Raw genomic sequence first — 57,671 nt, 5'->3', positions numbered from 1 at the left:
ATTGGCATAGACAACAATTATTGACGCAGCCTTGGCACCAGAAATGTTTACTCACAGCACGATTCCATGAAAACCAATGCCAAGATTTATTTTCTGTAATTAGAAACCCTTTAAGTAGAGGTTAACCATGTACTCGCTTCGCTTAGGTAGCATAATTATTTTTTTTATTTCCTTGCCAGCGCTTTATGCTTTTGATATCAATATCAAATAAATCGAGAACACGTCCTACGCTATGGGTTACAATATCATCGATTGTTTGTGGGTTATTGTAGAATGCAGGGGTAGGCGGTGCAATAATGGCGCCTATTTCTGTTATTCGTTTCATATTTTCAATATGACCAAGATGTAATGGTGTTTCTCGCACCATTAATACAAGTCGTCGGCGTTCTTTCAAAACAACATCTGCCGCACGAGTCAATAAATTTGAAGTTGTACCACAAGCAATATCTGCCAATGTTCGCATGGAACAAGGTGCGATAATCATTCCTGCAGTGAGGTAGGAGCCACTCGAAATACACGCAGAAATATCATAAATTGGGTAATGTTTATCGGCAAGTTGAGCAAGATCGGCGGCAGAAAGTTCAGATTCACACGCACGAGTTTGTTGCGCGGCTTTTGAAACAATGAGGTGCGTTTCATATTCAGTGTTGGCCAACAATTCAAGTAGCCGTATCCCATAAATAATTCCTGAAGCACCAGTGATGCCAATGATAATACGCTTTTTTTTCATACTTAGCTCGATGTAAAGTGCAATGGATCGTATCATGTATTAGACACATGAAAGTTTTAAATCTTCAGATAAAGCAGCAATATTTTTCTTTTTTTCGTTAGAGAACAAGCCTGCCCCAGTTGCTAATAATCCCAAACCTCCCATTGTTGTAGCTCCCGATGCTAAAAGACCTACACCCGTTAATGCAAATGAAACTCCTGCAATCATCACTGCCAGGCCCAAAATCATCATTGCAAAACCTAAGGATTGCAAAAACGGATTATTATTTTTCGAAAGCACATGGGCATTTTTTTGATATTCGAGTGCAAGCGCATGACGCTTGGGTCCTGGGGGCATTGTTAATAGTTGCGTGGTTTGCAAGATATGTTTGTGCAGTGTTTCTGATTTTTCTCCTTTTGCATAAAGGTCAAGAAGTTTTTCTTTAACGGCAATCGCTTTTGCACGAAGTTCTGGTTGTGTCATTCTGATGATGGTTTCATTAAGTTGACCTAATTCAGAAGTAAAAACGTCATTCGCCTCTTCAAGAACATTATAGAGTTTTTGGTTGTATTCAGCGAGGTAGCAGCGGATTCCCAGTTTTTCTAACTCCGGATAATAATATTTGATGGCACTAATAAATTGAGCTGCGCTTTGCTTTTCTGGATTATTAAAAGCACCACATCCTGGCATGACAAAAACGGCAGCTACCGCTTGGTTGATTCCTTGTTCCTTAAAATATTTTGCTCGATTAATCGCTGCGTGACATTGAACAGCGATACCCTTGGTCAATGAGATACCTAGGGTTCCCTCTGCTTCAGGATGTTGCAATATTTTATTGGATGTGGCGCGAGTATCTAAAGGAGAGGTTTCCACTTTCCGTAAATCAGGGGCAGCGTAGCTCACTATAGTTATTGGTGTTCTTTCATTTTTTTGTAACTGTGCTAATGTTTTCTCTACAGTGGTTAATTCAGTTGTATCGGTGAACCAATGTGAAATGCACTCACCGGCAATCGGTACTTCATAGACATTATTTTGCATATCAAAATAGATAGGCAGTCCATTTTGTGGGTTGGGGTATGATTTAAATAAATCATTGAAGAACTCTTCTGATTCCAAATAGGTTTCTTTTTTTTCAATCCATTTGGCGCAAATAGTGAGCACCATTTTTAAATACCGCTTTTGGTAGTCGACAACATCAATGGGAAGGGGAGCATCCGAAAAAGCATATTGCTTGTTTTCGAGATTACGCTGATGGACATCGCAAAAGTGCAACACCATTTTTAAAGCAGAGTCGGTATATCGAGAAAGTAATTCCTCTACCGAACCACTAGAGTATTTTGCTGCACCATCTCGATGTGAGTTTGGTGCATTATCCGTGATCACGATGATGCCTTGCTCATGCAATTGTTTGATTAACTGAATGACATCTCCATGAAACAATTGCACTCCTGATGGAGAGGAGGATTCGGATTTATCTGATTGAAGTGGGGCGGTTTCGATGAGTTCAAGGTCGTATTCCAAAAGATTCAAAAATTTGGTCACATTACTGGTATCATCTAAAGCAGAGATTAATTGATTGATTGTTTCAAGTAAGGCTGATTCAGATGCAACCGCGGCAGTTCCCTGGGTTATTTCTTGGATCTTTGAGGAGTTGTTTTTTATTAACTGCCCCAAAAAGTAAAGTTGGCTGCCCCAATACTGTTTTCTGGCTAAATTTTGATGGGGTTTATACTGGAGATTTGAGGCAAAATCAGCGAAGGCATAATAACGCCTTTTTTGAGCAGCATACATCTCATCTCGTGTTTTGGACGGACCCAAGATAAGTGCTTCTGCTGTATTAAAACCAGCTTTAATGACTCCAGAAAAAAATTGAAACATAGAAAGGATCCCTGCTCTCTGTAAAAGGGATTAAATATATCAAAAAATAAACTAAAAGGTCAAATTTTAATATTTTGAATCACTACTAAGAACAAAACAAATCTGGGCGTGAAAGTCACCTACTCTGGAAAAAATACTTTAGGAACGCTATTACCTAGGTCGATGAAAAAATTTGTCTCTGAGGTGTTTGGTCGTCATTTTCTTTTCTCATTTGCTGCATTTTGTCCTTAAACACAGTCACGGATTCTTTTCTTTCAATGATGCCTAATTCTATAGCTGTTTTTTTGACCTCAGTGTAAGACCTTGCTGTGCGAATATGGAATCCCGTATTTACATGTAAAATAGGTTCTAAAGCGTGAAAAAGTTTTGCACATTTTTCCTTTTCATTTAATGGTGGATTTGCGGAATTAATTTCTTTTATTACTTGGCTGTAAGCATGAGCTAAATCGGCTGTTTTTTGCACTGATTTAGCGTCCTTTTTTACCTCTAGCTTCAAAAGTTCTGATTTAATTTTATCTTTTAAAATCTCATATGCATCCTTTTCTTGAGGTTCAGTGACCGTCTTTTGTATTTTAAGGCGATCTTCAGCCCTATTTTGCGCTAAAAGAGTTAGACCTTGGACGAGTTGCCCGATAGTCATATTTCGATCAATTACAACTTTATTTGAATTATCCTTTGAAAGAGGCAATGTTCTTTCAGGCATGATACCCCAAAGATCTCGCAATAGTTCAGTGGGTATCCGCTTCTCCTTATTTTTTAATAAGTGGTCTCTATCCTCTGCGGAAAATACATAGAATGTCTTATTTTCTATATCTTCATTTTCGGGGAATAAGTTATTTGCTGTAAAATTAAGTATGGCTTCATCTAAGGTAGAACTTTTTTTAGACACTACTTGAGCATCAACAGCTTTGGACGCGTAAAAATCATCCAGATTTAAGAGCGCTTGTATTACAGATACTGGGCAAATTTTATCTCTTAATGAACATGCTTGATTATATACCGTTTTAGGATTAGCTGTGGTAAATCCTTTTGCAGGAGTGACTTCCGAAACTATCCCATCTCTGCCTGCCCTGAGTATCGTTAAAACAGTACTCGAACAATTATGAGTATATAAGTCATAATGATACCCAGAATCCACTATTTTTCTCATTTGTGCGAGCATAGCAGCAGCATTAAGTTCGTTTGATCCAGTTCCCAACGGAAGCTGTATTTCTGCGTCAGCTGGCCGCCCGCGACATAAGTAATCGTCTTGGGTACTAAAAAAATAAAGACTATCCGTGGTAATTTGATTATTTTCATTTTGGTACTGTTGGCATAAATTCTTTAATTTGGCTTTAAATTCTTCTAATTCGTTTGAGTCGATTAAGATGAGAAGCTCATTTTTTGTATTTTGAGGAACTTTTAGCGTCTCTATCTCTGTGGGTAAAATGCCAAGATTAGAATCATTAACTTTTTCTGAAATAGATTTCAGTGCTTGTATCAACCGTGTATTTTCGTCTGTCTTATCTTTTTGTAGCACTTTCTCTTTCAGAGCTGCTTGTTCTAATTTTAATTGGGATACCTGCTCTTGTACCTTTTTTTTAATTTCAGATATATTAAGGATGTTATCTAACTGTTCTCTGGAAAATTCTCCATTAGGTAGAACGATGTCTATTCGTTTAGCAGCAATCAAAATCGTTTTATTATCTGGGTGATAAAAATCAATGTGTTCCTTACCTCCTTTTAAAGCTTCACATTTTTTCTCTAATAATTTCGCTGTTTGTAGTAAGTCTTCTCGATTTTCAATTTCTTTAACTTTAAGAATATACTGCCCCTTAGCGGTAGAAAAATCTAGGGCGCGTCCCTTTTCTGTTAATGAGCAAGCTGGAAATACACGAATAACTCTTTTACTTGCTCTTCTTTCCTCAAGCTCAGAAACTTCTAGATAATGACTGTCGGTAGTATGATGTCCAGATCTCTCATAATTAGTATCGTCTTTATAAGAATAATTTAGAGAGAACGGAGCATTGTTACTTGGTATGAAGCTAAATCTAATTACATACTCCATTTCCTCAGCGCCATCACTTTTTTTCTGTTTTTTTATTTCAACGGGAATTTGCGGATCTTTATAACAAAACTCATTTACAAGTGCGATATTTTCTGGACTCCCTGGAAGCCTCATTTCAAGAGAAGCATGCCCAATATTTTCTTTACGATAACGAGCATCTAAAAAACTCATTAATCCAGAATTAGCGTCAGGCGATGTTCCCCATGTTTGCACTTTTACATGAGGGTGGGAATGATCAAATTTAGGCATCGTTTACTCCTGATATTACTGCGATTATTTAGATCATATCGCATTAATATTAAGACCAGCCGTCATTCCAGGTGCAAATTCAGTATAGGTTATACCAGAATTGAATAAGGTAAGAGCCAGCTATCTCGCTTCATTGATAATCATTTTAGGCAACAACTATAAGTTCATCTGATATCAATATATTCATAATCAATACTTTTTGATTTTATCCTGCCACAAAAGTATTGCATCTGCCAGTTTGATCGTATAAATTACATTTTAGGTCAAATAATTACTAAAGGAATAATATTATGCCAACCTATTTCGATCCGATTATGCAAGAAGATACGATACTGGAAGAAAATACCTGCGTCTATTTGGTGAGGCTCAGTGATAATACATTTAGTATTAAAGCACTTTCGTCAGGATTAGAAAAACTACCTAGTGATCCAACGACTCACGCAACAGAGTATTGGCCTGTTCCCATAAAAACGCTAATGGCACTTTTTGAAGACCCCGTTCTCTTTGAAGGTGGTAAACTAACTCAAAAACCCTTGTCACGAGACCACGTTATAAAGTGTTTTGATTTTGATCCTACCCAGGTTAAGCCTAATTCATTTGATAATGCCATTAAAGAAGAATTAAAAAACGAATGGGCTGAGCAGACAATGCGAGATTTACTAAGACAAGAAGGTGCCATGCCCCATACTTTTTTCTATCGTCCTATATTGATTCGAGAGGTTCGTGCAAATCAAGCTCCTCAAGAAGAGCAAGGTCTTGGTCAACTTATTCCAGCCCTTGCAGTATTCCATATGATACCGCAGGTAGTGGATGATGAAGGTCAACCAACTCAAATATTCTTACAAATGTTTATCATGCATATGAACCAAGAAGAAGATGCAGTAGATGAACTTGAAGAAGAGAGTACGCATCAGCCTCATTAAATTGGAAAATAACAGCAGGCTTCGTTATATAAGATAAATTCTTGTACGTAGCTGCGATATTGCAAAACCTAAGAATACGGTTATAGGGAAAACCTGATTTTCATCAGGTTTTTTCTAAAAATGCTTCTAGAATAGATAATTGTCTGCTAAATGTACTGGAATCAATCAAGGAAGAATGTGTGTTATGGTATTACCCTATTTAGATGTGTTTGTTTTTAAGCAAAGACTCCAGTTCTTTAGCACCTATAGGATGACTAAAATAATATCCTTGGAGTTTATCGCAATGTTGTGTTTTTAAAAAAGTTACTTGGAGAAGGTTCTCAACTCCTTCCGCCACTACATCAAATGATAAGCTATTTGCAAGAGAAATGATCGCTTTAACTATAATAGCATCGCTGTTATTTTCCTCAATATCTTGTATAAATGATTGGTCAATTTTTAATTGGTCAATTGGAAGCGCACGTAAATAACTTAAACAGGAGTTTCCAGTGCCAAAATCATCTAATACAATTTTAATGCCTAAATTTTTTAGTTCTTTAATCGATTCGACTACCGTAATATTTCTGATAAGGATATTTTCAGTCACTTCAATTTCTAGATATTCCGGTGAAAGTCCGGATTCATTTAAGATTCTTTTTACCATTTCAACAAAATCTGGTTGCATAAATTGTTTTGTTGCGACATTGACTGCGATAGAAAATGGTGGAAATCCTTTGTCTTGCCATGTCTTATTTTGAATGCAGGCCGTTCTTAACACCCATTCTCCAATCGGTACGATTAAGCCTGTCTCTTCAGCTAAGGGAATGAAATCCATAGGAAGTAATATGCCATATTTGGGGTTTTTCCAGCGAATTAACGCTTCGACAGCAATTAACTGTTCTGTTTTAACATCATATTGGGGTTGATATTCTAAGTAAAGTTCATTGGAAAGTAATGCTTTTCGTAACGCAGATTCCTTATCTAACCTCTCGAGAGATTGCTGATTTAGTTTTGCAGAATAAAATTGGTATTGATTACCTCCTAAGGCTTTTGCGTTATACATTGCTAAATCGGCATTGCGAATTAATTCCTCTACATTCGATCCATCTTGTGGAAAAATACTAATACCCATGCTTGCAGTGATCAAAATCTCTCTATTAGTTATCTTAATTGCTTTTGTGATGGCCCCTAATATCTTGTCGCATATTGTCATGATATCTTCAGGCTTTTTTAATGACTCAGATAATAAGATAAAAATAAACTCATCACCACTCAAGCGTGCAATCGTATCTTCTTCGCGCATGATTTCTTTTAATCGAGAAGAAATTTCCTTGAGTAATGAATCTCCCGCTGCATGACTAAAACTATCATTTACTAGCTTAAATCGATCTAAATCAATAAATATGACTGCGAACAAACTATTGATTCGTTGTGCATGGTTAATAGCATGACGAATTCTGTCAAAAAGGAGTATGCGATTAGGTAATTCAGTTAATGCATCATGAGTGGCTTGGAATTCCAATTTCGCGGTTAAACTGATTCGTTCACTGATGTCTTGAAAAGACCAAACTCTGCCAACTATTTTTTTATTCATTTTTTGTAGTTGCGAATAGCATTCAAAAAATCGTCCATCTTTTAATTGAAAGGTGGTGGTTTCAGTAGCTTCTGGATTTCGTTTGATGTTATGGATTTGTTCTTGAAATTTATCAGCGTTAAGTAATTTATCCTGAATATGTATTTGGATCTTATCATAGTTTTTACCATGAATGAGTGCGGGAGATAATGACCACATATCGATGAAATTTTGATTCCAATCAACAACTTTATTTTCATTGTTGACTACTACAATTCCATTGATGGAAGATTCCAAAGTAGCGCGGGTTAACGAAAGTGATTTCTGTAGCATAATGGTGCGGTCTTTAACTGTTTTTTCGAGTACATTCATATTGGCTTTAATGTCTTGCATTAATTCCCATTTTTTGGTGAGCGCATAGGTCAATTGTCTCACGGCTACTGAATCAAAAGGTTTTTTTAGAATTAACAAACTGTCGGTCATCCCTAATTTTTCGATTGTTTCTTCCCAAGAATAGTCTGAATAGGCGGTACAGATTACAATCTGAATGTCTTTATCTAATGCCCAGATGTGTTTAATGGTTTCAATGCCATCCCAACCTGGTGGCATGCGGATGTCTACAAATGCAAGTGCGTATGGGGTACCTTGAGCTAGCGCTTCTTCAATTCTTTCGACACCCTCCTTTCCTTGTGAGGCAATATCGATTCGGAACGTGGGAAATTTAGTTTGCGGTTTTTTAAAGTCATCGCCAAACAAAATTTCATTTAATTTATCTAACCTGGAATTAGGTTTCTCAAAGGTAAGTATTTTTTTGAAGTCTCGATGAATTGCGGAGTTATCATCAATAATTATTATTTTTAATTCACTATTGGTTTCCCCTCTCATTTTATTATCCTTTAACAGCATAAAATATATTCACCATATAATTATGGTTCACTTTTTTGAAATTTACATATGTAATCTTGGAGTATCCTGGAATTTACAATAATGCCATTTTTGAGGATCATTTGGGATAAATGGCCGCATTTGATGTGGAATAGAGTTAAAAACAGTAGTTCATTGATATTCAATTTTTGATAATATATTGTTTAGTAACCCACTAAGTTTTAGACCTCGTTACAAGTTCAATCGGCTTTGTCATGTACCTTAAATACATTTTCTCGCCTCATTTTACTCGTGTCTTGTCTATAACTTAGTGGAAGACAGTTATAATACTGTTACCACGATTTTTCCAATTTGTTCATTAGACTCCATATATTGATGAGCCTCAATGATTTGATCCAAAGAAAAAATGCGTGCGATACGTGGTTTAAAATCTCCTTGGGTAATATGTTCGAAAATATATTTTTCTGCTTCCTTCCTTAAATTGGGGTTGGCGCTGAGTTCAAATAAAGTATAGCCGCGTAGGGTAAGGCCTTTGCTTAAAGCGGTAAAAAGTGGGAAAGGCATGGGTTCGTTAGCTAAATTACCATAAACAAAAATGATTCCCTTGTCTGCTGCTGCGTCTGCAAGTTTTTCGATATCCTTCCCTGCAACAGGATCGAAAATGATTCGTGCTCCTTGACCTTTAGTGATTTCTTTTACACGAGTGGGCAAATCTTCATCATGAGTAACAATCACGTAATCTGCTCCAAGCTTGAGTAATTCTTCTTTTTTCGCTTGGGTCCTGGTAGTTGCAATACTTATTGCTCCTTGAGCACGTGTAATCTCAATTGCAGCTATGCCAACACTACTACTGGCTGCTGTAATTAACACATAATCTCCTTTCGAAACCTTGCCATAGTGAACAAGAGCGCCATAAGCGGTCATGTATTGCATCCAAATAGAAGTTGCCTCCACGAAAGATAGTTTTTCAGGATAAGCTGCAAGAGCATAAGCAGGTAAAATAGCTACCTCACCATATACACCATATTTCCCTAAATCAAAGCAGGGTACAGAACTTAATTTCATGCCGAGCATTTTCTGATCCACGCCAGGTCCTATAGCTTCAACAATACCAGAAGCTTCATAGCCAATTTTAGAGGGGAATTTAGGTGCGATCAGGTATTGTCCACGACGAAACATAGCTTCTGCTCGATTTAAACCAATCGCATGTATGCGCAATCGTACTTCTCCATTATCAGGTTCTGGTAAGGCTATTTCCTCTAATTTTAATACTTCTGGATTACCAGCTTCATGAAAACGTACTACTTTTGCAGTTGTATGTGACATAGTATTTCCTTATATTTAATCAATAGAAATTGGATAGCGCATGGAATTATTGACAATTCGATTATATCTCAAATCAAATAACTATGTTCTTTCTTTTTCTCGTAATAAAAGATGAACTCTTAAAAACAAATAATTCATACAGATAAGATTTAATTTGCTCATATTGAAAATTATTTGCTCTTTCTCTGGGCGAGTTATAAAGCATAAATTAAGCGCATATCTGTATAAATTTATTGCTAATGGGGTGCTTTTTTTAAAAAAAGACTAAATAATAAGTTGATTTTGCGAAAAAAGGATGAAAATTTGTTGATTTAGATCTCATCTTATGTAAACCTTGTGCCCCTATGAGTAGGAAATTAATTTACACAATATGCGGTATTAGTTGTCTTACGATAAGTTTCGTTGGGCTGTCGCTTTATAAGCAGAATGGGCTTCAAGTTCAAGAGAAACCGCAGAATACGAAACAAGTGATTATTAAAACTGAGCCTGTTAAAACAGCCTCGGTGGAAGATAATGCGCTTAAGAGTGCTAAAAAAATTGTTGAAAGCACCCCGCTTGAGCTCGCCTTAAAAAAGGTGGGTGCAGAAGAGACTAATTCAAAAAAGGCTAGTGCGGAAAATACCAACTCAAAGAAAGTTGCTTCAAAGAAGGTGGTTATAAAAAGAAAGAATATAGCCTTAACAAAAGTATCCTTTGAAGAATTACCTGGTTGGGATCAAGCAGATGTCAAAAAATCTTTATTAGCATTTCAAACTTCATGCAAAGTTTTTTTAAAGCAGGAGCCTTCTCATCCAATCGGGACCCGGCATATCAATTTAAAAGCTCGAGATTGGTATCCAGTGTGTAAGGCAGCTTTAGCACTTGATTCTACATCGGAAGATGCAGCAAAAATATTTTTCGAAAAATGGTTTCATCCTATTGAGTTAAAACAACGAAATCCATCTCAAAGCTTATTTACAGGCTATTATATGCCACGAATAAAGGGCAATCTCAAGAAAAGTCCTAAATACAATACACCCATTTACGGCATGCCTAAAAATGGATATACGACTTCATATACTCGCGCACAGATAGATAATGGCGCCCTTAAGAAGAAAGCACCAGTAATTGCTTGGATTCATAGTCCAGCCGAGCGACTTTTTTTAGAAATCGAAGGTGCGGGTGTTATTCAATTGCCGAATGGTGAGAATATATACTTGGGGTATGCAGGTGAGAATGGCGCGCCTTATACTTCAATTGCCAAGGTGATGATAAACCAAGGAATTATGAGTCGAGATACCGCTTCTAAAGCAGCGATTATACGTTATTTGGAGGAGCACCCTAAAAAAGCCAAAGATATTCTCCATAAAAATAAGTCCTTTGTTTTTTTTGAGGATGTAAAAAAACCCATGGCGCTTGGTGCTCAAGGGATGGCTCTCACCCCGGGTTATTCTTTGGCTGTGGATAAGAAATGGATTCCGCTTGGTGCCCCGCTTTGGTTAGATACAACTCGGCCCGATAAAAATCAAGAAGATGAAAAGCAATTACAGCGCCTCATGATTGCTCAAGATACAGGTGGCGCAATTCGTGGTTTCATGCGAGGTGACATTTATTGGGGTTCAGGAAATCTTGCTACATTTCTAGGGGAGCATATGAAGAACGAAGGTCAATATTGGTTATTATTGCCCAAATACATTTTCAATCGACTCGCCAAAAAATCCGTTTAAACCTATTTTAAGTTAAAATCTGTTTGCAAACTAAAATCGAAGCATGAATAACTTTCTATGTGTATTTTTTATAAACATAAATTTCAAATTTATCTTTTAAATTCAAATAGATACATTAATTTTTTTAAATTCGTAATTTTTTTGTAAAGATTTTATTTGTTAATTAATCCTTAAGCTTTATTGCCTTAAACTGAAAAAAAGCCAAGAGGAGACTACTATGTCAAACAAAAAACTAACTGAACGTTTGAACAATGAGCTAGATGAGCTTGGTGTCCCTGTCTTAATGACAGAGCGAGTTCAAGTGTGTGCTACACTATTCCAAGTTCCAAAATTTAAAATCGAAGCTCTGTTAAATGGAGTTGTCGTTTTAGATACTGAGTCGATGCAAAAAATCGCTAATGAACTTGAAGTAAGTATGGATTGGCTAATGGGTGAGGATCAAGAAAAAACAACGCACTAACCAATATCAATGAATCTGTTCGCTGAAAATATTAATAAAAGTAGTTCGATATAAGAAAGATTATATCGAACTATTCAGATTAAAAACCATTCTCAAATACATCAATTACTGCCTAAAATTCTATGCTTTTTGAGCCGGCTCTTTAACCCAAAGCAATAAAAGGGAACCTACTATTAAATAAAGGGGCAATAACGATAGAGCCATCTGATAGCTAGAGAGAGAAAACTGATGGACACCATTTACGATATGACCCTCCCATCCCATATCCAATAACTTTCCAATAAGGGGCTCTGTTAAGGCATCAAAAAGAGCATCGCTGGTATTGATCATGGCTATAACCGTTGCTGTCAATGCTACAGAGTTAATTTCTTTTCCCATAGCAAAAACCAACATAAATGCTCCAAGCCCGAAACCAAATATAAATAACAATACACTTAAAGTTACAGTGGATAATGCTTGGCAATATAGAACTAAGATGAGCGCTGCAGTTGATGCTGTGGTGCTAAAAAACATGACATAACGTCGATTGCCTAAACGATCGGATAACATCCCCAAGATAGGACTTCCTAGACCTAAACCTATAAAAACGAGTGACAATAGAGAGGCCGATTGAGTTTTACTTAAGTGATAAGCTTCCTCTAAGAATGGGTTTCCCCAAAGTCCTCCAAATACGGCAACAGGTGAGAAAGCAAGCCCACTGTATAAAGTGAGCAGCCAATTTTGTTTGCTCTTAAGCACCCCAACTACATCTTGAAATGAAATTGTTGTTTTGGTGGTTGTCATGTTTAAAGAGCGTGGACGATCGCGCACTACCATAAAAAACAAACAAGATAGGATAACTCCAGAAACCCCTACACTGAATAGGCAGTGACGCCACCCAAAATGCTCAATAAGCCAAGCTAAAGGAGCTTGACCAAAAACTGCACCAGCCATGGCCGCTGTAGCTAAAAGCCCGCTCACAAAGGCATATTGTTTTGGAGAAAACCAGTCTGCTGCGAGTTTCATATAAGCGACTGTCGCAAAGGCAACCCCAATGCCCATCAATGCACGAGCTGTAATTGCTACAGATAAGGTCTCTGCGGTTGAAAATAAAAGCACACCTAGGGCACAGCAAAAAATTGCGGCTGATGTAAAGCGACGAGCACTGTACTTATCAAGCAAAATACCGACAAATAATTGCGTAATCATATAAGAATAATAAAAAGTAGCAGCCAGGTTTCCAAGACCTGCGCCTGTCAAATGAAATTGTTTCATTAAAGGGGTAGTGATGATACTCGGAAAAATTTGTAAAACATATTTATAAAAAAGAAAGCAAGCCGCTAAACTGATAACAATAATAGGATAGACTAAAACAGGACTGGTATGGTTCTTCTCTAAAGACATTAACATAATTATCTCTCTTTGCATGGATTAAAGTGTTCGCTGAATGGAAGACTCACTGAGCGGGCGTGGCCTTAGAGAGACCCTGTCTTAACGGGCTTATGTTCTTATTCGCTCACCGTTAAGACAGGCGAATAATGTTAATAATTTGAATAATTTTTTTAAAAGAAGAGGGGAAAATAAGAAACATCACAGCACACCAGTTGTTACTGGCACAAAATAACTTTGTAGTGCTGTTTGTATTTGTCATGAAAAACTCTAGTGCAATTCAAAAAGGATATGAACTTTAAAAAATCCTAACACATGAATAAATAATTTACAACAATTGTTTTTTTTCTTCATGGGTCATTTTCTACCTTATCCTGTCGTCTGTGGCAAATCGATACACGTCTCTTGAGCTGATTATTGGATGCACTGGACGAGTTACGGTAGGTCGATACCCTATCAACAAATACTTAAGGGTATTGGAAAATGCTTTGCATAGGATGGCAAAGAGAGTGACTTTGATTGTGATTTTGGTAAAAAGAGTCAAAATTTGCGGCAAACTGCTTGTTGCTGAGGCAAAGGTTGAGTTGCATTCTGCAACTCAACTATCACCTTTCTCAAGGGCAAAATTGAATACGAGATTGATGGTACTTATGCCAAATTGAGAGCTACTGCTGCTGCTATTATTATTGTTATTGTTACTCATCATGGTTGAAACGTATCGAAAATCCAGACCCATGGTTGTAAAGTCATCAAGGTAATAGTTAAAGCCTACTATTCCTTGTAAGGCAAACCCTCCCTGCGAGTTATTGGAGGTGAATTGGATTGCAGGAACAATTCCAGAATACTCCGTGGATTCGATATTGCCTTGATTTCTGATGAGTGCAGCCCCAAGGCCTAATCCTAAATAAGGAACAAAATTAATATCCGGATTAGAGGACGTAAAATCATAAAATGCATTGAACAATCCATAAAAACCCATGGTGTTACCATTAAAGCCTAATCCATTATCTTGAATGTACGCAGGGCATACTCCTTCTGGGCCAACGACAGTAGGGCTAATGAGAGTACACGTACCGACTTGCAGCTCCCCATAATTGTTTATATTATAGAGAAATTCCGCTTCAAGCCTGAAGTTTTGTATTTTATAACCAATAGAGGTACCTACCCCTCCACCAACTGGCCCTAAGGTGACTTGTCCAGTATAAGGCACATTGTTAATAGTAAAAGTAAGGTCCGGATTAGGCGCATGGCTAATTTGGCCTAATAAACCAAAGTAAAACCCTTGTACGGGTTCTGCACTAAAAGCACTGTTACTTAGAAAGCTTAAAATAAATCCAAATTTAATTATCTGTTTCATTCCATATCCTAAATTAATTCCGATGATAAATGGTTGTTTTTCTGTGCTAATGGAGAAACTATCTGAAACCCTCCTTGGATGCAAATTTTTTTTAATTTCAACTCGATATCAGACTAAACGTATCTTCATGAAATGATTGAAAAGACCTGTGCTGGATACATTTTGCTGCTTTAAAGCACATCTCATGTATTTTGTAGTCAAGGTGTTGGTGTCAGTTGTAGAACTATTTTGAGGTTTAAAAATATCTTATATTTGTTATCAACCCCTAAAAGGAAAGTCAACGTTATTGCATTGCAATTATTTATTCCCATCATTCCAAACTTTCATGGGGCATAGCCATTATTCTTGTGGATATCATACGGCTTTAATCTGCATCCTTCAAACTTATAGTTATGAAGACATGAAGGAGTATGAAAATGCCTAAGAGAAGATTAAACAACTATTTCCCCAATCAAGAAAAGCAACGAATACAAGATGCATTGGATCAAAAATTAATACAAATAGAAGCATGGGGGAGGGAACAACTGAAACAGCCAGGAGCAAAAAATCATCTTTCTAGTGGCGTTATTCATGCAACAAAAGAGGCTGTTGTAGTCCCAGAAAGAGTAAATGCGGATATGCAACATTTGAAAAATATGTTAATTACCTTATCAGGAAACAGTCCAATAACTGATAATGAACAAAAAATTATTGATAAGTACATCGAAAAAATCGATAAATTAGTGGGCTTGTACGCAGATTTAAATGAGCACCATCCATTAATTAATGATAAGAACACCAGCCCAGAAGAAGTAATACGAGGATTGAATCAAAAATACAACGATCCTAAATTTTATGAAATGATGGAAACACTGGCAAGCTTAGAATTTGACAAAGAAAGAATTAATTCTATAGCTGCAAAATATGAAGATGCTTTGAAAAGAAAAAATGCTGCATACAATGAAGCAAGAACCATTTTAACGCCCATTTCAAATCCAGAGAATCCTGCACGAGGAACTCAAACAAGAGATATAGCTTTTCTTACAAGCATGCCGATGCAAAATTTACCTAGAGTTTCTATGGTGATTCGAGCAATTGATGAACAAATTAAAAAATTTAGAGATACTGATCCAGCACCTGATTATTACGTTGAACAACAAGCACCCAACAATCCCAATGCAGCCATTGCAGATTTATTGACGCAGACTGCTGGATGTCTTGAACGTTCAGGACCTAAAAACTCTGAACTGCAAAAAAAGATTGGTGAGAAAACAGTCGCAAATCAAGCGGAAGCGTTATATTCCAGTAAGGGGTCAGGATCTAGTGCGGAACAAAAACAGGCTTTTTTCTTGCGAGAAATTTTAAATCTTAATTTAAACACACCAAAAGCAAATACTGACGAGGCTCGAGTTAAAGATTTTCCAGCTTATTTAGGGGCGGTATTAGTTAAATGCTTCCCGGAAACTTTCGGACTTAATGCAAAAGAGGAACTTTTAATAAAAGCAGGTGCGAATGCTGCGGATTATATTAATATTCATAATGCTCTTGGGATTCCTATAATTGGTGAAACGGATAAAATACAATTAAATCCAGCCCAATTTGATGCGGCAGCTTTGGATGAATTATACAATTCAGATCAAAATGCACTTTGGCTGGTTTTAAAAAGTACCAAACCAATTGATGCCAATTTTACTGCTGAAAATAAAGTAAAGGCCTACATTGAATTGGCACAGGCATACAAAGCGCAAAAAATTGGTGGCACTGAAAAATATTCAGGTGCTTACCACATGGCGCAAGCAGCTCTTGAAGTGGCAAAAAACAATCCTGAATGTCAAGAGTTGGTTCATAATGCTTTTGGCCCTAAAAGTGAATTAGGACAATGGATCATTTCAAAACACGCCAAGCAGGAACAAGCAAAAATAAGTGAATACCTATCTCAATATTCACATGCTCAATACCTAAAAAGTGTGGAACCACCTTCCTTAAAAAAACAAGTGATCTCTCCATCACAAGCATTGCTAATATTAATTGATCATTACCAGGCTCAGCGTAACAAATTAGCTGCTGCTAACGTAGATCCTGAAATAGTAAAAGCAGCAGTTGAAAAAGTGGCTGAGTTAAAAAAACTTTATGTACTGGGTGTGAGAGTGGGTGAGGCTGACGCGAAGTATAAAAAATTTAATATAAACGAAGACGATTTACAAAAGATGCAGCACTATTTGGCTGATCCTCTTTTATCATCCTATGAGGTTTCAAAGGATAAAAAAGTAATAAATAATGATCCTACGCGAAGGTATTTTGAAACACACCTTGCTTATGAAACAGTCAAAAATCAAATCGATAGCATGAATAAAGATCTTTTACAAACGCACGTGGACAAGTTAGCTGGAGCATTATCACCGAAAGCTGCGGATGTCAAAGATTGCGAGGATGTATTTTCTAATACCTATCAAGGGACGAGTTTACTCCATAAAGAATTTGCTAATCATATTGCAAAAATTAAAAGCAAGGAAATCTATAGCGAGTTAAATGAAGAGCAACGAGAGAAAGTCATTTTGGTAGTAAAAAGTGCTTTCTTAGGTGTTGCTAATGCACTGGCAAGAGGAGATGAATTACCAATTAATATTTATAATAAATCGCGACTTTATGGAGATTGGAGAGGAAAAGAGATGCTTAAGGATCAAGGGAGTGCTGCTAATGCTCATATGGGGTTAATGAAGGGATTCATGCCTGTGGCTCAGGTTGATATTGCTACTTCAATGAATTCTGCACCATTTCTTAAACCCTCAGATCAAGCTACTTTTAAAGATGATGGTGAATACTATAAATGGGTAGAAATGAATTTTTCAGGACTTGTTCATCCATTTTCTAATTCCATATCTGGAACGATGCTTTGTCAATTGAGGAATTTAGCGGAACAAAAAAATGGAGATATAAATAATGCATCAGGAATAACTGATTCGGCATTCGAAATTGAAAAATATTCACGAGTATTTATTGCAGCAATGCTTTATGGAACAGGCGGTCATACGCTGAATGAGTATTCTTTTCCTTTTCAGTTAGAGGATGTGCAGAATGAGTTTGCTGGAGTTGATGGATTTAAAAATATTAATTTAGAGACTTTGTTTTTGGATAATAATGACGCGGCGCTCAATAATGCAATCAATCAGGCGATAACATACAACGCACATTTTATACAAAGGCAAAAAATAAACCAAGATATCAAATTTGTCAGCTCATATCATGATAAGCTTGAACTAGCGCAAGCGATAGCTCCTGTAGTCCAAAAGATAGAACAATATGAGAGTGATGTCGAAAAAATGCTTTTCTCCTCTCATAGAACTGCCAGTGAGAAAGTTGACATCATGAAGCCTGCGATCGAACAAATTATCGAGGTATTAAAAGAAGGCAAGGTGGAGGATGCCGCGGAGCTGGCTGAGAGACTCATGCAGCGATTAGAGCATGACTATGGGACAAAAGGATTTACAGGGAGTGAAAAAAATCCTACCAAATTGCTAGAGAAATACATGATATAATTTCAAAATTAGACAATAAGTTATCAAAGAGTGAAAATATAGTTAGCGCTAATCTTAGTTTTAAAGAGCGATTACAACAGTTTAAAACACAAGAAAAACCACTAGAAGTAATTTCCGAATCAGACAATTCGTTACCCAGAGAAAATAACTTATCTCAGGTGGTTTTAAACTTTAAAGCGCGGATTGAACAGCTCAAAATAGAGGTGGATGAACCTCACGAAGAGGAAGAAAATAATTGGGATGTTAGTCTATAATCTGTTGTAATAGTTAAAAGCCAAGTCTGACAGCTATCCCCAAAATGGGTAGGGTCAGACTTAGCTTTATCTACTGCAACGAATTCACCCTAAACTACCAGGGCAATTGTCAGATCAAGTTTGAACTACTCTATGTCAACACATACGGTAATTAAACCTTATATTGGCTATCTTTCTGTTTCGGATTTTGATCTTCTTTAAATTTATGCAAATCACCTTTTATTGATTTAAACGAATGTTCCGATTTTAATTTATCAACAAAACTCTGTATTCTTCGCACATATTCGGTATCTTTTTTATGTCCTTTCCACGCCAAGTATTCTTCTCCAGATTTAATTGCCTGTTTTGGATTTGTCTTACTTAACGTCTCAAGTTGCTCCGCTACTCTGAATATAGGCGCTGCAACAGTACCTGGCTTGAAACCGCCAATATCAGCCAATATGGCCCACATTGGTTTTCGTGCAGACTTGGGCGCATGTGCTTTTGTCATTTTTTCTATTCTTTCAATAAAGGATACTGAAGATATATCATCAAAGGCTGTTTGAGGATTTTTATCAAGGTATGCTTTGCCTATTTTGTAAACTTCTTTATAGTCGTTCTTTCTTTCAGCTTTCATCATTTTATAGAGAACGGCATTAGGTGATTCTATGAGTGTTGGGCTGGATTGGTCATGTAACATTACTGCTTTGCCCCCACCAATATGTTTCCCACGTTCCAATGCGAGGAACTTTGAAGCCTCTTTATCCAGTAACGCGGTGTTACTTGATTTATAAAGTGGTTGATCCCAATCGCTTACAGCATCTTGCACGTAACCTTTTTTCAGAACGGGAATACTGCGCGCATATACTCTGTATCGTTGCTCTTGATTTTCTTCATTCTCAAGCTTCATTCCAGGCATTAGCTCTAAATAATCAGTAAACAATTTCCTCACTTTCGCTTCAATTTCTTCATCATCTGGATTGGCTATAATAAAAGTAGCTTGATTCACTAGATCTTGTTTTTGCTCGCTTAATGGAGGCGTAGTAAAGTCCATATCTTGAAACGCTGTTCCTTGAAAGGCTTTTCCTTCTTTAATCTCCTTAACAAGGTCAGTTCCTATTTCTTTCCAAAATGGATTAACAATTTTGGGTTCCTCTTCTGTGCCAAAGTTATAGAACAGTTTTGCGAAGTCTTTATCTTCATTGTTAAAAAGTTCTTCAGCTACTGTCCAGCGCCCGCTTTCGGGAAAGTTTTCAAAGCTTTGTCCATTTTTGGCCCACATGAATGCATCTACATAATTTTGTACTGTCATACTGTGAGTTGCGGCCCATTCATTCAATGTTTGAGTGACTTCATTATCAATTTTTAATGGATCTGCGGCAATTTTAGTAATAAATTCCTTATCAACATAAACCCTGTTGGCAATCGAATGATGAATGATTTCTACAAAGAGTTGATTTTCCATTTCAACAAGTTTCGCGCCATATTTACCTACAGCCTTCTTATCTTCTTCAGTGAAAAAGATATTCCCAGAAGCCGTGATGCTAAAAGGAGTTTCCTTTGCGAAGTGTTGCTCATGGGTTGCTTTGGCTAAGTTAATCGCTTGTTTTAGTTTAGTATCTGCAGCGGTTAGCTCCATATGATGCTGAATCATTTTACCTATAGCAGTACTCAACTCTGGAATTTGATCATTTACCTCATCCAGATCTTCTCTTAAGCTTTGATATGTTTGTAAGTCTTTGCCATGCAGTTGTTGAGACACGTTATCATAAATCATGTTTTGCATTTCAATTAAGCTTTGTATTTCTGCTTCATCTTGCTTGATCATTTCAGTGAGCTCTTCATATACCTCAACATCGTGGCCCAGGTGATTCATGATAAAATTAGAGCGCTCTTGAATTGCTTTATCGAGTTTTTCAATTTCATCTTTTATAAGTGTTAATTGAATTACATCATCTTCAGATAAGTTATTTACTAACAGATGGTTAATTTTATCTGCGATTTGGGAGGCGTTGCGCTCCATCTGGTGTAATGTTTTTGTTAATCGACGGACATGGCCCTGATACTCTTCTTCTTTTTCGCTGAGTTCACTCATCTGCGCAATAAAATGTTGTAATGATTTTAAAAGATTAGACTGCCCATCATTACCAGTAAAAGGCTTTCCATTTTCATCTACATTAATACGGTGCATGGTTGCAACGCCGCTACTTGGGTTACCAAAAGTAATTTCCCCATAATAACGTTTGTCTTTAGGATCCATTCCGGCCATTATATCTTGGGTGGTTTGGCCAGTGTATTCCGCGGCATTTCGAGCTAATTCTGCGATGTCATGAACCATCGCTATGCCTGAATACCCAGGTTCGCTCTTGATATTATGTTCTATTTCTTGCAACTTCTTGTAAAAGGCTTGTCCTTCCTCTGAAGTTTTATTCAGCTCTGCGGAGTCCTCTAAAGTGGCACAAAATTTTTGTAAATACTCCATAATGCATTTGGGATCTACGTGAGTACGAATGTCTATTACTCCATCACTAACGGCCATTATACCTGGATTAACTTCATGACTTGATGATCCACCCGCACCATAGGTTGTTACCAGTAGGGGTCTATCTCTTCCCTCTTGTTTAAAGACATTATTGTCAATGAGGGATTGCATGATGACATCACCTTCATGCATTAATAAGTCTCCGTTTAAACCCATGTTTAACTGTTGATGAACAATACCTTTTATTGATTTTATTGGTTCACCATTTTTAGTAATTAAACCAAAACAGACTTTATGATTGTCAAACGCTTTTACTTTTGCGCCACCTTGAGAAAAAATACTATTGGCAACTCTTAATTCGGAAGCTTCTGTTGACAAGTTGTCAACTAAGTCTTGCAACGGGCCTTCTTTTTCTCCGCCAGAGACAAAATCCCATCCGTGACCTGCAATTTGATCAATGGTAGATTCTAGGAGCGCATCAGGACTATCACCATCTAAAAGACGAAACACTACCAAAGCCGCCTCCCCATCTTCGAGTTGGTCGATATAGGATTTCAGAAGTGGTCTTGTTTCTTCATCCATTACTCCACCTAGGTATTCAATGGGTTTAATTGTGTCTTCTTTAGCCTGCATGATAAGCCCCTTAATATTTAATCTATATGTTTAAGAATAGGCATTAATGGTAAAAAAACCAACTTAAGGTCGAAATCTGTCCCTTATGGTTTGAGTCTATTGATAGTGTCCAGTTGAGCCATTTTTGCGGAGTAGGGCAAGGAGTTTTGGGATGATTATTTTGAGCTATCACCTACATACCACGCATGAAACGGGGTATGTAGGTATTTTTATGCGGTTAAAATTTTACAAGCCTGAGCAATTTTTATCGATTAAGCCTTATGCTTTCATCTTCTAACTCTGGTGTATCACCATTCTCAGGATCAGTTGAGGATTGTCTTGCTTGAGAGAAAAAACTATGTTCCTGAAGCTTTGGATCTTTTAATTTTTTAGGTTCAAGCTCAATAATGATGTCTTTACTCAATTTTAATCGTTTTATATTTATGGGAAGGCTCTCTAAAAATTCAGCTCGTTCAATGTCTGTTTTTGTCTCAAAACCATGACCGCTTAAATCAAGATAAGTAATCGTTTCCGGTATATTTTTTAATACGGCTGACAATGCAAGCATGCCTAACTTATCAAGACCATTATAACTTAAATCTAAACGCGTTAACGATTGGGGTAATGCCTTAAAAATTTCCGATATTTCCTCTACTGTTTTGTTGCCTAATTTATTCCAGGCAAATTGCATTGAGGTAAGGTTTGATTTTAATGCGCTAAGTGCATTAGTAAGCTCTAAGGTTGCACATAGGCCTAGATCATTATGACTTAAATCTAAGATTGCTAAGTGCGCATGCACTGACTGGAGCACTTGCACTAGGCTTCCATTTTTATGAAGTCTAAGCTTATTGAGATGCAGATGAAGTTCCTCTACAGTCTCTGGAATGCTTTGAAGGACTTTAGTCAATTGTTTGTAGTGTTGATGGCCAAAACCATTGTTGCTCAAATCGAGTGATTTTATGCCGGCGGGTGTTTTTGAGATCGCCAAGGAAAGATCTGCTGGCGATGCTAAATTGAGTTCATTTCCACTTAAGTCAAGAAAACGCTCGTTTTCTGGTATAGATGTTATCGCGGAGAGCATTTCACTTAATGACAAATTTGATATATCTAGTCGCATAAAGTTTCCTTAACTAAACTATTAAATTACATCCAAACAGCATATTTGGCGATTATTTTTCGTTTGTTTGTATTCTTCCATTACAAGGATGTTTATTTTATGATCATTTAATGGGTTTGGCAAATAGAGACATTTGGCTACTTAAGTAATGTTGATTTGATGTCGCAGGAGGAGAGGATTCATGGAGGGGGAGATAATTAACATTGGTTTGTCAATTATCCGTTTTCAGGATAACCGACAGACCAAATGTTTACACGGTTACAAATTAAATTTACCATTCAATTGATTTTCTGGTTGTTTTTCAGATTCTTTGTCGCTCTTTCTAAAAAATGTTAGACCACCTTGCGTGTTTTTATAAGAATGTCCCAATGCTTCTTTAGGCTGAGTCAATTCAGCAATCAACTTTTTAATGTCTTGAACATTAAAATTTCTGTGATGATAGTTTTTCCATGCTAAGAATCTTTCTGCAGATTTAAGGGCCTGCTGCGGATTTTCTTTACTCATTTCTCTAAGCGCTTCTGCGACACGAGGGCCAGTAATTTTCTTTGGGCTTATACCGATTTCAGTAGGGAATGGTGGTTTTATCTTTGGTTGATGAGATTTGACCATTTTTTCTATTCTTTCGATATACGCTACTGTAGAGAGGCATTTGCTACCAAACATTGCTTTGGGATTCTTCTCAAGATATTCCTTGCCAATGTTGTAAACCTCTCGATAGTTTTTATTCCTTTCAGCTTTCATCATTTTATAGAGAACGGCATTAGGTGATTCTATGAGTGTTGGGCTGGATTGGTCATGTAACATTACTGCTTTGCCCCCACCAATATGTTTCCCACGTTCCAATGCGAGGAACTTTGAAGCCTCTTTATCCAGTAACGCGGTGTTACTTGATTTATAAAGTGGTTGATCCCAATCGCTTACAGCATCTTGCACGTAACCTTTTTTCAGAACGGGAATACTGCGCGCATATACTCTGTATCGTTGCTCTTGATTTTCTTCATTCTCAAGCTTCATTCCAGGCATTAGCTCTAAATAATCAGTAAACAATTTCCTCACTTTCGCTTCAATTTCTTCATCATCTGGATTGGCTATAATAAAGGTAGCTTGATTCACTAGATCTTGTTTTTGCTCGCTTAATGGAGGCGTAGTAAAGTCCATATCTTGAAACGCTGTTCCTTGAAAGGCTTTTCCTTCTTTAATCTCCTTAACAAGGTCAGTTCCTATTTCTTTCCAAAATGGATTAACAATTTTGGGTTCCTCTTCTGTGCCAAAGTTATAGAACAGTTTTGCGAAGTCTTTATCTTCATTGTTAAAAAGTTCTTCAGCTACTGTCCAGCGCCCGCTTTCGGGAAAGTTTTCAAAGCTTTGTCCATTTTTGGCCCACATGAATGCATCTACATAATTTTGTACTGTCATACTGTGAGTTGCGGCCCATTCATTCAATGTTTGAGTGACTTCATTATCAATTTTTAATGGATCTGCGGCAATTTTAGTAATAAATTCCTTATCAACATAAACCCTGTTGGCAATCGAATGATGAATGATTTCTACAAAGAGTTGATTTTCCATTTCAACAAGTTTCGCGCCATATTTACCTACAGCCTTCTTATCTTCTTCAGTGAAAAAGATATTCCCAGAAGCCGTGATGCTAAAAGGAGTTTCCTTTGCGAAGTGTTGCTCATGGGTTGCTTTGGCTAAGTTAATCGCTTGTTTTAGTTTAGTATCTGCAGCGATTAGTTCCATATGATGCTGAATCATTTTCCCTACTCCAGCACTCAACTCTGGAATGTGTTCGTTTAACTCATCCAGATCTTCTCTTAAGTTGTGGTAGGTTTGTAAGTCTTTGCCATGCAGTTGTTGAGACACGCTATCATAAATCATGTTTTGCATTTCAATTAAGCTTTGTATTTCTGCTTCATCTTGCTTGATCATTTCAGTGAGCTCTTCATATACCTCAACATCGTGACCCAGATGATCCATAATAAAATTAGAGCGTTCTTGAATTGCTTTATCGAGTTTTTCAATTTCATCTTTTATAAGTGTTAATTGAATTGCATCTTCTTCAGATAAGTTATTTACTAACAGATGGTTAATTTTATCGGCGATTTGGGAGGCGTTACGCTCCATCTGGTGTAATGTTTCTGTTAATCGGCGGACACTCTTACGATATTCCTTTTCTTTTTGTTTTTCACCGAGTTCACTCATCTGCGCAATAAAATGTTGTAATGATTTTAAAAGATTAGACTGCCCATCATTACCAGTAAAAGGCTTTCCATTTTCATCTACATTAATACGATGCATGGTTGCAACGCCGCTACTTGGGTTACCAAAAGTAATTTCCCCATAATAACGTTTGTCTTTAGGATCCATTCCGGCCATTATATCTTGGGTGGTTTGGCCAGTGTATTCCGCGGCATTTCGAGCTAATTCTGCGATGTCATGAACCATCGCTATGCCTGAATATCCAGGTTCGCTCTTGATATTATGTTCTATTTCTTGCAACTTCTTGTAAAAGGCTTGTCCTTCCTCTGAAGTTTTATTCAGCTCTGCGGAGTCCTCTAAAGTGGCACAAAATTTTTGTAAATACTCCATAATGCATTTGGGATCTACGTGAGTACGAATGTCTATTACTCCATCACTAACGGCCATTATACCTGGATTAACTTCATGACTTGATGATCCACCCGCACCATAGGTTGTTACCAGTAGGGGTCTATCTCTTCCCTCTTGTTTGAAGACATTATTGTCAATGAGGGATTGCATGATGACATCACCTTCATGCATTAATAAGTCTCCGTTTAAACCCATGTTTAACTGTTGATGAACAATACCTTTTATTGATTTTATTGGTTCACCATTTTTAGTAATTAAACCAAAACAAACTTTATGATTGTCAAACGCTTTTATTTTTGCGCCACCTTGAGAAAAAATACTGTTGGCAACTCTTAATTCGGAAGCCTCTGTTGACAAGTTGTCAACTAAGTCTTGCAACGGGCCTTCTTTTTCTCCACCGGAGACAAAATCCCATCCGTGACCTGCAATTTGATCAATGGTAGATTCTAGGAGCGCATCAGGACTATCACCATCTAAAAGACGAAACACTACCAAAGCCGCCTCCCCATCTTCGAGTTGGTCGATGTAGGATTTCAGAAGTGGTCTTGTTTCTTCATCCATTACTCCGCCTAGGTATTCAATGGGTTTAATTTGTTCATCGTATTTAGTCTGCATAACAATAATCTCAAAAATTGAACTATGTGTAGCCATTATAACCAATAATTGTTAATTAAATATTAAGTGTCATTTATTAGTTCTTATGGTGGATATGAAAATTTTTGAAAAAATGAACGGATTTGACGATTGCGTAAGTTAAATAATATTTTTCTAAAATCTGATTAAAATGACTTAATTTTATGCGATACCATACTCACATACTGCATTTTTTATCTGTAATTAAACCATTTGTGGACTTAATCTAGCGGACTCTAGTTTCCGTGCTTTCAAACTCGGAAACTAGATACAATAAGATTATTCCTAATTGAGAGGGGAGGATTTTTAACGACATGTACCCAGAGATGGTTCTTTAGCGCCAAACCCGGGCATCTGGTCTTTTTTAGAGTCTGTAGGAAACTGAGAGAAGAAATGATGTGCATAGGTTGTTAGTTCTTTTAATCTTTCGACTCCACGCTCAATAGTTATATCTTTACTCAGTTTTAATCGTTTTATATTTATGGGAAGGCTCTCTAAAAGTTCGGCCCTTTGAATGTCTGTTTTTGTCTCAAAACCATGACCGCTTAAATCCAGATAAGTAACGGTTTCCGGTATATTTTTTAATACGGCTGACAATTCAAGCATGCTTAACTTATCAAGACCATTATAACTTAAATCTAAACGCGTTAACGACTGGGGTAATGCCTTAAAAATTTCCGATATTTCCTCTACTGTTTTGTTGCCTAATTTATTCCAGGCAAATTGCATTGAGGTAAGGTTTGATTTTAATGCGCTAAGTGCATTAATAAGCTCCAGGGTTGCGCTTAGGCCTAGATCATTATGACTTAAATCTAAGATTGCTAAGTGCGCATGTACTGAATGAAGCACTTCCACTAGGCTTCCATTTTTATGAAGTTTAAGCTTATTGAGATGTAAATGAAGTTCCTCTACAGTCTCTGGAATGCTTTGAAGGATTTTAGTCAATTGTTTGTAGTGTTGATGGCCAAAACCATTGTTGCTCAAATCGAGTGATTTTATGCCGGCAGGTATTTTTGAGATCGCCAAAGAAAGATCTTCTGGTGATGCTAAATTGAGTTCATTTCCACTTAAGTCAAGGAAACGTTCGTTCCTTGGTATGGATGTTATTGCGGTGAGCATTTGATTTAATGATAAATCTGATATATTTAGTCGCATAAAATTTCCTAAACTATGAAATTACAATTCAAAACGTATTTTTGATTTAATATATAACGCTTTGTGTTGTTAAGGCGCAAGGCTGTATATTTTATGATCATTTTGTGGGTTTTGCAAATATAAATTTCGCTATTTAAGTTTTGTAGTATTTTTGTCTATGGATAAGTGAGTTATTTCTCTTTGTTTATCAGGTCAATCACACTGAAGAGATGTGCCTGGAGATCGATGGATGAAATGGCTTTATGGGAGCTTAGAAAAACGCGAGTAAACAAAAGCTATAGATAATAACAATCGATGTGAATTAATTTGGAAATAGTTGATGAGTGCTATTCAAGTAACTTTAGAACCTTTTCAGGAGGGCGGCCTATTACCGCTTTATTCTTAAACGTGATAATGGGGCGTTGCATTAAAATAGGCTCTTTCAACATTGCTTGCAGCACAGCATCTTCGTTATCTAAGGAGAGTCCCAATTCTTTAAAAATAGGTTCATTGACACGGACAAAGTCTTTGAGGGCAAAGTGAGCGCGTAATACCTTCAATTGTTCCAGGCCTAATGGCGCTTTAAGATACTCAATAATGATAGGTGTAATTCCTTTATTTTGAAGTAATTCCAGTGTTTGTCTTGATTTAGAGCAGCGAGGATTATGATAAATTGTAATTTTTTGCATGTTTTTTTTTAATAGATTGACTTCTGTATTTAACTATAACATTAAAATCAAAAGCTAATAAACCCCGGATTAGTTGGGACTAATACGGGATTTATAGGAAAAACAATTTGAATCAGAAAGGCATGCCAGGAGTTGTCTGATTTATTTTTTGTGCAGAGTCTAAAGAAGCACTTAATGTTTGGATAAATGTTTCAGAAATGCGTGCATGTTCAGGGAATATGCCTGCATAAAAACTCAGATCTTCAATTGCTTGAGTAACAGTATCTTTTTTATACTTTTGGACATAACCGATATCTTCAAACATGTGAGTTTGATTGTCCAATGCTGATAAAATATTTTGTATGCATCGATGATATTTTGCAATCAGGCTAGGAATGTGAGTCTCATTGTGGAATAAACCAAAACCTAATGAAACAGTACGAATGATGTTGTCTAATCTAACAACCTTTTTATTCCAATATTCATTGCAGCGCTCTTCAAATATCGAGCCTTTAAATTTCATTTGAGCATCTCCACGGTTAAGTTTTTGGATAATATAAAGTCGCATTATTAAGAAAACCTTAAATATGGTTAAAGTAATTGCATATATTTGCTACAACTTAAGCGGCGAGGCGATAGATACATTATAATTAGTACCACATAAAACAAGGTCAAGGCTTAGGAAAACCCATTAAAAAATAAAGATTTTGTCATTTACTAAATCATCACCTCATGAATCCTCCCTTGCTCTTTGTGGTGGATGTCACTCACAAAAAATATGTTCGAGCCTATGCTGCAGAGTTAAATACAATGATTAAACCGATCCTATGAGAGGGGTTACTGCCATTAAGTTAAGGAAAAAAGTAGGTTGGACTCAGGTCAACCCTCATGTTGAAGTGAATAAAAGTAAATTATTTAATCAGGATGGGAACCTAAATACTCAATATAATAGGGAAGATAGTGATAAATCTCTAATCCTGTCGAATGTATTCTTTGATTAGAGGTATAGGGTCATCTATCAAAGATAAATTCAAGTGCACAACAGCTGCAACGAGCCTAATCAATTGCTTGAAAATAGAGTTCTAGCCTGTTTTAATAGGAGTCTTTGATAAGATAATGTAAAATATGAGCTTAACTCAACCAAGAAGAATAGCCTGCTGTATATTATGTATCATAATCAAGTATTTATAGCGGTTATTAATTCCTAAGTTTTATAAGCTCAATGATCTTTTAGGAGCGACGAGAAGTATGGAAGGTGCTTTATTCTGCTTAATTCTACTTTTTTTAACAGTATTATCTGGGGTTATTACACGTATTGTTCCTAGATTACCACTCCCATTGCTTCAAATAGTCTTGGGGTGTGTGATTGCATTTTTATTACCTAATATTCATGTAAAATTGAATCCTGAACTTTTTATGCTGTTGTTTATTCCTCCTCTACTATTTAATGACAGCTGGCATTTTCCTAAACGCGAATTTTTACTTTATACCAGACCTATAGTGACTTTATCTATTGGATTGGTTTTTTTTACGGTAGCAGGAGTTGGCTACTTAGTGCATTGGTTAGTTCCTGTTATACCATTACCTGCGGCGTTTGCCTTGGCAGCAGCACTTTCTCCAACAGATGCTGTGGCGCTTAGATCAATGACTAAAGGGGTACGCATTCCTGAACGAATTATGCATATTCTCCAAGGTGAAGCCCTATTAAATGATGCCTCTGGTCTGGTCTCATTTAAACTGGCCGTTGCTGCGATGCTGACAGGTATTTTTTCATTCAAAAGTGCTCTATTAAGCCTTATCTTAGTTGGTTTAGGTGGCATGACTGTTGGCGCGATTCTTACCTACGCCTTTATTTCAATTCTTGGAAAATTAACTCATAACAGCACCCATGAAACAACTACTGAAAATTTATTATTATTACTTCTCCCTTTTACTGTTTATCTTGCTGCTGAAAAGTTAGGTTTTTCAGGAATATTAGCTGCTGTTTCCGCTGGCTTTACTATTGATAGGGCTGGCTTTTTGGACAGAACTTTAGCCACCATGCGTATTGAAGGCCATTTTGTCTGGGGTGTTTTAGACATTACCTTAAATGGGATTATTTTTATCCTTTTAGGATTATATTTACCTAAGTCAATCAAATTAATTGCCGACACCGGCTATAGTTTATCAGAGTGCATTATAATTGCAGTGATTATCACTGTGACATTAATATTGTTGCGTACATTATGGATTTATATAACATTGCCTTTCGAAGCTTTAATTTCCAAGCGTAATCAAACTTCCTGGCATTTTCCGAGCTTAAAAATAATCAGTACAATCTCTTTGGGGGGGGTGCGCGGTGCTATAGCCTTGGCAGCAATTTTATCATTACCTCATTACCTACATGATGGAAGTGCTTTTCCAGCAAGGCACTTACTCATTATTCTTGTTATAGGTGTTGTCCTTTGTTCCTTATTAATAAGTAGCATTATTTTGCCATTGATTACCCCTAGTTTGAAAAAACTCATCCATAAACCAAGCCAAGATGAGGAAAAGGAAGCTGTTATTGCATTGACTCTTGCGGCAATGGAAGCGATTAAAACCAAAATGAAAGTATTATCCGACGAAGTAAGTGAAAAAGAAAAGGAGCTCTGCCATCAAGTAGCGCATAAGCTCATGGATACTTTTAATCAATTTATCATATCAAATCATGGTACAGAAAGTGAAAGGTTGGAAAGCATTTCTGCTTTAACCTTTGAGCGGCAATTACGATTTGCGGCTTTAGAGGGAGCACATCAAGAATTACGTACTTTAAGAAAACAAAGAAAAATTAATAATACTACAATGATGAAAATTATTGCCAGATTAGATTTACGCCATATTGCTTTGCTCAATGAACATCAGACCATGCTTGAAAAGTAAACGTTGAATAAGAATTTGAAAAGCTGGTGGGCCTATCAGAAAGTTGGGCATCTACTTTGAGTTAATTTATTGCTGGGGTTCTTGCAAAATTCCTGCATCTTTGACCATTTGCTCATAAATTAAAACCAAAGCGGCACCTTGATGCGCTTCTAAACTAATTTCAGGTAATCGTGTGCGATTAAAACAAGAGGTCTTACCTGGAAATGAAAGGTGGGTGTCATGAAGCTCCCATTGCAAACCCTGTGAAGAAAGGATAACTGTTGGTATTCCTATTAACGAAATTTTTGTGTGCACAGGTAATAAAAAGTTTTGTTGCGATTTTTCTTTGAGTACAAAACCTCTGACCGGTGGTGCGTATAAAAGACAATCTGTTGTCATAAAGATATTGATGTTATTTAGTATATGATCTAAAAACCCCCCGTTTACTCCAACAACGATTGCGGGCAGTAAGTGATTATCGCTTAAGTATTGCATGGCTTTTTGATAATCACTGCTTGTTTGATCGGGCAAATGCAGGAAAAGGCTGCTTTTTAAAATAGAACTGTTGATAGAGTCTAAATCTCCGATAATTAATTGAGGATGAATACCTAACTCAAATAAACGGTTTGCTGCTCCATCAGCAGCAATGATGGGTAGATTCACCTCACTGAAAAAATCGGGCCTGGGTAAATCACCGTTAAGGCATAAAATTGATCGATACGCTTTTAAATTAAGTACATCGGGCATCATAATGTCGTTTTAGTAGAATAAGCAGTAAACTGATAATTAAGCCAACTACATTAGAACTGATTACAAAAAAAGAATTCGTACTGCTCCCATAAATAATCCATGCCAAAGAACAGACTAGGTAATTAATCAACATCATCATAGAAATGTCTTGAGTTGATCGAGTTTTTAAAGATTTAACAATTTGTGGTAATAAACCAATAAACGATGTAATAAAAGCAACAACACCTGAAAGCATAACAATTGACACATTTTCCTCCGCTCAGACTAATGAGATCAGGTTCAAAGGGTTGGTGGATCCTCTCAGCCAAAATAGTGAAACAGGCACCCCTAATGTATAATTATTATTCTACCATGAAAGACTTTAACAGCAAATGGAGAATGAGTGAATGATGGGATTAAACCGAGAAAATATCACTGTTTTGCACCTTCATCATTCTTTTTTGCTGGGCATAATGCTGCATCAAATACTTCACTGACATTTTTTGCAAAGATAAATTTCATCTCTTTGCAGACTTTATCAGGTAAATCCTCTAAATCTTTATCATTGCGTTTAGGAAGAATTACCGTTTTTAAGCCGGCTCGATGGGCAGCAAGAACTTTTTCTTTAATGCCGCCAACAGGGAGCACTCGGCCTCTTAAGGTGATTTCTCCTGTCATTCCAACCTCGCTTTTGATGAAACGATTGGTCATCAATGAAGCAAGTGCTGTTGCCATCGTAACACCAGCACTAGGACCATCTTTGGGGATTGCTCCTTCCGGAATATGAAGATGAATATCGCTTTTTTCAAATTCTTTATCATCTATTCCCAATTGATGTGCTTTGGAGCGAACATAAGAAAGTGCTGCTTGAGCAGATTCTTTCATCACGGTACCCAATTGGCCAGTCACTGTAAACCCTTTAGACCCTGGCATTTTTGTTGCTTCAATAAATAAAATATCGCCCCCGCCTACGGTTACTGCAAGACCGATTGCAACACCTGGAATAGTGGTACGTTCCGCAATTTCAGAATAATACTTGGGTTTGCCAAGTAATTCTATAACTTTGTCCGGTGTGATGGTGAGGGATTTGGCTTTCTTCTCCGCAATAAGTGTTGCCACTTTACGACAAATGGCGCCTATCTCCCGTTCTAAATTGCGGACACCTGCTTCTCGTGTATAATCATGAGTTATTAATAAGATCGCATCATGCTCAAATTGAATTTCTTCTGGCATTAAACCATTTTCCTTAATTTGGCGCGGGATGAGATAGTTTATTGCGATATGTAACTTTTCATCATCTGTATAACCAGGAAGAGTAATAATTTCCATACGATCACGTAGCGCTGGCTGAATGGGATCAAGTTGATTCGCTGTACAGATGAAAATGACTTGCGACAGATCAAAATCTACATCAAGATAATGATCACAAAAAGTGTTATTTTGTGCGGGATCAAGGACTTCAAGCAAAGCTGATGAGGGGTCGCCGCGAAAATCAGCTCCGACCTTGTCTATTTCATCCAGCATCATTACAGGATTACGTGATTGTATACGCTTAATGGACTGAATAATTCTTCCAGGTAACGCACCAATATAAGTACGTCGATGTCCGCGAATTTCTCCTTCATCATGCATCCCACCTAATGAAAATCGGATAAATTTTCTAGAAAGCGCCCGCGCAATAGATTGTCCAAGAGATGTTTTGCCGACGCCAGGTGGCCCAACAAAGCAAAGAATAGAGCCTGTATATGATTTATCGTTACGCTCAAGACGAAGTTTATGTACCGCTAAATACTCAAGTATTCGTTCTTTTACTTTTTGCAAATCATAATGATCCTCATCAAGTATTTTTCTTGCGCTGTTGATGTCAAGATTATCTTCAGTTGCTTTATTCCAAGGTAATTCAACTAACCAATCTAAATAGGTTTTAGTCACTTGATACTCGGCGGCAGAGATAGGCATTGTTTTCATTCGATTGAGTTCATGAATGGCTTCTTTTTCGGCTTCGTCTGACATCTGTGCTTGGGTAATTTTATTTTCATATTCTCTAATTTCAAGAACTTGTTCGTCCTCTTCGCCCAGTTCTTTTTTTATCTGCCTTAGTTGCTCTCGAAGCATGAAATAGCGTTCAGTTTTATCAAGTTCATTTTGTGCTTGAGATTGGATTTTTTTTCCTAATTCAATAATTTCTATCTCTCGAGTTAAAAACATATTGAGTTTTATAAGCTTATCCTCGACTTTATCCAATTCCAATAATTCCTGTGCGTTTTTTAATTCCAATCTAAAATTTGCGGCAATAAGATATACAAGTTGGCGTGGATCATTTGTATTAAGTGCGAGGGTGAACAAATCTTCCGATAAATGCGGTGTTAACGAAATTAAATGACGTAATAAGTCAATAGTATTTCGCATTAATGCCTCAATGTGTTTGTTTTTAGTATCGTGTTCTCTTGTAAGTTCAATCCTGGCTTTGAAATAGGGTTCAACAGAAGTAAATTCTTTGATACAAATTTTCTCTATTCCTCGTACGATCAATTGTACGGAGTTGTCTGATAAGTGAATAAGTCGGTGTATTACTGAGGCAGTGCCTATCTTATAAATATCGATAGGGCTTGGTTCTCCAACGGTATTATTTTTAATAGCCATTATACCTATGAACCGAGAAGAACTCATTGTTACGTCGTGGGCTAGTTTAATGGAGCGTGACTGGCCTACGTTAAGTGGCATAACTGTCAAAGGATAGATAACGGCTCCACGCAAGGTTAAAATAGGTAATTCGGAGGGGATGCTAAGTTCCTTCGCCTGTTGTTCTGCTTTTTCCTTGTTTGCTTGAATCTCCATAGAGACTCCTTATTTATTCTCCTTCTATTATTGGATTTTAGGATAATTATTGAACAAATTTCAGCTAATATAACTTTATTTTTTATTTTAAATTAACTAAAAAAGGGTCTTGATTCGCTATCAAGGTATTTATTATGAATCGATTGGACTAATTGAGGCATCCTGTTTTTTAGATTTAGGGAGAATTAAATATAAGTAACCATTTTTATAATTTACTGTGATGCAATCTAAATCATATAATCCTGTTATCAAAATTCGTATCTGAAAATTGCCATATGGAATCTCAAGGCAATGATAATTCAATTTGGCTTCAGTATCTATTCTTGTCCCTTGGATTGTTAGAATCTGATCCACAAATGAAATATTAAAATCATCAAGCGTCACCCCAGCGAGTCCAGCTTTTACAATTACAGCTCCATCCGTTTCGTAGATATCTGTTGATGAGCACCATAGGTTAGAGCAAGAATAAGTTTGTGAAAATCTTGTGATATCCAATGCTCGAGATATTTGTTGTCGGAATTCTTCAAATTCTGATCTGGCTCTTCACTGAAGGTGCGATATGCCATAACAGCTACTCCTGAAAAAATATTAAGCAGGATCAAATCTCATTTGAATATACTTTCTTGACAGTATAGTATTCCATTGAAACTTTTTCGTAAAAAGATAGAGTAAATGGCTTTAACCTAAGATAAATGAAAATCAAGGGCTATTGCTGTTGCCTGATTGGCTCATTGATTAATTGGTAAGTTCATGGGGTAAAACACAGTAAAAAAATGCTTATTCTACTTCCTTCAGTGAAAGGGGAGATCATGTTTTATGAAATTTGATACTGTTGTACTTGGTGGTGGTATTATTGGCGTATCGATTGCAATTCATTTGCAAATGCGAGGTCGAGAGGTTGCCTTGGTGGATTTGACCTCACCAGGAAAAGAAACGTCATTTGGCAATGCGGGATTAATTCAACGTGAGGGAGTATATCCCTATGCATTTCCAAGAGATATCACTTCTCTAATTAAATATGCGTTGAATTGCTCACCTGAAGTAAGGTATCACCTCGCATCGATATTAAGACTTACCCCTTTTTTGTGGAAATATTGGTTTCATTCGCATTCATCTCGACATGCAGAAATAGCCCGTTCTTATGCAACTTTGATCCAACACAGTGTCACGGAGCATCATTCTCTTGCTGAAGCCGCTGGAGTCAAGCATTTATTGCGCTCAGGAGGGTGGCTTAAGGTATTTAGGACAGCCAAAAAGCAGGAAGCAGAAATACGGTTTGCTGAAAAATGCCGGACCGAGTATGGTATCCAATTTAAAGAGATGGATGCTGCTTTATTACACCATGTTGAACCTGATCTTGATCCTTCTTTATTGGGAGCTCTTCATTACACGGAGTCTGAAGCAGTTAATGATCCAGGTGCCTTGGTCGCTGCATATGCACGTTATTTTGAACACCTCGGAGGCCGTTTTTTCTTTGGAGATGCGCTCACATTATCTGAACCATGGACAATTAAGACAGAGCAGGGACAAATTAATAGTGATTCCGTGGTAATTGCCTTAGGTCCTTGGTCAGATGTTGTATGTTCTCGGTTTGGATATCACTTTCCATTAGCAGTTAAACGTGGCTATCACATGCATTATGGCGTGAAAGAGAATGCAAGACTTATTCATCCAGTACTTGATTTTGAGAGAGGTTATTTAATCGCTCCTATGGCTCGAGGAGTTCGCCTAACTACAGGAGTTGAATTTGCAAGACGAGACTCGCAAAAAACTCCAGTACAACTTAATCAGGTAGAACCTATTGCGCGTACACTTTTTCCCATCACCGAACGACTTGATAAGTTTCCCTGGATGGGATGTCGGCCATGTACGCCAGACATGCTTCCAATTATCGGTCAAGCACCGCATCATAAAGGTCTTTGGTTTGCATTCGGGCATGGACATCATGGTTTAACTTTGGGGCCTGTTACTGGTCGTTTGCTTGCTGAGATGATGACTGGAGAACATGTAATCGTAGATCCATTACCATTTAGTGCGAGCCGATTTAATTAATTTATCTGTGTAGGCACAGATATTTACTGGCAATAAAAATTATTTTATCGGTTAGGTCGAACTGAGCCTCTTTATTAAAAAAACCCCGCTTATCTGAACGAGGTTTTTTGAAATTAACCCGAGGGATGTAAATAAGTTATTTCTAGCCACTAGTATAAACGGTACCAGTAGGACCAGCAGTTTCACCTCCACTTGAGCCGAACATGGTTGTTCCGGTGATTCCCAAAATAGAAGGTAGGAACAATAAAGCAGCAGAGATAAAAACCAGAGCAATTGGTGTTCCGATTGGGATTTGGGTTGGGTTATCTTTGTGCTGTTTAAATTTCATAATCGCACCAATAGAAAACGCTAAACCAGCTAAATAAGATCCTGCTGTTATTAGTTTAGTCAGGTTTGTAAATGATGAGGTAATTTGTGATGCCATGGCACCTACACTCATATCACCTGCAGCTGCATTTTGACTGACTAAAGCCAATACCCCCAAACAAACAATACTGGATAACCAATTTTTGTAATTTGATTTACTAATGACTTTATTTTTCACTTTTTGTCTCCTCAATTTAATTTACTACTATATTCTTCAATCCATTGATATGTTGTGTCATTGATGGGTGATTTCAATTTCAATCGAGCCATGACCAACATCCCCTCCCAAAACCAGTTAAGAAATTACCTGTTCTGTTACTTGGATTTCTTGAATACCTTATATTTGGATTGTTGCTCCACTACGATTCTTTGTTATTTAAGTCACTAGATTGATTCAGTTCATTCGGGTACTTTACGGACATAATTTATTCCCAATGTTTGTTCATATATAAATCATAGCAGCTAAATATAAAGTAATTATGATATTTTAATTCCAGTTTAGCATAGGGTATTCGTTTAAATCATGAGTCCTTAAGTTAATATTTAGTAAAAAAGGGTAGTAGTGATAAGATTGACGCTATAATTTAAAATAAATGGTTATGAAAATATGGATATAGTTGAAATAAAGTCATTTCTTGCTGTCATTGAATTCCGGTCTTTCACGCTTGCTGCTAAGAGAGTCCATATTACGCAATCAGCAATGAGCAAACGCATTCAAAAAATGGAAAATGAGTTGGGGGTGCGTTTATTTATTGTTGAGGGTTCAAAAATAACATTAACTGAAGCTGCAAGCCATTTTGTTCCTTATGCACGACAAATGTTAGCGGCGTACAATAGCGCAATAAAATCGTTTAAAGACGATGCCCAAATGTTGCAACATCATGTAGTCGTTGGTGCTACGGTATTTGTTTCCCATTATATTTTGCCGAGCTTTCTCAGTTATCTGAAAACGATAGACTCTTCGCTCATCATTCACATCAGAACAATGGCAGAACACGATATCGATGATTATTTAAACAAAGGAACAGTAGATCTGGTTATTAGCCCTGATCGCGATCTTCCTTCAAAAATTATTGCAACTGAGTTATGGCAAGAAAAGTATTATTATGTGGCCAATAAAAGCCATGAGTTATCTCAAGTCAATAGAGTATTATCGCTTGCAGATTTTGTAAACCATCCTGCTATTTTTACGCAAAAAAGTGGAGTGATTCGAGATAAGGTAGAAAGTGCTTTTAATGACAAGCAATTAAACTTAAATGTGGGCTTGGAGATTAGTACGCTTGATGCGATTAAAAGTCTAGTAGAATTTAATTTAGGTTGGAGTGTCTTACCAAGTAAATTGATTTCTAATCAATTAAAGATTCTGGATGTGGATACTAAAGACATAATACTTAATTTTAATGTCTTTTATCTTAAAAAGAGAATGGAAGAGCGTGCAATCACTAACTTTTTACATATTTTTGATAAATGGCAAGGTCAAAATTTATCGGATGAGAACAAACCTCTTAATGAGTGATAATGCATTACAAAACCTGATTACTTTAGGGGCGTATGAGTAATGATTCATTATGCAACACTCCCAAAGTAGTTACGCCTTGTTCTCTTAGCCAAAGATTTACCTGTTCTGGATCTGAATACATTGTCAGGTCAGTACGCATCGCTGATTGGCGGATCTTGTTTGTGATTTCTGCAGGTAGAAAATAATTTGAATAGTTTTTCTTTAGATGACCTTTCAATTTTTTTCCTTTGCAGGAATGCCAAAACCCTCCACCAATGGAGGCAGAAATACATACTTTCTCAATATCACCAAAACGTGAAAAACTAACCACCTTGTGTATTGAATGTTTGTGTACATAATGAGCCACATTAGGACCAAAAAAACGAGTTTTATTATAGCGCTCTTCTGCTAATGATTTTGGTTTAATAAACCAACCCCGTGAATGATGGCCTGCTTTTGTTTCTAAAAGCCCTCCAAAAAAGAACCAGGTTCCTTCATAACCCGAATTTTTTCCTGTAGATTGATACCAGGGATAATTGTTAATCACTGTAATGCGACGATAAGAGTTTCTATTAGGAAAATTAAATAGAATCATTGCATTATACGAGAGAGTATTCTTATCGGATTTTGTAGAAGTCATAATACATAAAACATCTTAAAGAGTAGGGGCTTACAATAAATCGATCGCACATTGGTTGCAATAAAGTATGATTTATTTGCAGAGCATATTTTATGCATCCGCTCATTAATTCTTATAATTTAGTGGGACAAATATGGTATTATTTTCTTTTCAACGAAAGCTTGTATCCCTATATGAAAAGAAAAAGCTTCCTATGCTTCTTATTTGTGAGCATGCAGGTGATTGCTGCGCCTCATTTTGCTCCTGGTGAACCAACACCTGCTCGTCATTATGAAATTAATGGCCCTGCTTTGTGTGCCACAGCTAAAGAAACCCTGGCCTATTTAAATAAAGGCAACAATTATGATCCACATGTCATTCATGCAGGGAAAGTGTTGCAAATACCACTTGCACGGGTTAAAGCAACATTAATATTTATTTGCCAACATCAAAACGAACTGAATGATCCGGCCTTTGTTAAAAAACATTTTGATTTTGTACGTTGGTATCCGGATATGGAACAGGCTAAATTACTTAAGTCGAGTAAATCGTTGGTAGCTCATTTACCCAAAGATGAGATTTTAATGACTAAATATTACGTGCATCGTGCTCAAGTATCAAGCAAGCCAACGCCAGCACATCCATTCGCACTTTATGCTTTACCACCAGATGAAGTATCTTTGACCCTGGAAGAAGCAAATGCAAAACCTGAATTGATTCGTTTTCAATATGGAAAACAAGCAATATTAAAAGGGGCACTCACTCAGAAAAAAATTCCGGCTTTAGCTTATTTGAGTCGAGATGACTTAGAAGCAGCTTTAATGCAAGGCACTGTGGTTGCAGATTTTGGTGATTCTTCGCATCAGGTAAAAATCTTTAATGTCCATCGTTGCAATAATATTCCTTACAATAAAGCGCAAAACCCATATCAGCAAGAGCGCTATTGGTATTTTAAACCTGTGAATGGCATCAAAGGTTATGGAAAGGATGCTGATCATAAAATCACGGTAAACCCAGAGGTTACTTTTGCGGCCGATCTTGAACAGTTTGGTTTGGGTAAGTTGCTCATGGTGCAGTATCCCAATCAGCAGGGAAAAATAGTGACACGTGCAGGCATTTTCGCTGATACTGGAGGTGCATTTGCCAATAATCTTTATCAAGTGGATTTTTTGGCAGGAACTTATGCAGGTAAAGATGCATTTTATCGCGCAACACGTAATTTACCCAATTATGTGACTGCCTACTTCATGGTATTAAAAAAATAAAATGAAATTACTTTTATTCTGTTTCTTTTTTATAAGTGCTCAGGTGCATGCGTTTTCGTGCTATACACCCCAGAAAATTCATCAAGCACCGATTCAATTTAATGAGGAACGGATTGCCTTAACTCGTCAATATCAATTAATTCATTATGGAATTGATTCAAAATCAATTGAAATTGAACCGAGAATGATTGTATTGCACTGGACTTGTATCCCCACTTTTAAGGCAACTTTTCGCGTATTTAATTCACCCACTTTCCCAAAGAACTCACCGCGCATTAAAGAATTGCCTGGGAATTTAAATGTGTCGAGTCATTTTTTGGTTGACCGCGATGGAAGTATTTATCAACTGATGCCCGAAAAATGGATGGCGAGACATGTTATAGGCTTAAATCATTATGCAATTGGTATTGAAAACGTTGGGGGTATTAATGGGAAAGATGATTTAACGGATGCCCAGGTGAGAGCGAATGCGTTTTTAGTGTGTTATTTAAAAAGGAAATATCCCCAGATTGAATATGTGATTGGGCATAATGATTATTTAAACTTTAAAAATACTTCTTTGTGGCTTGAACGAGATCCAACTTATCAAACTGATAAAGAAGATCCTGGACCGTTTTTTCTGCAAAGAGTAATGAGTTTGGTCGATGACAATAAAAAAGGAAATAACAACGGTAATTAAATATAGGCTAGTGGTTGATCCTAAAATCTTAATGAACATGGAGTGAATATGTCTGATCAGTTATTCGATGTGCTTATAGTGGGTGCTGGGCCGGTTGGTTTATTTTGCGCCAATGAGTTAACTCGTCAAGGATTAAGTTGTCGAATAATTGATAAAAAGGCACAGCTTAGTGATAAATCCAAGGCACTAGCTCTTCATATTCGAACACTTGATCTTCTGAGTGATTGTGGCTTTCTTAGTGAAATTTTCGATAAAGGGCTCAAGGTTGACGGCGTTCTATTTAAATCTAAAGGCAAAGAGCTCATTGACGCAACTTTTGCTAATCTTGATGCCGATCACCACTTCCTTATTGATCTTCCCCAAGATAAAACAGAGCGAATTTTTTATAAAGGATTAATTGATAAGGGACTTAATGTTGAGTGGCAGACCGAGCTTACTGCAATAGAGGAAACATCAAACCATATCGTGTCGACTTTAAAACGTGCCAACGGACAAAGCGAAACGATTCAATCAAGCTGGGTCATCGCTTGCGATGGGTCACACAGCACGTTAAGAAAGCTTGTTCATGCTGAATTCATCGGTGCTTCTATTCCACAAACTTGGTGGCTTGCTGATTTAATGATTGATTGGGAATTACCCGAAAATAAATTAATTCTTTATGTGAGTGACAAAGGTCCTCTGGCTTGTTTCCCAATGGGCGAGAAACGCTATCGCGTTGTTATGACTGCGCCAGAAAAAATAATGCATGAAGCACCTTCTATGGAGGATATAGATAAAGCTTTTAAAGTACGATGCTCTGATAAAGCAATTTTATCTAATCCACTGTGGATTAGTTCATTTGGAATTGATCACAAACAAATCCAAAAATATCGTTATGGGCGGGTGTTTTTTGCGGGGGATGCTGCTCATGTCCATAGTCCAATGGGGGGACAAGGATTGAATACAGGGTTGCAAGACATTTATAACTTGTCTTGGAAATTGGCTCTAGTTCATAAAGGATTCGCCAAAGATTATTTGTTGGATAGTTATCATAGTGAACGCCATCCTATTGCTGCTACCGTATTAAAAAAGACAGGACTAATGACTTATATGATTATGATAAAAAATCCGATGCTTATTTATTTACGTAATTTTATCATGCATATAGCTACTTCTTTTGATTTTATTAAAAACGCAATACTTTATGATCTTGCTGAATTATCAGTAAGTTACTCCAATAGCCCCATAGTAAAAGCTTTAGGTAAAAAAACGAACTTCAAAGTAGGGGAGTTTCTTAATAATTTCTCTCTAATTGATGCTAAAACTAAAGAAAAAAATGAGCTGCATCAAATCACTCAAGGAACAATGCATCATTTATTGTTATTTACTGGAATGACTGGAAATCAACTCACTTTTTTGATTGAAATCGCTAAAGTATTCGAACAACGATTTGATGGATTGATCAAAGCGCATATTATAGTTTCCCAATCTGAAACACTCGTTTCTTCTGATGATATATCCCTGTTTATTGATGACAATCAAAAAATGCACCGCCATTTTTCAATCAATCAAAGTATTGCGGTATTGATAAGGCCAGATAAATATTTGGGGTTAACTCAAGAGCCTGTAGATAAGGATGAATTATTGCACTATATGGAAAACAGTTATTTCAAATGAGATTAAAAAATAATAATGAATAATGGATTAATACTTTATGAAAATAAAATTATTAACGCAATTTGTAGATGCCTCTAAGCTAAAAAGTAGCTTACAGTGGATTTTTTTTGGTGTAGTTTATTCACTGAATGGCTTTGCAGCTCATAATAGTGATCTGGAACTTTCGCAAAGAATTGATGCTATTGAAAAAAATTCACGCACTGTAATGGGAATTACTGCTATTCATATCGAGAAAAATAAAGTGATTTCTCACAACAGTAATCAACGTTTTTTTATGGCGAGCACCGTTAAGTTACCGATAGCATTAGCTTTTTTGCACCGTGTCGATGAAAATAAAGATTCTTTAGATCGTGTTATTAAAATGGACACAAAAAATTCTGTACCAGGTTCTGGCTCTTTGCATCATTTGTTTGAAAAGAAAAAACTGAACATGTCTTTGAAACAAGTGCTCATTCACATGATGAGAAACAGTGATAACAGTGCAAGTGATACTATATTGAAAGTAACGAATGGGCCCAAATATGTTGCAAGTCGCATGAGCGCACTGGGCTTTAAAAATATTTTTGTAAACCGTTCCATATTGGAAATGTTTTTGGATACCAATCATGTGAATCATTCCTATTTAAAAAAACCACAACCGGTGTTTTCATGGCAAAAAATATTTAATCAAGTTCCCTTGAAAGAAAAAAAATTAGCTTGGCAACGTTTCCAAAATGATACACGTGATACGACTACATCTGATGATATGGCGAAATTGCTCGTAAAACTATACAAAAAGCAAGCTCTTTCGGAATCAAATACTAAATTACTGATTGATATTATGGAAAAATGTCGAACAGGAAGAAGTAGAATTAAAGGATTACTGCCTCCGCATGTAAAAGTAGCACATAAAACAGGAACTTGGTCTATCTATGAACAAGATTATTTAAGATATCCAGGCTCTAAGAATCTTTATCGTTTTGTGAGTGATGTTGGAATTATTACATTACCTAATAATAAAGGGCATATCGCGCTTGCTGTTTATGTTAAATCTCAATCAGCCAGTGATTATCCAAGAAGTCGGGCGATAGCATTGGCGAGCAGGGCTATTTACGATCACTTTATGAAGAATGCATAATCTTGTTTGCATAAATCTGATTAAAAATGATTGTTCGCATTCTATGATTTAGCTCCGATCTTTTATACCTAACTTTATGGGATTTGTATACAAGACTTCAAAAAGTACAGGCTCTATTGATGATCGCTACTCCATGTAGCGATTGAGGTGTGATATCAAGCTGTGCAAAGGTTTCACTAGACTTAGACTGTTTGATTTCGGTACATAAGAGAACAGTATGAATTGTCAACAAATTCTGGCAATGCTTATTTATTTCGTATACCCTTGCAAAAAATATCTTTAATAACAAGGAGAGTTTTAATGCAACGTTGTTGGGCTTTAATTCTTAGCGGGTTTCTCAGTCTTATGAGTTTTAGTTTGTATGCTCAGTTACCCTGCAATTATCAGAACTTGTCTTCTGAAGAGAAAAGGGATTTATTATGGAATGAAATTGTTACGAGTCATGAAGAAGATCCATTGCCGCAACTTACAGGGAATAGTTTCAATGAAGTACTGGCAAAACTTAAAGGCCTATTTAATTTAAAACCTACTTTTGATCATACAGGCGATGAGTTGCCTGAGGGACGAGTAAAAATCATTCATGCCAATGGTTCAGTAGGGAAAATCGCTTTTATTGCCGCCGCAGGTCATCCATTCACTGGAATTTATCAAACTGGAGGCATTGGTATAGCACGTCTTTCTCTAGCCACACCTCCTGCGGATGATAACTATATCCCTGGCATGGCGATTAAAATCTTAGTCTCGAATCATCCTTCACTCAATTTACAGGTGATGAATTTGCTTGAAGGACAACAAGGAAATTGGAATTATTTTGCTAAAGATTTTTCAAATCACATCCCGCATCCAACAAGCTGGACCTTGTCGGCTATTGAGAAAATATTTGAATGGACTCGTGATCCTGCAAATAATCTTCCTTTATGGCATTTGGCTGCTTGGACAAGTGAGGGGAGAATAGATAGTATTCCAGTATTCCCGGAACGCATTTATTTCAGGCCTACAGGCGTGGTCAAAGATTTGATTCCTGAAAATTCACGCGAAGATTTCAGAACTTCTTTTTTACAAGTGCCTATGGGACCAATTTATGAAGTATTTGGAGAATACCAAGGAACAGAATATCATGTAGGAACATTAATGCTGGAAAGCCAGTTATTAGCGTCAAACTATGGTGATAAGCACCTATTTTTTCAGCACCAACGATAAAATAATTTATTTGAATTAAGGAATTAATTTCTTAAAGTTAATTCCTTAACTTTTGCCCGAAAATAAAATGTGACATTGATTTTTAACAAGCTATTTTAGGATGCCAATTGTCAACACACCTTAGGAACGCATCGTTTATAAAGTGCATGAGGCACTCCCTTTTTAGTCAAAGACTTTATAGATATTCCTTAAGAAGAGAAATATTTTGTCTCTGAATAGTTCAAAACTCGTAATTTCATCATTAAATGTCATATAATAAATCATCATGATTTGTTTTTCGTAAATATGAAATTATAAAGGACGAATTGGATGAACGATCTAATCAAAGCGTTACCCAAAGTTGAGCTTCATATTCATATAGAAGGCACACTTGAACCGGATTTAATGTTTCAATTAGCAGAGCGTAATAAAATTGCAATTCCTTATAAAAATCCTGAGGAGCTGCAAACAGCATATCAATTTACCGATCTGCAATCTTTTTTGAATCTTTATTATGCAGGCACCCATGTTTTACGGACAGAAGAGGATTTTTATGATTTAACCTGGGCCTACATGAACAAGATACACCAACAAAACGTACGCCATACGGAGTTATTTTTTGACCCGCAAAGTCATACTTCCCGCGGAATTGACATGGCAACGGTGATTCATGGTATCGCTCAAGCACTTGAAGATGCAAAAAGAAAGTTAGACATCAGCTCCGAAATGATTTTATGCTTTTTAAGAGATTTGCCTGTAGATGATGCATTACAAACTTTAGACAATGCATTGAACTATAAAAGTCATTTTATTGCAGTTGGTTTGGATTCAGCGGAACGAAATCACCCCCCGCGAGATTTTGTATCAGTGTTTACTAAAGCAAGAGAGCATGGCTTATTGACCGTGGCCCATGCAGGCGAGGAAGGACCTGCGGAGTATATTACTGAAGCGTTGGATCTCCTGAAAGTATCTCGTATCGATCATGGGGTACGATGTTTAGACGATATGGAGCTCATAGCCCGTTTACAAAAAGAGCAAATACCTTTAACTGTTTGTCCATTATCTAACCTGAAGCTTTGCGTTTTTGATGACATGCGAAAACATCCCCTTAAAAAAATGTTAGATATGGGATTAGCAGTGACAATAAACTCCGATGACCCTGCATATTTCTCTGGTTATATTGAAGAAAACTATTATGCTGTAGCCGAGAGTTTGCAATTAACGGAACGTGAATTATTTCAATTAGCTAAGAACAGTATTCAAGCAAGTTTTTGTTCCGTGCAGCGTAAACAACAATTATTATCAGAACTCGATGCAGTAATTACAAAGTTTAAGCGTAAGCAAAGCCCATAAAGACCTTTATCTTTTCAATTAGAGTCTAATCGGTTATCTTCCATTAGAATAAATTTAATAATATGATTTTATTCATTTTTATTCATCATATTGGAGAAGTAGATGGAAGGATCGCAAGAATTACTAATCAAGCATTACCGTACTATTAAAAAAAATTTGGGGGTTGCTCTAGGTGGGCTTGTTTTTGCTAGTGTATCTTATGCAAACACACATTGCCCAGATTTAAATATAGAAGCATTTTGTCACAATGGCACATGGCAAATAGCGATTGCTCCTAACGACCCATACTGGGAATTAATGGGAGACAGTGTTAACGGACGTCAATGTGCTCGCAATGAACAAGCCAATGATGTTCGATGGAATTATGCTTTTTCTTCCGCACGAATGGGAATCGTTGGGTGTAATTACAAATTGTTTAGTAATATGTTCAATCAAATCGGCCTCATCCAAATCAAGTCAACACAATACATTCGAACAGGAAACAATTGGGAAAAAGGGAGTTATCCGGGTAATTGGACTTGTCATGAATCACAAAAAACATGCCTATTTCGTTAGCTCATGTTGTGGCTTACGCTTTAGTTATGTAAGTATTTAAGTTAAGGACGGAACTCGTCAAAGTAAGTAAACCAGTTTTCTTTCTAATCGAGAAATAATTATGAAATTGAAAGCGAATAAAACAGGTTTGCGTCTACCTCGTTCGGATTCTGTTTCATTCTTGTAAAAATGAATAAAACAGAGTCCAAACTTGACGGGTACAGCAAACCTGACTTAGTTCCGCTATATTATTTGGCTTGTTAAGCTTGCTTGCGGAGTTTCTTCGTAACTAGTATCGCTTATGCTGCTACTCATCGTAGAGTTTTGTTCTGTTATTGAGCTTGTCAACGTTGAAGATACTTCGGCTTTGCTAATCGCTTCCTTTAAAGTCGTATTTTCAAATTGGGCAAGCTTTTCTTGTACTGTTACGGGCAAACTATCGCGATCTTTAACTGTTTCTAATTGAGAGGAAAGAGCTTTAAGTTCAGTTAATTTTCCTTTAACCGAGATTTCCCCCGCAGCAATAACGGCTATAGAATTTGCTACTTTAATAAGCAAGTCACTGTGCTTCGAATTCTCCAGTACCTCAAGATCAGTGGACCATACCATTATGTTGTTTCTGGTAAAGAATTCTGGACGAATTTTATCCACTAATGCACTGATATTTTGGTATGCTTCTTGAGGAATAATCTTCTCTTCTTTTAATTGATCCAATAACTTTTGATTCTCCATTTTGAAGAAATTTGGAATCTCTTGAGATAAGAGGGTGTCTTTATTCAAACCACTGTTAAAATCAAGATAATGAAGATGGATATAACTTGCCACCTTGGTCGCTTCTTGAGAAGACAGAGTTTTGAAAAAATTAATCGCTGAATCTGCATAACAATAAGCAGGCAAATCCTTGACTATTGCTCTAACTTCTTCATTTTCTATTTGTGCTAGTTGCTTATCAATTTCCCTGGAAATTTCACTCTGTATTTTATCGGATTCAAAATTAAGTTTGGAATCACACAATACTTGTAACTCAGTACGAAAAGAACGAATTTTCATTTGCAGGCCACTCTTCATCCAATTTCTTTCTCCTGAGATTTCCCTGTCAATGCGATCTAACACACTGATCGATTTGAGTATTTTATCCAACACGTCTTCTTTGGATATTTCATTATTGGAAAGAAGTTTTTTTATCTCAGTAGAGATTTTTAGTAAATCTTCACACTGTTGTTTTCGCGCAGTATTTTGTTTGAACCATTTAAGGAATCTATGGCCTCCGCCTTCACCCTGTCTGTTGTTGTAATTTGTGACTGTATCGTCCAATCCTTTTGCAATTTTACCTAACTCGATATCGACAAGTGATTTTTTCGAATGTTTTTCCCAAGTTATGACAAGCCTGTTTTCTTTAGCGACATTCTCAGGAGAAAGTAATCGGGTAAGATAGTTTTTCTCGGGCTGAAGGATATTTTCTGAGGCTTTTATTTGCTTTTCAATCATAGGCCAATGCTTGCTAAAGGCAATGACGTTTTGTGAATCTAATGAAAGCATTGAGTAATTGGGTACATTAGAAGGCGATTTTGCAATTAAGAAGTCTACTAATTTTTCTGGTTCTTTATCCAATACTTGTAAAACATCTAATTTGAATTTCTCAATAAAATTATGTCCATTAACAACAATATTATTTTTATGAGCTAATTTAGCAGACGGAGATTCTAGCTGGAGTGCTTTTGAATAATTTTCAAATTCTTTAGGTAAGGGACATTCCTCATTCGTCTGTTGCACAAAGAAATCTAAAAAATGGCAACTTATTCTTCTTAAATGTGAATATACATTGTCTGATTTGCTTTGATCCAATAGAAAAAATTCATCAAAATGCGGCGAAGATTTTATTTCGTTATAGTCCAAAACAAATTTATCAAGTATTCTTTTTTGATGTTCTTCTGTTAAGGGCTCGCTTAAACCAAGAGCATCCTTATTTTCATTGATGTATTTAAATAAAATAGGTTCTACGGCATCACTTTTACCAAGGGCATCTATTATAAGTTCGGAAACTTTTGCAGCATGGGGATCAGAGTCAAAGAACGCACCAAAATTCTGATCAGATAATCCATGTGATTTACAATAAATATTAATCTGTCCCAATAAGAACTGAGTTTTTATACTCATGTAGCCTATGAATCTCTCTTTTTCTAGTTCGGCTCTTGCCTCGCCATTGTCTTTGCCATCCTTTTTAATTTGATCGTAGTCTGGATCAGGTTTTTCAAAGAAAGTGTTGGCTTTGGTTTCTAGATTGTCCCATTGTTCAGGTTCAGTGATGTTATCAACAAGCGATTCAACCCATTCTTTTAATTGTGTCTCTTCATCTGCAAGTAAAACGCCACCAACGAATGCTAAATTGATATTTGCTGCCTCGCCATTAATACCTCTTTTAGCGTTTACAGTGATATCTATTTTAATTTCAAGTAGCTCTTTTTCTACAAGCTGTTTTAATTTATTAAAATTTACTTCATTGTCTAATACTTTAAAATTTTGAGCATCTTCCACCTGGGCTAAAACTTTTTCTACGAGTTGTTCTCGGGGGGTTTTTGTATTAACTAACTTATTAGTTGCTTTTATTTTTTCTAAACTTTGAGTTCGAAATTGATGTCCAAAGCCTTCAGTAATGCGTTTAAAACCACCTAGATGTCTTTCATATTTGGATTGGTTTCTTTTTAAACTAAATAGGGGTTTATCAAAACGTGTAAACGAGTCAGGATCATCTGGAGATAAACGAACTGCAAAAGCATTTTTCGAGTTGTCAACTACCTTACAGACCCCAACAGGGAGTTCTGGAGCAAATTTTTTATTCAGCCCTGCTATTTTGCCATCGGTGTCATATTTTTGTTTTATTGTTTCAACTAATTTGATGTATTCTTCGATTTGGACAAGGCGATGTTTTTTCTCATTCTGAAGGTCTTTATAGGCTAATGGCGATAGTTCCTTTTGCATCTCAATAGCCAAAATATCTTCTTCGAGTTGTTTTTTATAATCTGTAAGCTCTTCTATAGCTGATTTTCTTTGTATCCCCTCTTCAAAGAAACCATGAAAAAAACATCTTAATTCAAGCCCTGTTTCGCATGTATTATCAGTTCCAACACCATCTCCTCCAACAATGGGCATCATTAAATGCACTTTGTTTTGGCTGTCAACATATACATAGTTACAAGAATCTGGTTCTTTAAATTTTAAGTGTTTTGGCATGTTAGTCGCTCACAATCAACGGTTTTATCGCTAATAGTATAACTTTCATATATTAAGTTGATATTAAGAAACACGTAATGATTTAAAAAAGTCTTTCTTGGCTAAAAATTAAGATAGCCTTCAGTAAAAATAAATGTTATTTATATAAATTGAAATTATTTTCATTTATATGGTTTTTTTTTTCAAAAAATAATAAATGTATTTTCATATTGAATAATAATTGCTCTTATTGTAAGATATTGAAGATTCTGCTTAGATATAAGGATGCCTAAATGCCCATAACCCTTGATCCCGAAGTACTGCAAGTAGCTGAATATGTTTATGAAAACCTGTTGTCGCAACCTTATACTGAAGTAGGTCCAGAATGGGAGTTCAATTATAAGAATCCTACAGCCACTAGAGCGCTTGGCGATGGACATAATTTACAACGTTCCATTCAAGTAGACGGTAAGACACTCCATCGACCTATTCATGGACTTGCGCATACGATGCGTACACTGATGTACAGTCAATTAATGTATGAATCTGCACAAAGACAGCTTGAGCCGCATATTTGTCACGATGGGCGCACTATTGCGGATCTAACACCTTTAGATCTTAAAAAGCTGAATATTGCACAATTGTTTTTTGTAGCCGGTCGTGCAAGTGAAGCATCCTATGGAGATGCTTATCATCGTTATCATCGTTATGGTGCGAAACATTTTGAATCATACGCTCGCTATCATTTGACTCATTTATTTTCTGAGAAGGAAATTGAATTATATGCTCGTTGCATTGAGGATCGTGAAGGAGATTATTTTGATTCTACGGCTGAGGGTTACCTCATTCATCTCTCTCATATGATTGATTTAATGCGCTGCAAAAGCCCTGTTGAGGTATTTATAGGCCACTCACAAGGCAGTCGGGGAATTGTGCCTACACTGATTGATTTGTTTGGGCACGATGATGGTTTGGATATTCTTCATTTTGCAAGAGGGCTGTTTGCTGCTACAGGTGAAGGAGTTCCTTATATCGACTCTACAGAATGGCCTCATTTGGGCATTGAGAAAAGTCGAGTTGAAAGAGCACAAAAGCTTATTGGCTTTCTTCAAGTAGATGGTCAAGAGGGCGATGCCAAGAAAACGGGGCAGGCTGGATTTTCAGTAGAAGGATGTTATGAGGCGTTAAGAACTGTGGATACTCCTAATTGGTATCAACAGAAAGCGATAAAGGATAATAAAGATCAAGAAAGCTTTGACGTAAAAGAGATGGACGATGAAGTTGTTATTAATCTTCCACCGCAACAGGATACTCTAGTTGAAAAAGTGCAAGAAATTACAGCAACTAAAGAAAAGTCGTCTAAAGGGAATGATGATTGTTTGACACGATTTTTGAAACAATTATTTTGGTCTGCTCCAACAACCAAAACTGATATTGAGAAGCAAATTGTTTCTGATTATACAAATACTCTTTAAGCAGGTTGAAGCGGAGGACGCCTTTATCTTCTAGATCATTAAGGATGTGTTATGTTTGAGTTTTTTAAAAAATTAATCAGTGATTATTTTCAAGGTACTCCTCCTGAAATTGAAGAGACACGTGTCACGAAGAATGATGAAGTTGATTTTATAAAAGATTTTGAAATGCAGGAACGTAGGGAATCTACTGTTCCTGTAAAACAAAAAAAAGTAATAAATGAAACTGAAAAAACAACAAAAAAAGAACATCAAACATTGGAGACATTGGAGAAGCTGGAGAAGCCTAAAAAGCCCAAAATGAACCTCTTCAAAACCTCAGATAAAACGGTAAAAAAATCTCGTTTTGCGCGTATGGGGGAAACTGATACTCATGATAAGTCTTTACTGCCAGCATCTAAGTTTGTCAGTGGGCGATCAATTCAATTAAAAGAAATTTCATTTGAAACAACACGAAGTGAATTGATCCAAATTTATCTTCTCTCCATAAGCCAATGTATTAAGGCAAACAAATTAAAAGAACTTTCCCCTCAAGCCCTTGCCGGACATTACCTTTTAATTAAATCGTTAGCTGCCGTTGCGCAAAATTTAACAGAAAAAAGCCAATTACTTGCTTTAGAAAAACCTTTTGGCAATTATCTTAAAAGCAAAGAATCTACTACATGGTCTATTGTTAATGATTATACACGCGACAGTGAGTTTCCCATTGTGCAGTGGTTAAAAAATCAATCGTCAAATTCTAATTTTATGGTTTCATTTATTATTGATAATAATAAGGGAACCTTAACGCGCAATCAAAATGCTTTTATCCAACAATTCAAAGATTCACCTGCCTTTTTCTTCCCTAATCCAATTTATATGTCATGGATTACCCATGGTTATGAAAAGGATTCAAATATAAATCCTATGTATAATATCAGCAAGAAAACGCACTATTATCATGCAACTATTACTGATAATTTATTGCTGCGAACTCAACCTAAGCAAGTAACGTTTGCACCAAAACATTATTATGAAAAGGGTAAAGGGACTGTTGATACCGATTTTCGCTATACGATGCATCAAAGTAATTTGTTACGGATACAAGGTAGGACGTTGCTTTTTACTGATGACTCAGAAGAGTTGATTGCCGTAAAAGTACAAAAAAAAGGGGAACCGCAAGCAAACCTCACCGAAGAGTTTCAAATGGCGGATTATTTGCAAAAGCACAAGAACCGGCTAGATTTACAAAGCCAGCTCCCAAGGCCACTTGGACAATATTCGGTGAAAAGAACAGAGATTCTAGAGAAATGTATCAAGTCACCTCATTATAGACAGTTTGTAGATCTCATCGGTGATACAAGAGATCTTGAAGTGTATGTCTATAAAGCGCCGGCCTCGTATTTTACCTACTTACATGATGAGCATCAGTCTTTTAGCGACTTTACTGCATCAGTTAAAAGAAACATTCATGATCTTTTTGTATTGCTTAGAGAGGGAATTGTATTTTCTCAATTAGCAGATATATTTCATACGCATTCTGAAGAGGATGGGCGTCTGGATAAAGGAAGATATCAAGCACTGGTGCAACTTCTGAGTGTTTTTCAATCGCAATTGGGGCGACTTGATAAATGGCAAAAAGCTGTAGAGTTTGTCAATCTACGCGCCAGTGGAATCGCTGATCTTGGTGATAGTCTTCCCATAACAAGTTTACTCAGCGATTCGGAGTATACTAGAAAGTATTTTTCAGAGTTGTTGACTGGTGGATATCATCAAACCTTTTTTGATTCGTCAACTGGTTCAGCAAGCTCTCTTTATACGGGCAAGCGAAAACTCTTTGGTAATTACTTATACCTTAACACCATTGCTGAGTACTTATTAGTGATACAATTAGTCCTAGGCTCTTATGGTGATAAAGTGACTCGAAAAATCGACGATCCGTCTACCAAGCAATACATGTGGCAGCAATTAGCGGAATTGATGTTTGATAGTTGTGCTGAAGCAGTTACTTTAATGACGGGAATTCCTCATTCTAGGGCACTTGCATTATTGAATCAACGTGCAAAAATAGACAATCATTTGCAACAAACTCAATTTTGGATGACTCCAGATTATGCTGATTTGGATGAATCAGAAATGAGAATGCAACAGTATGTGCTTTACCCTGGTGAAGCAGGTTATGAAATAAATAGTGAAATAATTCCTGGTATTGGTCTATCAGTTGATGGAATTAATCAAGATTTAGGCGGATACAATCAAGAACTTCCTTTAAGAGAATTTGAAAAGCTCTTATATGCTACAGTGACTCTTATCGAGGGAACGACCCAGCTTGATAAAGAATTTTTCAAGCAGATAGAGCAAACTGAGGCATTGATTATGAGTAATTGCAGTGCTGAGGATTGCTACCAGGCTGCAGCAAAATTACTGGATATGGCTAGACCGGAATGCCATTTCCAAAAGAGACTTGCACTCTCATATTATGAGGAAATTAAGCTTAAATATCCTTCTTCATTACAAACGGATATTGATAAGCGCTTTGAAAAAGTCGAAAAACATTTCGCAGTTAAGACCATACAAAGTTTTTGGCGAAATTATCAGACACATAAAAAGTTAGGCTCAGAAGAACATGCACCTTCTCCTGGTGATTCTATAGTACGAAAGCATCCATTAATCGCTTGACTGTCTTAAGTGTTATGAAACAAGAAAGTTTCTAGCATGTGTTAAATCGAATACTGGTATTATTAATTTAGAAGCGAGAAGAGCTGCAAAACTCACAAAATGATTTCATTTCTTTATGGAAAGGATAAAAATTTTTGAGCAAGTCTAGGACAACCCGTTTCATTCACTCAAAAATTATATTGCCCTCTCTTTTTCAGACTTCAGTGAGCGCTGGAGCGAATAGGAGTGCTTGATTACGCAGTCGCTTTATTCCTATGATTGATACTAAAAAAATGCAGCACGCAGCCATAGATAGGAACAAAAGCGAGCAGGCTAATTGTAATTTTGAAACACACATCAACGATGGCTATTTCGGGCCAATGTTGACTTAAAAAAGGATGTGTACTGTGATAAAACGCAATAGTAAAAAACAAAAGGGTATCTATTATATTGCCTATTGTAGTTGAAAGCGCTGGAGCCACCCACCAAGATGAACTATTTCGAATGCGCTGAAAAATAAAGATATCTATAAACTGGCCAATGACATAGGCAACGAAGCATCCCAATGCAACACGTAAAGGCATATAATGTATTGCAAAAAAACTATTCCAGCTTAGAGTTCCAAGAGTTTCAATAGAGCTCGCTATAAAATAAGAGATGAGTAATCCAGGAATCATACTCAGAAAAATAATGTTCCGAGCCGTTCGGGCGTCAGAGAGTCTGGTCGTCAGATCGGTCAAAATAAAAATGAAGGGGTAAGTAAATGCACCCCATGTTGTGTGAAAACCAAAGAGTTCAAAAGGATATTGTACTAATATATTGCTAATTGTTATTATAAAAACATGAGCAACAGTGAGAAGTCTAAGTGTTGAAATTTTATTCTGAATCAAAAAAGTAATCTCTAATTTAAATTCGAAGATTTTATCTTATACAGGCCTTGGCATGTAACTCAAAGTTGCATTGACAGGGACATAGCCATTCTAATGTTAAAATAAAAGACATAAAAATGCAATTTTAGTCATTTTTTACCAAAATGAGTATCCAGAAGAGTAGAGAATAGAGTAAATCCATCCTCAATTTGCCTATGCTGTTTTTCTTCCCTTCGGTATCAGCGTGACTAAGGCAAAGAAGCAATTAAGCCATTTCAGGCAATGCGACCCAGTAAATATCCTTTATCTTAATATTTTATTAATATTTGCAAGTCATAATAGCAGCACTTAAAATAATCAAATTGATCAAATACATGAATAGTTCCAGTCTTCTAAAGCTACTTAATGAGGTAGATAGTTCGTATAACGTATTAGAAAAGCTTAAAGAGGCACATTTTGCGGTTACTGATAGAACCGATGAGGGTGATTCTGTTTTACACATTTTAGCTAAGTCAAAGCATGCACAAACGCGATATTTTTTTGACTATCTCCAAAATTTAGTAAATGCTGGGGCGGATGCAATTGCGATCGATAATCAGAATAATTTTTTCCTAAGTTACTATTTAGATCAGGGGGTGCGATATAATGACAATGAGACCTTCAGGCTCTTGCTTAAAAATGAAGATTTTGACATCAATCAAATAATTACAAGCGACAAAACACTTTTTGAATTTATCTATGATTCTCGTGATTGGAATGTTCGTGACTCCATGGAAATGTTTATAAAGCATAAAAAATTCAATCCTAATCTTAAAACCTCTAAACATAATTCCATATTGCTACATATGATTTCTGAGAATGTGTTTGCTCATAAAGAGCACTTGCAAAAGGTGGCGAACCATCCACTAACAAATCCAAACATTAAAAATAATAATGGACAGACAACATTAGATTTAATTTTAAGTGATACGTCCTATAAAAATATGGGGTTGGTTACTGCTTTAATCAACCACGAACAATGTGACATTGATCTCTTGGATAAAGATGGAAATAACTATCTGCAACTGGCAACTATCTCTTGTGAATTTCAGGCAGGAGAAATAGCGCAACTTCTTATTAATAAGGCTATTGATGTTGATCATAAAAATAATCAGGGTAAATCCGTATTTGATTTAATTGTTGAGAATAGGGCGGGTAGATCCGACTATGCAAGTAATGCCTTATTAATACAGATCCTGAAACTTCATCCTGCATCACTTTTTGAAAAATATAAAGATGGTCAGTCTATATTAAGTGAAATCCTCAAAAGCGAAGATTATACGCTTCAATCCACACTCTCTTCACTTCTCAGTCTATGTAAAGATCAAAGAGATGGTGGGGAAATTGTTAAAAAAACTGTAGCCGAATTCTTTAATGATTTTCGTCAGGGGTTGGTCTCTGAGGAAGCAATAATTGCTTTAACTTCAGCGCTTATTGATGCCCAGGTTGCTATTGATGTCGAATATTGCTTTGCACAGTGCGCGATTCATAACTATTCTGGATATACAAACACTGTACTTAACAGCAATTTTAAAATGCTCAAACCTCAGCTTGATTTAAAAGCAGTTATTCATCATTTAAAAAATTTGACCCCGGATAACAGTGAGGAACGTTTACGTGCCCTAACTTATTTAAACGAATTTGGTTTTTCGCTAGATAATTTAGATGAAGGCACGCTTGCATTAGAGGATGAATGTCACGCTAAATCAAGACAAGATATTGAGAAAGCAAGTAAAATGTTCGGTCATTTATTTTCATTAAGTGGTTCGATACCTAAAGAGGACCGTCTTATCAAACTCACCGGAAGTTCTCCACGGGATACAGCCCCTTTTATGATATATTTAATGAATGCATATATTGCTCATTGCCAAACAAGTAATAAAAATAAAGAGTATCTGGATACTATTCGCGAAGTAAGAAATATGGCAGTAAAAGCGATGCGTTTTTATTCTATATCCCATTCTTATTATCAATCTACAAATACCGCTAATGAAAAAATGCTGCTTTCTATGATAGAGGACAGTAAAAATTCGGGTGTCGAAATTATCACAGGTTGGCCTGAGCATACGATAGATCTTGTTATTAAACAAAATGATCTATACCGTAATAATGGTGGTGGATGCAGTACTGATGCCACGATAGAACATTACAAAATATCCAAACCCGAAAATATAACCAAAGATATGTTTTCTACACTCTGTAACGATGAGTGGGAATCAAATAAAGCATTTATTCAACGAGATCTGCACAGCCTCCTCGGTTTGGTATTTATTGATAGTATTCCTGGTGATTTTCAAACTGTAGGTAATTGCAGTCTTTACAGTCTGCTAATCGCTTTAAAAACGAAATATCAGCTGTTTTTACCTGAAAACATAGCCGAACAATTACTTACTGATACTGTAAAATTTTTTGAACATTTTTATTTGAAAGAATATCTTGCTCTTCATGCAAATAATCCAACTGCACCACACCTGATCATGAGATTAATTATTCAAAAACTAATGCCAGAAGGACAACTTGAGTTAATAAAACGATTGCTAACGGAGCATTTTAATACTGAAGAAAATAAGGAAATAGCGCAAACTGCATTGATGCTGAAACGGTGGAAGTTAAGCGCCTCAGGGAAATCTACAGAACAATTTGACAAACAACTGCAAACTTTAGGTGTGTGTCTTGAACCCACAAATGAGCGCCTGGAAATTTTGCAACGCTTCCTTAATGATGAGGTGACTACTCATGATTTAGATGAAATAAAATCTTGGCCCTTATCGAAACAAACCTTGCAAGGCTATCATCTATTACATTTTGCGGTGATGAATAACAATGTAGCTCTTGTTTCATCACTTGTACAGATGTTTCCTAATGCTGTGAATCAAACTAATTGGTATGGTGAGGAACCATTATGTTTGGTGAGCTCGGTTGAAATGATTGACGTGTTAATTAACGCCGGTGCCAACGCTACCAGAACAGATAGTGATCACGCCTTAGATTATGCTATCCGTGCAAATAGAGTAGATCTGGTAAGATCTTTACTCAAACATGGAGCCAAACCCAGTGAGTACAGTGCTTATTATGCGGCCTCTAAGGATCCCAAGATTTTACAGTCCTTAATGGAGCATTATCCAGAAACAGTGACAAAACCGACCCACGACTACAGTACTAGTATCCATGCTGCAGCCAGAGCAGGAAACGATGAAAATATTCGTGCATTA

40 protein-coding genes and 1 riboswitch (2 of these 41 only partly in view) are annotated in these 57,671 nt (G+C 36.6%); of the genes, 18 read left to right on the top strand and 22 right to left on the bottom strand.

Annotation, left to right across the window (positions count from 1 at the left end; genetic code table 11):
- On the top strand, positions 1-125 hold the final stretch of the coding sequence (locus EL220_RS15935; protein WP_027271915.1) for an IucA/IucC family protein. 1,606 nt of this gene lie to the left of the window's left edge; 125 of the gene's 1,731 nt are visible here — the last part of the coding sequence; its start codon lies beyond the left edge, outside the window; it ends in the stop codon at positions 123-125.
- A gap of 17 nt (positions 126-142) precedes the next feature.
- Here EL220_RS15935 and EL220_RS15930 read toward each other — a convergent pair whose 3' ends face one another.
- The 3 genes from EL220_RS15930 to EL220_RS15920 form a co-directional block, all read right to left on the bottom strand.
- Positions 143-730 (bottom strand): UbiX family flavin prenyltransferase, encoded by a 588-nt coding sequence (locus tag EL220_RS15930; RefSeq protein WP_027271916.1) that lies wholly within the window; start codon positions 728-730, stop codon positions 143-145.
- 39 nt (positions 731-769) lie between these two features.
- On the bottom strand, positions 770-2,587 hold the full coding sequence (locus EL220_RS15925) for a hypothetical protein (RefSeq protein WP_027271917.1): 1,818 nt from the start codon (positions 2,585-2,587) through the stop codon (positions 770-772).
- A 154-nt stretch (positions 2,588-2,741) separates the two neighbouring features.
- Entirely contained in the window at positions 2,742-4,883 is a 2,142-nt protein-coding gene (locus EL220_RS15920) for a hypothetical protein (protein WP_027271918.1), read from the bottom strand.
- A 290-nt stretch (positions 4,884-5,173) separates the two neighbouring features.
- On the opposite strand from EL220_RS15920, the gene EL220_RS15915 reads away from it, so the two are divergent.
- Positions 5,174-5,806 (top strand): hypothetical protein, encoded by a 633-nt coding sequence (locus tag EL220_RS15915; RefSeq protein ID WP_027271919.1) that lies wholly within the window; start codon positions 5,174-5,176, stop codon positions 5,804-5,806.
- Positions 5,807-6,005: 199 nt separating this feature from the next.
- On the opposite strand, the gene EL220_RS15910 is transcribed toward EL220_RS15915, so the two are convergent.
- Positions 6,006-8,243: an EAL domain-containing protein gene (locus EL220_RS15910; RefSeq protein ID WP_027271920.1), complete on the bottom strand. Its 2,238-nt coding sequence runs from the start codon at positions 8,241-8,243 to the stop codon at positions 6,006-6,008.
- A 321-nt stretch (positions 8,244-8,564) separates the two neighbouring features.
- Positions 8,565-9,569, bottom strand: a complete 1,005-nt coding sequence (locus tag EL220_RS15905) for a zinc-dependent alcohol dehydrogenase family protein (RefSeq protein ID WP_027271921.1) — start codon at positions 9,567-9,569, stop codon at positions 8,565-8,567.
- Between the two features lie 344 nt (positions 9,570-9,913).
- Here EL220_RS15905 and mltA point away from each other — a divergent pair, with 344 nt between their 5' ends.
- Together mltA and EL220_RS15895 are read left to right on the top strand one after the other, a co-directional pair.
- Entirely contained in the window at positions 9,914-11,275 is a 1,362-nt protein-coding gene (gene mltA, locus EL220_RS15900; RefSeq protein ID WP_232002503.1) for a murein transglycosylase A, read from the top strand.
- Positions 11,276-11,492: 217 nt separating this feature from the next.
- On the top strand, positions 11,493-11,735 hold the full coding sequence (locus EL220_RS15895) for a hypothetical protein (RefSeq protein ID WP_027271923.1): 243 nt from the start codon (positions 11,493-11,495) through the stop codon (positions 11,733-11,735).
- 120 nt (positions 11,736-11,855) lie between these two features.
- Here the strand turns inward: EL220_RS15895 and EL220_RS15890 are convergent, their stop codons facing one another.
- Complete coding sequence (locus EL220_RS15890) at positions 11,856-13,124, bottom strand: MFS transporter (RefSeq protein WP_027271924.1); 1,269 nt, start codon at positions 13,122-13,124, stop codon at positions 11,856-11,858.
- Positions 13,125-13,701: 577 nt separating this feature from the next.
- A complete protein-coding gene (locus tag EL220_RS15885; protein ID WP_027271925.1) occupies positions 13,702-14,460 on the bottom strand; it encodes an outer membrane beta-barrel protein in 759 nt (252 codons plus the stop codon).
- Between the two features lie 416 nt (positions 14,461-14,876).
- On the opposite strand from EL220_RS15885, the gene EL220_RS18380 reads away from it, so the two are divergent.
- The gene (locus tag EL220_RS18380; RefSeq protein WP_197720968.1) at positions 14,877-17,975 is read left to right on the top strand and encodes a hypothetical protein; all 3,099 of its coding nucleotides are present in this window, start codon (positions 14,877-14,879) and stop codon (positions 17,973-17,975) included.
- 405 nt (positions 17,976-18,380) lie between these two features.
- Here the strand turns inward: EL220_RS18380 and EL220_RS15875 are convergent, their stop codons facing one another.
- The 6 genes from EL220_RS15875 to EL220_RS15850 all read right to left on the bottom strand — a co-directional run bounded on the left by EL220_RS15875 (position 18,381) and on the right by EL220_RS15850 (position 27,990).
- Positions 18,381-21,323: a hypothetical protein gene (locus EL220_RS15875; RefSeq protein WP_128130940.1), complete on the bottom strand. Its 2,943-nt coding sequence runs from the start codon at positions 21,321-21,323 to the stop codon at positions 18,381-18,383.
- Between the two features lie 244 nt (positions 21,324-21,567).
- Positions 21,568-22,419, bottom strand: coding sequence for a leucine-rich repeat domain-containing protein (locus tag EL220_RS15870; RefSeq protein WP_058390699.1), 852 nt, complete (start codon positions 22,417-22,419; stop codon positions 21,568-21,570).
- A gap of 258 nt (positions 22,420-22,677) precedes the next feature.
- Entirely contained in the window at positions 22,678-25,647 is a 2,970-nt protein-coding gene (locus tag EL220_RS15865; protein WP_232002502.1) for a hypothetical protein, read from the bottom strand.
- A 324-nt stretch (positions 25,648-25,971) separates the two neighbouring features.
- Positions 25,972-26,820 carry a leucine-rich repeat domain-containing protein gene (locus EL220_RS15860; protein ID WP_058390701.1) on the bottom strand — a complete coding sequence of 283 codons (849 nt, stop codon included), beginning with the start codon at positions 26,818-26,820 and terminating at the stop codon, positions 25,972-25,974.
- A gap of 326 nt (positions 26,821-27,146) precedes the next feature.
- The gene (gene arsC / locus EL220_RS15855; protein WP_027271358.1) at positions 27,147-27,488 is read right to left on the bottom strand and encodes an arsenate reductase (glutaredoxin); all 342 of its coding nucleotides are present in this window, start codon (positions 27,486-27,488) and stop codon (positions 27,147-27,149) included.
- A 112-nt stretch (positions 27,489-27,600) separates the two neighbouring features.
- The gene (locus EL220_RS15850; protein WP_027271357.1) at positions 27,601-27,990 is read right to left on the bottom strand and encodes a hypothetical protein; all 390 of its coding nucleotides are present in this window, start codon (positions 27,988-27,990) and stop codon (positions 27,601-27,603) included.
- Positions 27,991-28,715: 725 nt separating this feature from the next.
- On the opposite strand from EL220_RS15850, the gene EL220_RS15845 reads away from it, so the two are divergent.
- Positions 28,716-30,368 (top strand): Na+/H+ antiporter, encoded by a 1,653-nt coding sequence (locus tag EL220_RS15845; RefSeq protein ID WP_027271356.1) that lies wholly within the window; start codon positions 28,716-28,718, stop codon positions 30,366-30,368.
- 66 nt (positions 30,369-30,434) lie between these two features.
- Here the strand turns inward: EL220_RS15845 and EL220_RS15835 are convergent, their stop codons facing one another.
- The 5 genes from EL220_RS15835 to EL220_RS19290 form a co-directional block, all read right to left on the bottom strand.
- Complete coding sequence (locus EL220_RS15835; RefSeq protein WP_027271355.1) at positions 30,435-31,094, bottom strand: thiamine diphosphokinase; 660 nt, start codon at positions 31,092-31,094, stop codon at positions 30,435-30,437.
- A complete protein-coding gene (locus tag EL220_RS15830; protein ID WP_027271354.1) occupies positions 31,078-31,344 on the bottom strand; it encodes a SemiSWEET family sugar transporter in 267 nt (88 codons plus the stop codon). Before EL220_RS15830 ends, EL220_RS15835 begins: the two co-directional genes overlap by 17 nt.
- A riboswitch (TPP riboswitch) is annotated at positions 31,331-31,436 on the bottom strand. It overlaps the preceding gene by 14 nt.
- A gap of 72 nt (positions 31,437-31,508) precedes the next feature.
- Positions 31,509-33,914, bottom strand: coding sequence for an endopeptidase La (gene lon, locus EL220_RS15825; RefSeq protein ID WP_027271353.1), 2,406 nt, complete (start codon positions 33,912-33,914; stop codon positions 31,509-31,511).
- 132 nt (positions 33,915-34,046) lie between these two features.
- Positions 34,047-34,298, bottom strand: coding sequence for an Hsp20/alpha crystallin family protein (locus EL220_RS19820; RefSeq protein WP_051544740.1), 252 nt, complete (start codon positions 34,296-34,298; stop codon positions 34,047-34,049).
- A 23-nt stretch (positions 34,299-34,321) separates the two neighbouring features.
- Positions 34,322-34,480: a hypothetical protein gene (locus EL220_RS19290; protein WP_232002501.1), complete on the bottom strand. Its 159-nt coding sequence runs from the start codon at positions 34,478-34,480 to the stop codon at positions 34,322-34,324.
- A 250-nt stretch (positions 34,481-34,730) separates the two neighbouring features.
- Here EL220_RS19290 and EL220_RS15815 point away from each other — a divergent pair, with 250 nt between their 5' ends.
- Positions 34,731-35,966, top strand: coding sequence for an NAD(P)/FAD-dependent oxidoreductase (locus EL220_RS15815; RefSeq protein ID WP_027271352.1), 1,236 nt, complete (start codon positions 34,731-34,733; stop codon positions 35,964-35,966).
- Between the two features lie 142 nt (positions 35,967-36,108).
- Here the strand turns inward: EL220_RS15815 and EL220_RS15810 are convergent, their stop codons facing one another.
- A complete protein-coding gene (locus EL220_RS15810) occupies positions 36,109-36,510 on the bottom strand; it encodes a hypothetical protein (protein ID WP_027271351.1) in 402 nt (133 codons plus the stop codon).
- 429 nt (positions 36,511-36,939) lie between these two features.
- On the opposite strand from EL220_RS15810, the gene EL220_RS15805 reads away from it, so the two are divergent.
- Positions 36,940-37,848 carry a LysR family transcriptional regulator gene (locus tag EL220_RS15805; RefSeq protein ID WP_027271350.1) on the top strand — a complete coding sequence of 303 codons (909 nt, stop codon included), beginning with the start codon at positions 36,940-36,942 and terminating at the stop codon, positions 37,846-37,848.
- Positions 37,849-37,873: 25 nt separating this feature from the next.
- Here EL220_RS15805 and EL220_RS15800 read toward each other — a convergent pair whose 3' ends face one another.
- Positions 37,874-38,470 (bottom strand): hypothetical protein, encoded by a 597-nt coding sequence (locus tag EL220_RS15800; RefSeq protein WP_027271349.1) that lies wholly within the window; start codon positions 38,468-38,470, stop codon positions 37,874-37,876.
- A gap of 173 nt (positions 38,471-38,643) precedes the next feature.
- On the opposite strand from EL220_RS15800, the gene EL220_RS15795 reads away from it, so the two are divergent.
- The 7 genes from EL220_RS15795 to EL220_RS15765 all read left to right on the top strand — a co-directional run bounded on the left by EL220_RS15795 (position 38,644) and on the right by EL220_RS15765 (position 46,253).
- Positions 38,644-39,714 (top strand): hypothetical protein, encoded by a 1,071-nt coding sequence (locus EL220_RS15795; RefSeq protein ID WP_027271348.1) that lies wholly within the window; start codon positions 38,644-38,646, stop codon positions 39,712-39,714.
- 1 nt (position 39,715) lies between these two features.
- Positions 39,716-40,393, top strand: coding sequence for an N-acetylmuramoyl-L-alanine amidase (locus EL220_RS15790; protein ID WP_027271347.1), 678 nt, complete (start codon positions 39,716-39,718; stop codon positions 40,391-40,393).
- 48 nt (positions 40,394-40,441) lie between these two features.
- A complete protein-coding gene (locus EL220_RS15785; RefSeq protein ID WP_027271346.1) occupies positions 40,442-42,049 on the top strand; it encodes an FAD-dependent monooxygenase in 1,608 nt (535 codons plus the stop codon).
- Positions 42,050-42,086: 37 nt separating this feature from the next.
- Entirely contained in the window at positions 42,087-43,166 is a 1,080-nt protein-coding gene (gene bla, locus EL220_RS15780) for a class A beta-lactamase (protein WP_027271345.1), read from the top strand.
- A 300-nt stretch (positions 43,167-43,466) separates the two neighbouring features.
- Positions 43,467-44,366 (top strand): hypothetical protein, encoded by a 900-nt coding sequence (locus tag EL220_RS15775; RefSeq protein WP_027271344.1) that lies wholly within the window; start codon positions 43,467-43,469, stop codon positions 44,364-44,366.
- Between the two features lie 309 nt (positions 44,367-44,675).
- Positions 44,676-45,698 carry an adenosine deaminase gene (locus EL220_RS15770; protein ID WP_027271343.1) on the top strand — a complete coding sequence of 341 codons (1,023 nt, stop codon included), beginning with the start codon at positions 44,676-44,678 and terminating at the stop codon, positions 45,696-45,698.
- A 102-nt stretch (positions 45,699-45,800) separates the two neighbouring features.
- Positions 45,801-46,253, top strand: coding sequence for a hypothetical protein (locus EL220_RS15765; RefSeq protein ID WP_027271342.1), 453 nt, complete (start codon positions 45,801-45,803; stop codon positions 46,251-46,253).
- Positions 46,254-46,475: 222 nt separating this feature from the next.
- Here EL220_RS15765 and EL220_RS15760 read toward each other — a convergent pair whose 3' ends face one another.
- On the bottom strand, positions 46,476-49,463 hold the full coding sequence (locus EL220_RS15760) for a hypothetical protein (RefSeq protein WP_051544739.1): 2,988 nt from the start codon (positions 49,461-49,463) through the stop codon (positions 46,476-46,478).
- Between the two features lie 272 nt (positions 49,464-49,735).
- Here EL220_RS15760 and EL220_RS15755 point away from each other — a divergent pair, with 272 nt between their 5' ends.
- Both EL220_RS15755 and EL220_RS15750 read left to right on the top strand, forming a co-directional pair.
- Entirely contained in the window at positions 49,736-50,917 is a 1,182-nt protein-coding gene (locus EL220_RS15755; protein WP_027271341.1) for a SidE phosphodiesterase domain-containing protein, read from the top strand.
- Between the two features lie 51 nt (positions 50,918-50,968).
- Positions 50,969-53,572, top strand: a complete 2,604-nt coding sequence (locus EL220_RS15750; RefSeq protein ID WP_027271340.1) for a SidJ family T4SS effector polyglutamylation protein — start codon at positions 50,969-50,971, stop codon at positions 53,570-53,572.
- A 233-nt stretch (positions 53,573-53,805) separates the two neighbouring features.
- Here the strand turns inward: EL220_RS15750 and EL220_RS15745 are convergent, their stop codons facing one another.
- Entirely contained in the window at positions 53,806-54,441 is a 636-nt protein-coding gene (locus tag EL220_RS15745; protein ID WP_035906129.1) for a 7-cyano-7-deazaguanine/7-aminomethyl-7-deazaguanine transporter, read from the bottom strand.
- Positions 54,442-54,794: 353 nt separating this feature from the next.
- Between EL220_RS15745 and EL220_RS15740 the strand changes: the two genes are divergently transcribed.
- Positions 54,795-57,671: the 5' portion of an ankyrin repeat domain-containing protein gene (locus tag EL220_RS15740; RefSeq protein ID WP_027271338.1), read on the top strand. It continues 843 nt past the right edge of the window; 2,877 of the gene's 3,720 nt are visible here — the first part of the coding sequence; it begins with the start codon at positions 54,795-54,797; its stop codon lies beyond the right edge, outside the window.

This window comes from Legionella sainthelensi (assembly GCF_900637685.1).
Lineage (GTDB): Bacteria > Pseudomonadota > Gammaproteobacteria > Legionellales > Legionellaceae > Legionella > Legionella sainthelensi.
The sequence above is the reverse complement of the archived record's forward strand: the minus strand, read 5'-3'. Positions and strand labels throughout refer to the sequence as shown.

Coding starts and splice junctions, on each gene's coding strand:
- EL220_RS15930 (WP_027271916.1), bottom strand. CDS start 730: ATGAAAAAAAAGCGTATTATCATTGGCATCACTGGTGCTTCAGGAATT.
- EL220_RS15925 (WP_027271917.1), bottom strand. CDS start 2,587: ATGTTTCAATTTTTTTCTGGAGTCATTAAAGCTGGTTTTAATACAGCA.
- EL220_RS15920 (WP_027271918.1), bottom strand. CDS start 4,883: ATGCCTAAATTTGATCATTCCCACCCTCATGTAAAAGTGCAAACATGG.
- EL220_RS15915 (WP_027271919.1), top strand. CDS start 5,174: ATGCCAACCTATTTCGATCCGATTATGCAAGAAGATACGATACTGGAA.
- EL220_RS15910 (WP_027271920.1), bottom strand. CDS start 8,243: ATGAGAGGGGAAACCAATAGTGAATTAAAAATAATAATTATTGATGAT.
- EL220_RS15905 (WP_027271921.1), bottom strand. CDS start 9,569: ATGTCACATACAACTGCAAAAGTAGTACGTTTTCATGAAGCTGGTAAT.
- mltA (WP_232002503.1), top strand. CDS start 9,914: ATGAGTAGGAAATTAATTTACACAATATGCGGTATTAGTTGTCTTACG.
- EL220_RS15895 (WP_027271923.1), top strand. CDS start 11,493: ATGTCAAACAAAAAACTAACTGAACGTTTGAACAATGAGCTAGATGAG.
- EL220_RS15890 (WP_027271924.1), bottom strand. CDS start 13,124: ATGTTAATGTCTTTAGAGAAGAACCATACCAGTCCTGTTTTAGTCTAT.
- EL220_RS15885 (WP_027271925.1), bottom strand. CDS start 14,460: ATGAAACAGATAATTAAATTTGGATTTATTTTAAGCTTTCTAAGTAAC.
- EL220_RS18380 (WP_197720968.1), top strand. CDS start 14,877: ATGCCTAAGAGAAGATTAAACAACTATTTCCCCAATCAAGAAAAGCAA.
- EL220_RS15875 (WP_128130940.1), bottom strand. CDS start 21,323: ATGCAGGCTAAAGAAGACACAATTAAACCCATTGAATACCTAGGTGGA.
- EL220_RS15870 (WP_058390699.1), bottom strand. CDS start 22,419: ATGCGACTAGATATATCAAATTTGTCATTAAGTGAAATGCTCTCCGCG.
- EL220_RS15865 (WP_232002502.1), bottom strand. CDS start 25,647: ATGCAGACTAAATACGATGAACAAATTAAACCCATTGAATACCTAGGC.
- EL220_RS15860 (WP_058390701.1), bottom strand. CDS start 26,820: ATGCGACTAAATATATCAGATTTATCATTAAATCAAATGCTCACCGCA.
- arsC (WP_027271358.1), bottom strand. CDS start 27,488: ATGCAAAAAATTACAATTTATCATAATCCTCGCTGCTCTAAATCAAGA.
- EL220_RS15850 (WP_027271357.1), bottom strand. CDS start 27,990: ATGAAATTTAAAGGCTCGATATTTGAAGAGCGCTGCAATGAATATTGG.
- EL220_RS15845 (WP_027271356.1), top strand. CDS start 28,716: ATGGAAGGTGCTTTATTCTGCTTAATTCTACTTTTTTTAACAGTATTA.
- EL220_RS15835 (WP_027271355.1), bottom strand. CDS start 31,094: ATGCCCGATGTACTTAATTTAAAAGCGTATCGATCAATTTTATGCCTT.
- lon (WP_027271353.1), bottom strand. CDS start 33,914: ATGGAGATTCAAGCAAACAAGGAAAAAGCAGAACAACAGGCGAAGGAA.
- EL220_RS19290 (WP_232002501.1), bottom strand. CDS start 34,480: ATGGCATATCGCACCTTCAGTGAAGAGCCAGATCAGAATTTGAAGAAT.
- EL220_RS15815 (WP_027271352.1), top strand. CDS start 34,731: ATGAAATTTGATACTGTTGTACTTGGTGGTGGTATTATTGGCGTATCG.
- EL220_RS15805 (WP_027271350.1), top strand. CDS start 36,940: ATGGATATAGTTGAAATAAAGTCATTTCTTGCTGTCATTGAATTCCGG.
- EL220_RS15800 (WP_027271349.1), bottom strand. CDS start 38,470: ATGACTTCTACAAAATCCGATAAGAATACTCTCTCGTATAATGCAATG.
- EL220_RS15795 (WP_027271348.1), top strand. CDS start 38,644: ATGAAAAGAAAAAGCTTCCTATGCTTCTTATTTGTGAGCATGCAGGTG.
- EL220_RS15790 (WP_027271347.1), top strand. CDS start 39,716: ATGAAATTACTTTTATTCTGTTTCTTTTTTATAAGTGCTCAGGTGCAT.
- EL220_RS15785 (WP_027271346.1), top strand. CDS start 40,442: ATGTCTGATCAGTTATTCGATGTGCTTATAGTGGGTGCTGGGCCGGTT.
- bla (WP_027271345.1), top strand. CDS start 42,087: ATGAAAATAAAATTATTAACGCAATTTGTAGATGCCTCTAAGCTAAAA.
- EL220_RS15775 (WP_027271344.1), top strand. CDS start 43,467: ATGCAACGTTGTTGGGCTTTAATTCTTAGCGGGTTTCTCAGTCTTATG.
- EL220_RS15770 (WP_027271343.1), top strand. CDS start 44,676: ATGAACGATCTAATCAAAGCGTTACCCAAAGTTGAGCTTCATATTCAT.
- EL220_RS15765 (WP_027271342.1), top strand. CDS start 45,801: ATGGAAGGATCGCAAGAATTACTAATCAAGCATTACCGTACTATTAAA.
- EL220_RS15760 (WP_051544739.1), bottom strand. CDS start 49,463: ATGCCAAAACACTTAAAATTTAAAGAACCAGATTCTTGTAACTATGTA.
- EL220_RS15755 (WP_027271341.1), top strand. CDS start 49,736: ATGCCCATAACCCTTGATCCCGAAGTACTGCAAGTAGCTGAATATGTT.
- EL220_RS15750 (WP_027271340.1), top strand. CDS start 50,969: ATGTTTGAGTTTTTTAAAAAATTAATCAGTGATTATTTTCAAGGTACT.